Source organism: Exiguobacterium sp. RIT341, from assembly GCF_000632205.1.
Lineage (GTDB): Bacteria > Bacillota > Bacilli > Exiguobacteriales > Exiguobacteriaceae > Exiguobacterium_A.
In genome coordinates this window covers 115,344-173,014 of record NZ_JFYW01000008.1, presented here as the reverse complement: position 1 = coordinate 173,014, position 57,671 = coordinate 115,344, and the positions used below count along the sequence as shown (strand labels likewise).

Here is a 57,671-nt window from a genome sequence, read left to right as displayed (position 1 = left end):
GAGGGAAAACGATTTTCCAAAAGAAAGATTGACTTTATAAAAGAAAGTATGATAGATTAATATAAGTCATGAATCGGGGATGATCACTCATGTGAGAATCTTCAATCCATATCATACAATTAAATCGACAGGTCAGGATTTTTAGACCGCTACTGACAAATGAGTCAGACATAAGTCATCGCTTTTATTTTGTCCTTCTTCATACTACGGGAAGAAGTCGACCCAGCAAGATAAACCTTCCAATCGATACTTTTCCGCTCATTCCCGAGCTATTTCTAAAAATCCCAGTATCATGCGTCCGTTGCAGACGCATCACGATTCTTGCTAAAATGCTTGATTCAGCTGGCGCGGCCAAGGAGCCGTAACAACGAAAGAGAGGTAGGGCTTTCGTCGTTTCAGGTGTTTTGATCACCTGTAATCCTCGATTCTCATGACAACCAAAAACAACGACACGCTGATGAGGCGTTTTTTTTATGCCTTTTTTCGGGTAAAGCGGAAAGAAGGGGGTGACGACATGCCATGGAATGAGAACAACTATCCGGATTCATTCAAGAACTTTGATCCACCGCTTCGAAAAAAAGCGATTGAGATCGCGAACGCTTTGTTAGAAGAAGGGTATGAAGAGGGACGCGCTATTCCGATTGCGACATCACAAGCTGAAAAATGGTACGAAAGTCACAAAGACGAACAATAAAATGTTGTAAGCGATACCATTTCTTTCATTTACGAAGGATGGTATCTTTTTTTACGAAAAATATACACTCTTTTGAATATAATCTGATATTATAAAGAAGTGTCAGAAAATTCAATAGGGGGTCACATCATGAAATACGGCAGTACGTTTGGAAAGTGGGCATTGGTCGGAGTATTGACTGCAGGAATCCTTCCACAAGCGGGTCTTGTCGGGGCAGAAGGCGAAGGCGTCATCTTGTCTGAATACATAGAAGGAACAAGTAACAACAAGGCAATCGAGCTATACAATGGATCGGGGCAAATCATTGATTTAGCAGACTATACACTCGTTCAATACACGAACGGTGGACCATCTGAGTCCAAAATCACATTATCGGGGAAAGTAGATCCAGGTAAAACATTCGTTATCGCGAATTCAAGTGCGAATGCAGACATCAAAGCAAAAGCGCAAATGACGACGGGTTCGTTGAACTTCAACGGAAATGATCCGGTTGCATTAAAAAAGGGCGACGTTGTCCTTGATATCATCGGACCGATCGGTTCATCCGTTGATTTCGCAAAAGACACGACACTTGTTCGGAAATCAGGTGTTACATCAGGTGTTAAGACGTATGAACCATCACAGTGGACGAGCTTTCCTGTCGATACACTGACGAATCTCGGTAGCCATCAGACGGAAGCCGGCGATATTCTCGTTGCACCAACGGCTACTCCAGTCGGTGAGGTCGAGCGTGGGGATCAAGTGACACTGTCAGGTGAAGGAACGATCCATTATACAGTTGATGGTACGACACCGACTGTTGACAGTCCGGTTTACACATCACCGATTACGATCAATGACGAAGTGACGATTCAAGCAGTTGCTGTCAAGGACGGGAAAACGTCAGCTGTCTCGACATTCAAGTACTACATCGCACCACCAATCACTAAAATCAGCAGTATCCAAGGCGTCGCGCACACATCACCATACGCAGATCAACTCGTCCGGACGACGGGCGTCGTCACGTATGTCGTTGATGCGAACAACTTTTACATGCAGGATCCAAATCCGGATAACGACAGCCGGACATCAGAAGGTATTCTCGTCTACGCGAAAAACCACGGTGCTGCCGTTGGACAAAAGGTCGCGACGACAGGTTACGTCAAAGAATGGATCCTCGGCGGATACAGCGATAAATTCGATACGGATCTAGCCGTTACGGAAATCAGTACGGTCAATCTCGTAAAGGGTGCGCTCAACGAAGGGTTACCAGCGAGTATCGTCCTTGGTGATAAAGGCGTCTTGATTCCGACTCAAGTCGTCGATAACGATTCCTTCGCTCAGTTTGACCCGAAAGAAGATGCGATCGATTTATACGAAAGCTTAGAAGGCATGCGTGTTGCTTTACCGAACGCGATCGTCACAGGACCACAAGCGAACCGGACGATCCCAGTTCGTACACAAACAGACGCAAACAAGGTTTATACGAAACGTGGCACACCGATTCTGACGAAGGACAACGTCAATCCGGAGCGCTTGTTCGTCGAGATGGGAAGTTCATCGTATCGTGCGAAAGCCGGAGACACATTCGATGGAACGATTGAGGGTGTCATGAGCTACAACTATTCGGCTTACAAAGTACTCGCAAAAGCAGCAGACCTTCCGAAACTCGTTACGAGCGAAGCGGAACGTCAACCGACGAACATCGAAACGGGTGAATCACGTCTGACTGTCGCTTCATACAACGTCGAGAACTTCGCGTCGACAGCCGATGCTGGAAAAGTTGATCGTGTCTCGGAAGGCATCGCGACATTCCTGAAGACACCAGACATCGTTGGTTTGACAGAGATGCAGGATAACGACGGCGCAACGGATAGCGGCACAGTCGACGCTTCGAAATCATTTGAGACATTGATCGCAGCGATCGAAGCAAAAACAGGTGTCCGGTATGCGTATACGGACATCGCACCAGAAGATAAAAAGGACGGCGGGCAACCAGGCGGAAACATCCGTGTCGGGTTCCTCTACAATCCAGCGCGTGTATCACTCGCACCAGGAGAAAAAGGTGGAGCGACGGAAGCCGTGTCAGTTGAAAATGGTAAGCTGACGAAAAACCCGGGTCGCATTCAGCCGACGGATCCGAACTTCGCGAGTTCGCGGAAACCGCTCGTCGCGGAATTCCTCTTTAATGGTGATTCATATCATGTCATCGTCAACCACTTCAACTCAAAAGGTGGCGATGGAGCTGACTTCGGTAAAAACCAACCGGTCGTTCGTAAGAGTGAAGTCCAGCGTCATGCGATTGCGAACATCGTCCAAAACTTCGTTTCTGAATTGAAGACGGAAGTCAAAGATTCGAATGTCGTCGTTCTTGGTGACCTCAACGACTTCCAGTTTTCAGAAACGTTAGACATCCTGAAAGGGAAAAATCTCTGGAACACAGTCGATGATCTTCCGAAATCTGAGCGTTACTCGTACGTCTACAACGGAAATGCGCAAGTACTCGACCATATCTTAATTTCGAATAACTTGAAGTCGTATACATCGTCGGATATCGTCAACATCAACTCGGATTACATGGAAGCAGACGGTAGCGCGAGTGACCACGATCCAGCGATCATCTCGATTCAAGGTGCACAAACGGCAGTACCGGTCAAAGGAACGGCAGAAGTCGGTATCTGGCGTGCTGTTCAAAAAGGAAAACATATCTTCATTGAACGTAAATTGGGTCGCAACTGGGATAAAGCCAGTGAAACACACGCCGATCAACAAGGTGAATTGCTCGCACTTCGCGTGTCACAGGGGCGTCCATACATTCAAGTGAAGACAATCAAAGGCAAAACGATCTGGCTTGAATTGTCGAACAAATACAAACTAGCTGAAACAACGAAATACCAATAAAATCAAAAAAAGCGGACTTAGCGGTCCGCTTTTTTGCGTGCTGGGATAAAGAGTAAAAGAAGTGAGAGTGTACTGATCGAGAGTGTGGAAATTAAGGCAACGGGTAACGGGATGGCACGGAACATATACGTGAAGTGAATGATGATCAATAATAGAATGATAGCGAGACCAGGAATGAATTGTTTTGAGAGCAACATACCGGAACCTGGAACGAGTATTTCAAATCCAAGTCGTTGATTGAGACGAACATCTTCGTGGGCATTGGCTAAGCTAAAGGATACAGTCAAGGCGACAAGGATCATCCAGCCGGAGAATAAGTATTGTTGAATGGGTAAAAAGGCAATGGATTCATAAATGAAATACAGTAAAACCATAGGTCAGCTCCTTCATATCATTATGTTATTTGGAAAAGCATTGAAAGTTTGGCTTACGAATTTTAATGATACCGAGTCAAGATTCGGAGAGCAACCAAAATTCGCTGAGAATGAAATAAAAGAATGTTCACACATTTTAAGAAAAGGGGAATATACTTTAGTCTCTGTACTAAATGTTTTCAAGAATCGTTTAAAAGAAAGCATTTCACTAAAGGAAGAGCGTTCTCATGAAATGTGTCAGGTTTGTGGACAGAAGATGTGATTTAGACAAATGAGAGCCAATGACTGTTCGGGGGAAACAATTTCTTTTAAAATAAAGGTAATGAGATTAAAGGAGGCGAAACGACGACATGAAAAAATGGTTGATCATCGGAGTAGCAGCGGTAGCCTTTTTCGGCTACGAAAACATTCCAATGGAACAGGCAGAAGCCGATTACCCGAAAAGTGGCGGCAAGCTGATTGATCGATATAGCAGTGAGTATCCCGGATATGACTGGGAAGTCAGACGGACTTCAACGGAAGAATTCGTCGCCTTAACGAAGGATGGTAAGGACTACGGAAAATATCGTTTCAAAAACGGTGTGACGACACAAGGTGCAGTATTGAATAAGGATACGGAATCCTCTTTGAAGAAAAAGGGGTGGTCCGCAGTGAAGTCCTATCGTAAAGGCAACACAAACTACATGCTGAATCTGGACCATGCCGCCGTTTATGAGAAGAAAGGGAACTATGTAACGTACTTCTTCGATCAACATGACGGCAATAAAGTCAAAGCGACACTTGCGATTCCGAAAGACGTCGAAGCGGAGAAAAAAGGCTTCTACGGTACGTCATCAAATGCGCTACGGACGACGGATGAGAAATTAATGCTTCGCTTGATGAACTGGGAACGCGCTGACTATAAGTTGAATCCGTTAGCACCGTACACAGCATTGAAGCCGGTCACCCGTGGTCACAGCGAAAACATGGCGAAACATAATTTCTTCTCGCATACAGATCCACAAGGTCGTGATCCGTTCGACCGGATGAAACGCGGAGGAATCACGTTCAGCTATGCTGGTGAAAACCTCTCGATGGGGTATCCGAACGTCTTTGCCGCGCATTGGGGTCTAATGAATTCACAAGGACACCGAGAAAATATTTTGAAAAAAGAGTACAAGCAAGCCGATGTCGGTGTGGCATTCCGAGACAATGCACCGTACTTCACGATTAATTTCCGAACACCTTAAGTATGTAAAAAGAGGATGACATTTCACGATGTCGTTCTCTTTTTCATGAGATTGTTTGTTTTATACTAAAGGCAGGAGGTGGGGCGATTGGAAATCCGTCGATTGAATCCAGAAGATGCAGTACTCTATAAAGCATTGCGATTAGAAGCATTACAGAATCATCCGGAAGCGTTCGGCTCCGATTATGAAGCGGAAAAAGATCGACCGGTCGACCGGTATGCTACGCGGTTTCAGAGCGAACAGGCAGCGACGTTCGGTGCCTTTCATGAAGCGCAACTCGTTGGGGTCGTCACCGTTGTCTGCTCCGAGCTAGACAAGATGCGACATCGAGCCAATTTATTTGCGATGTACGTCACTCCAAGCATCAGAAAACAGCAGGTCGGACAGCAATTGGTACAAGAGGCATTACGGGCATTAGAGGAACGTCCTTGGATCGAGCAGGTTCATCTCTCGGTCGTTCGGACGAATGAAGCCGCTAAAGCCTTGTATCGGTCGCTTGGCTTCGAATCGTACGCGATTGAACCGCGGGCGTTGAAAATCGATGATACCTATCATGATGAAGAACTCATGTGGTATCGGTTCTAACACAAAACGACCGAAATTCAATGAGAGATGATCTCTTTTGAATTCCGGTCGTTTTTAAAATCAGTTTGCCCAATTTGGTTTGCTGAAACCTTTGAATGATTTTTCGATGACTGTGTTGAATGCATCGGATTCGACAGCTGTCTTCAGGTCTTTCGCGACTTGTGAGTCTGCATCTTTCGTTTGGACAGCAATGAGGTTCCGGTATTGCTCGTCCATCGTCTCAAGTGCTAACGCATCGAGTAAATCGAATTTCGCAGCAAGCGCGAAGTTTCCTGGAACTGCTGAGACATCAACGCTTTCGATGGCACGTGGCAGTTGCGCTGCTTCAAGCGGCTTGATGACGAGTTTCTTCGGATTTTTGACGATATCTTTCTCTGAGACGGTCAGTGGATCGACATCTGGCTTCAGTTTGATCCAGCCTTGTTCTGCCAAGAGGTTCAGCGCGCGTGCCTGGTTCGTTGGATCGTTCGGTGTCGCGACTTCAGCGCCTGTCTTGACGTCGTCAAGTGTCTTCGCCGTTTTACTATACAGTCCCATCGGTGCCGTCGGGACAGTGATGAGCCCTTTAAGGTCGAGCTTCTTTTCTTTAGAGAACGTCTTCAGGTAAATCGAGTGTTGGAATAAGTTGGCATCGATATTGCCACTACCGAGTGCGATGTTTGGTTGGATATAATCGCTGAATTCGACGATTTCGACTTTATAGCCTTTCTTTTCGAGTTGCGGTTGAATCGCTTGTTTGACCATGTCGCTATAAGGACCGCTTGTCGCCCCAATCTTGATTGTCTTGTCTTTTTCATCAGCGCTGCTGTCTCCGCATCCTGCGAGGATTCCTGCACCGAGTAAGGCTGTCGCTAAAAAGGCATATCGTTTTTTCATGATTCAACTCTCCCTTTATATGTATGATTAGCGCTTGTCTGTTTTTCGCGCCAGTTGATTGCCAAGTGCTTGAATGCTCTGGACGATGACGATGAGGACAACGATCGTCACGATCATGATGAGATTATCATAGCGATAATAGCCGAAGCGGATCGCGAGGTCACCGACACCTCCGCCGCCGACGATCCCAGCCATCGCCGAGAAGCCGATCAAACTGATCGTCGTTAGCGTGATGCCCTGAATGATGCCAGGGAGTGCTTCTGGTAAAAGGATACTGACGATGATCCGTAATGGTTTCGCTCCGCACGCTTCCGCTGCTTCGATTAAACCAGGTGGAATCTCACGCAGTGATGTTTCAACGAGTCGTGCGAGAAACGGAATCGCTGCGACACTGAGGCTGACGGATGCTGCTGTCGGACCAATCGTATTATCAAGCAAAAATTTCGTTAATGGAATGAGGGCAACAAGCAAGATGATGAACGGCAAGGACCGGACGATGTTGACGACGAAGTCAAGGACACGTCGGATGGCAATGTTTTGAAAGAATAAACCGCGGTCGGTGACGAACAGGAGAATCCCGAGTGGAATCCCGACGACCAATGCGAAGGCAAGCGAAATGCCAACCATCCACGCCGTCTCACCAAGTGCCTTCAACAACTCGGGTAACATCGTTTGTATACGATCAAGCCACATCCTGAATCACCTCGAGTGTATGAAGTTCCGCCGCAAGCCAGTCGAGGGCAGGTGCGATTTGATCGGAGGATCCCGTCAAGCTGACGATTAAGACACCAAAAGCGACGTCTTGGATGTAATCGACTTTTCCGTGCAGGATGCTGACCGAGATATCGTATCGACGGATGGCTTCCGATAACGTACTTTCACCGGTCTTCTCGCCCGTGAACTGCAGGCGGATGATCTTTCCCGGTGTCGCTTGCAAGATGCGTTCCGGTAGCTCGATCTGGAGTGCCGTGTCGACGTAATGTTGTGTCACCGGATGTTTGGCTTGACTGAACAAATCGTATGTAGAGGCGACTTCGACGACTTCCCCTTGCGACATGACCGCGACACGATGGCAAATCTGTTTGACGACATCGATCTCATGCGTGATGAGGACGATCGTCAATCCGAGTCGTTCATTCAAATCTTTCAACAAATCTAAAATCTGCAGCGTCGTGACCGGATCAAGGGCAGAGGTCGCTTCGTCACATAACAAGACGGTTGGATCATTCGCGAGTGCCCGGGCAATCCCAACGCGCTGTTTTTGTCCGCCGCTCAACTGACTCGGGAAGTTCGTTTCGAATCCTTCGAGTCCGACGAGTGAGACGAGTTCACGGATCCGTTCTGGAAAATCTGCTCGTTTGACGCCAGCAGCCTTCAGTGCGAAAGCAATGTTATCTGCGACATTACGCGACTGGATCAATTGGAAATGCTGAAAGATCATTCCTGTCCGCAAACGAAGTTGACGCAAATCTGCTTTTGACATCCCACCGAGCGAGACACCGTCGACCTTGACCGTTCCTTGTGTCGGATGCTCGAGACCGTTGATCAGACGAAGTAACGTACTCTTACCGGCACCGGATTCACCGATGATCCCAAAGATTTCTCCTTTTTGAATCGTCAAATCGACATCCCGTAATGCGAAAATCGGGGTCCGGTCTCGGACGAACCGTTTCGTAATCTGTTTGAATTCAATCATTTGCTCATCTCCTTGTACAAAAAAAAGTCGCTTTTTCCTAGTAGCAGAGCAACCAGAAAAAAGCGACGAAAGTGTAAGATTTCGTAACTTATCTCTCAGAATGAATCCATTCTGTAGGATGTGGCACCGTTCCTGATAGGTGGTTGCCGGACGTCGTTGGGCCTAATCCCTCGGTCGCTCTCGATAAGTAGTTATGCTGTTGGGATTTACTTTAACGGAAATGATTCCCATCTGTCAAATGTTTTTTCAGAATTATTCCGCAACAGGTGTCCGGAACAGGTTGAGCGTTCCAATTCGCTCGACGGCCTCTTCTAGCCGTTCGACGTCAGCAATTAAGCTGATCCGTACGTATCCTTCGCCGTATTCACCAAAAAATGATCCAGGGGTCACGGCGACGTGTGCTTCGTCAAGCAGATGATCCGTGAAGCTTTGGGACGTGTATCCTTCCGGCACGGGGAGCCAGACGAAGAAGGAACCGCCCGGTCGTGGTCCACTCCAGCCGATTGCATCGAGTTTCGTAAACAATGCATCGCGTCGTGTTTCATATAAGCTACTTAACTCACGGACACATGTTTGGTCACTCGTCAGGGCAACGGTCGCTGCATGTTGGATCGGTGTGAAGGCACTGACGTAGAGATGTTCCTGATACGTCTCGATGCTTGAGATGACGGACGGATTTCCGATCGCGAAAGCGATTCGGAAGCCAGACATGTTGAAGCGTTTCGAGAGTGAGAACAACTCGATTCCGACATCTTTCGCCCCTTCCGTCTGCAAGAAGCTTCGTGTGGGACCATCAAAGCTGATGCCACCGTAGGCTAAATCATGGACGACACAAATATCATGGGCATCCGCGAAGGCAACTGTCTGTTCGAAGGCTTCTGCTGTCGCTGTCGCACCTGTCGGATTACTCGGGTAATTGAGGAACAACATCCGGGCGCGCTCGACATCTGTCGTATCAAGTAAATCGTAATCCGGCAGGAAGTTATTTTTCTCAAGCAATGGAAGCGTAATCGGGTAAGCACCAGCAAGTGCTGCTCCAGACAGGTAATCCGGGTACCCCGGATCCGGGACGATGACACCTTCTCCAGGATTGACGATCGTTTGTGGTAAGGCGACGATTCCGGCTTTACTACCGAGAAGAATTGCGACCTCGGTTGCCGGATCGATCGTGACGCCGAATTCGTTCGCATAAAAGCTCGCGACGGCTTGCTTTAGAAAATCATGTCCACGAAATGGTGGATATTGAAGGTTTGTTGGCTCATCGATCGCCTGTTTCAAGGCGTCGAGAATATGTACGGGCGTCGTTTGATCGGGTGTTCCTTGACCAAGGGTGATGACATCATGTCCGGCAGCTTTCACAGCACCGATCCGGTTCGCAAGTTCAGCGAAAACGGGAGCAGGAAGCCGATCGATGGCGATGGATGGAGCGAAATGTTTCATGGATGTGTGCCTCCTTCGTAGTATTGTCGTCAAGGATAACGAATATTCAGTCAAAAGAAAAGAACTTTTTTGAAATTCAAAAAAATCGTCCAATAAACAGGTACAGATATGTGGAGCGGGAATAGAGAGTAGGGAGAGGAGTGAGGAGATGAAGCGAGCTAGCTGGAAAGAAGCAGTCGTCTATCAAGTCTATTGGCGCAGTTTTAAGGATTCGAATGGGGACGGCATCGGTGATTTGCGAGGTGTCATCGACAAGCTAGATTACATCGCATCGCTTGGTGTCGATATCGTCTGGTTAAATCCATGTTACCGTTCTCCAGACATCGATAATGGCTATGATATTGCCGATTATTACACGATCATGGACAAGGCGGGGACGATGGGCGATCTACAAGAGTTGATCACAGCGGCTCACGCACGCGGCTTAAAGATAATTCTTGATTTGGTCGTCAATCATACGAGTGACCAGCATGACTGGTTCCGTCAGTCGCGAGACCGAATCCACGACAAGGATGATTGGTACATCTGGAAAGATGGAACGAAAGAGACTCCCCCGAACAATTGGCGGTCGTACTTTGCGCCGAGCCCGTGGACGTGGAGTGAAGAGCGCGAACAATATTATTTCCATTCCTTTGCGAAAGAGCAACCGGACTTAAACTGGGAACAACCGGCTGTCCGGCAAGCGATCTACGACATGATGAACTGGTGGATCGCTCAAGGGATTGACGGTTTCCGGATGGACGTCATCAACTTGATCAAAAAACGTTCGCTTGAGGATGTCGTCAATCCGTTTAATCTATCGTATCTCGGGAATCAACCAGGTGTGCACGACTTCCTTCAGGAAATGCATGCGAACGTCCTTGCCGGGAAAGACTTGTTCACGGTCGGTGAGATTCCGTTCGTTGGTCCGGAAGACGGTCTGTTATATGTCAGTGAAGAACGTGAAGAACTTCGGACGCTGTTTCACTTCGAAATCGCGGACGACATGGAGGCGATGGATCTTTTACGTTTCAAGGAAATTCAGAAACGATGGTATGACGTCTTGTATCCGTTAGGCGTCAATTCACAGTTTCTCAACAACCACGATCATACGCGACAAGTGACCCGCTTCGGCAGTGAACGATACCGAGTCGAGAGTGCGAAACTACTCGGTTTGATGTTGCATACATTACCTGGCATTCCATACGTGTATCAAGGAGAAGAGATTGGGATGACGGGGATTCGCTTCTCGGATCCGTCGCTCTATCAAGACGTCGCCTTTCGCAATCGATATGAAGAGCGCGTCGCTGGCGGCGAGGATCCGGAGGTCGTACTCTCGTCAATGCAGTTACTCGCACGCGATAACTCCCGCACGCCGATGCAGTGGGACGGTACGTACGCGGCAGGCTTTACGAGTGGGAAACCGTGGTTAGCGGTCAATCCGAATTACACGGACATCAACGTCGCGCAAGCAGAAGCCGATCCATCATCCGTACTTGCCTTCTACCGAGCATTGATTCAGATGCGAAAGGATCATCCAATCATGGTCTATGGTACGTATCGCGACTTAGCTCTTCATGATCCGTATCTCTACATCTATGAGCGGGAACTAGAGGGAGAAGTGTGGCGGATCGTTCTCAACGTGCATGATGAACCGATGCAAACTGCCTTCGTTTTATCACAAGATAAGTTGCTTGTGTCGAACTATCCAGATATCTCGGATGAACTACGTCCTTATGAAGCACGTGTATATCGATATACTGTTACAGAACAGAATTGAACTGCTGGACGAAAAAACATCCGCGACGTGTCAGGAACGCGTCGCGGATGTTTTTTCGTGTGTTATTTGAAAGGTGACGATTTTTTCGTCTGTAAGACTTGCGTGAATCGATCGACGGCTTGGCGCATCTCGTAACTTGGTCCAAGGATGAGGGGACCATGTCCGACGGCAAGAATATCTGGAGACAGTTCCGTTAATTGATCGGCGGAGCGAAGAGCAACGTCCGGATCCCATGTCGCAAGTGCTGGGAACGGAAATTGCCAACGGACGTCACCGGAGACAGCGAGTCCCCCTTGTGTCTGAAAGGCATCTCCGGCGATCAGCATCCGACTACCTTCATGCCAAAGAGAAATCGAACCAGGTGTATGACCTGGCGAGGCGATGACGCTGAGGCTACCGACTTGTTGACCACTTTCGAGCAATCGATCTGGACGTGTTTTGATGTTTTTCGGAATACCGCCTTTTAAGGGGGTCGTTTCGCCTTCGCGTAGCGTCTCGTCCCCACTGAGCAATGCGGCATCACGGTAACTGATGCAGACTTGAGCGAGAGGAAAGGCATTCGCAAGGAAATCGAGCGAGCCGACATGATCGGCATGTGCGTGTGTCAGGATAATCGCGCCGAGCGGTTTTTCTTGCTTTCGAATATAGTGATAAAGCGCCTTTGCGTTGATTCCGAGTCCGGCGTCAATCAATGTCAAACTGTCTGCTTCTTCAAACAGGTAGCAATTGACCGGGAAAAAGGATGGGGTCGTCTGCAATTGGTGTAAACGTTCGATGATCGTGACACGCATCGGCTTCACTCCTTCAAAAAGTAAATAGACTTCTTCTTTAGTATCGTCTGTTTTTGAATAGGCGTCTAGACGGATTATGTGTAAAAAGAGGCACCATCTATTACTAGATGATCCCTCCCATGCTAATTATTCAAATGTCACAGCGAAGACAGCGCCGGCATGTGGTGCATCATCTCCGTTGGCAGCTGTCGTGACGAGTAAGCGATCTTCGTAAAAAATCGGACATGTCGGATTCGAGACAGGGAAGTCGACATGATCCAGTTTTTCGCCCGTCGTAAGATTCCAACGTGTGATACATGATCCGGCGTAATGTGCGATCCAAGCATGACCTTCAGCATCCTTCGTCATACCATCCGGAAATCCTTCTTCCTCTTCGAGATCAACGGCGACGCGTTTATTCGAAAGTGGGGCATCGGGAGCGTAGTCGAAGGCATAGACTTTTTTCGTTGGTGTATCGATATGATAGAGCGTCTTGCCATCTTCTGACCAGACGAGTCCATTAGAGTTCGTCAAGTCTTCGTGTAAAACCTCGATGGAACCGTCATGACGCAGACGGAACAGCCCAGCTGTTTTACCGTCTTCTTCATTAATGCTACCAGCGACATATTGTCCGGTCGGATCGAGCTTGCCATCGTTCATCCGATCAGAATCCGGTAATGACAATTGATGTTCGAGAGACAGATGACCTTCCTTGAGATCGAACGTGCCAAAGCCATGTGCTGATGTGACACGCAATAAGTCCGGAGCGTCCGTCAAGGCAATCGATGTAATAGCGCTTGGCAACGTATATGGTTTAAGTGCTTCTGTAACAAGATCATATGAAAAGAGCAGTTGATTCGGAATATCGACGAAATAAAAGCGTTTTGTTTTTGCGTCGTAAACAGGAGATTCACCTGTCTTACACGTGATATCAATGAATAGGGAAACGGTCATGAGTACTCTTCCTCCTAAGCGGACGGCTCTACATGCTGTCCAAGTAATAACAATTTAGTATACCTGTTTTGATACGCAATCAAACCTAATTCAAGGTGTATACTCGCAACGACTTTGGGAAAAGAAACGTTAAAAAAATAGCCTGCTTCCAAAGCAGACTATCGGTATGAACGTGACGTCAGCGGCTTTTCACCAGTAGGTTGACCGCTTCCTTCACGAGTTCTTCTGTTTGTCCATCGCCGTTTTGTTCTGCTTCCTTGACACACTCGATCAAATTCGAGCTAACGACGACGCCGATCGTACGGTCAATCGCAGAACGGGCAGCGGAGAGCTGGGTGATGACATCGCGGCAATCTTGCCCTTCTTCCATCATCCGTAAAATACCTCGTAGCTGTCCTTCAATCCGACTAACACGGTTTTTCATCTTCCGATCATAATCCATTTTTATTCCTCCGATTCCCGTTGACCTGACGTCATGTAGTATCTTTATGCTATGCCCATTACGGTATCGCTGTCAATTCAGCAGAATTTTAAGCTATACTTTTAATAGAATGAGGGAATATGGATGTGGTGAAGTTTTTTACTTAGAAAATGGGTGAAATCGAAAACGATTTGGTGTCAGCTTGCGTATACTATATGATAGGGCTGACGTCAGAAGGAGGAGAAGGATGCACACTCAATCCGATGAATCGCTTTATCATCTGATGCGTAGCGGTGACGAGCAAGCTCTCGAGACATTATACGATAAGTACGAGAGGTTATTGTTTTCATTCGCCCATCGCTTTACGAATAATGACCGGTTGTCCGAAGAAGTCATACAGGAAGTATGGATGAAGATTTGGAATGGTCGTGTTGATTTTGATACACAAAAAGGAAAGTTTTCATCGTGGATTTTAACGATTACACGTAACGCGGCACTCGATTGTCTCCGTCGTGAAAAACGACAACCGACGATCGAAGTCGAAGAGCGGGATGGTGGATACGACGAGCCGGTCGAGCGGACGGTCATGCAGCGGGAAACGGCTGCTGAAGTACGCGGCGCGGTCAGTAAATTGAAGCCAGAACAGCAAGAGCTGATCGAACTCGTTTACTTCCAGGGGATGACGCAACAACAGATTTCAGAGCAGCTCGATTTACCTCTTGGAACGGTCAAGACGCGAATCAGGAGCGCGATTCAAGCATTAAGAAAACGAATGGATGGGAGGGAACGAGATGGAAGAACGTTGTCATGACTTAATCGATTATTTTAATGGAACATTATCCGCAGCTGATCGCGACGCGTTCGAAGCGCATCTTGCGACGTGCGAAGAATGTCGTGAAGCGCTTTTAGAAATGGAAGAACTCATGCTTCCCATCGCTGAATCGCTTCCGGAGCGACCCGTTCCTGCAGGTATGAAAGCACGAATTCTTGGAGAAGTCCTTGGTTCAGCAGAGGCAGCGTCTCCGAAGGAAGCACCGATGACTACTCCGGTAGACATTAAACAAGCACGTCAGCAACAAACGAAGAAGAAGAGTGTGCCACTCGGTTGGTTGATGAGTATCGCCGCCGCCTTGATTCTCTCGCTTGGTGCGAATGCCTACTTCCTGTCACAGGAAGAGAGCACAGATACACCAGAGACGTTAGCCATGGATGAGATCAAAGGGATGGGGAACTTTGAAAGTACCGAGTCCATTAAAGGATCGAGCATGATTTTCACGCAAAACGATAAATCGTATATGCTCGTTCAATTGAAAGATTTACCGCCGCTTCAAAAAGGTCAGCTTTATCAATTGTGGACGCTCGAAGGAGAGACACCTACTGCGAATGGTGTCATCGAAAAAGATGGAGAGGCAGCAGCTGTCTTCCCGCTTAAAGGAGACGGAAAAGTTGATGCCGTCGCCATCACGGTTGAACCCGAACCGGATTTAGAAAAACCGACGGGTGAAATCGTCGCATCGGTAGCACTCTAAAAATGATGTTTAACGGATCCGTCTCGAGCGGATCCGTTTTTGTGTAAGATGTCGAGTGGATTAGGTAAAAAAGTGATGGAATGATAAGAAATCAAACGAATTTCTAAATTTCACTGAAAAAAAGAGTCAGAGCAGACGATAGTTAGGAGAATGACATTTCATAAGGAGAGACCTCATACAATGAATGAATGGATCATCTTAACGAAACACTACGAAGTGACATTAGTCGTGGTATCGGTGCTCGTTGCCATCCTCGGCTCATATGGTTCACTGGAGTTAAATCGTCGTCTAGCGAAAGCGACTTCCTTAAAGAAGCGTGCCTTGTTCCTCTCGTCGTTGACGATGGGGTTATCGATCTGGGGAATGCATTTCGTCGGGATGGGGGCATTCGCTCTGTCCGTCACGGTTCGCTATGATTGGTTTTTAATGTTCTTATCCGTCATTCCCGCTATTTTGGCTGCTTTCATTGCCTTTCATTTGTTGTACTCGTCGACGATTACGCGAAAGAAGGTCATTTTAGCAGGATCCCTGATGGGGAGCGGAATCGCTACGATGCATTACCTTGGCATGATGGCGATGGAGTTCGGTGGAGCCGTTCGGTATGAGAAGAGTTTATTTTTTTTATCCGTCCTGATTGCAGTCACTGTCGCCTATATCGCCTTGCTACTGCTTCATCGCTTGAGACATGTCGCTAAGAAACGGATCTTGATTCCCATCGCAGTCGTGATGGGGTTTGCCATCTCTTCGATGCATTATGTCGGAATGCTCGGCACATCGTTCTGTATTCCAGCCTCAGATGCCGGACTTATCGGTGATGCTCCAATCACGTCGAACATCTTGAATGAAGTCGCGATACCGGTCTTCTTGATTCTCGTGTTGATTGCAGGACTCTACATTCACCTCGAACGTCGTGCACTTCAGATGATGGCGTATACCGATCATCTGACGGGATTACACAACCGACGATGGCTCGATCATCACATGACGAAAGTCGATGCCCAGTATGGTCGTGCTAAGCAGGAGATGGCGATGGCGTTACTTGATCTTGATGGATACAAATGGGTCAATGACACATTCGGATTCGATAAGGGAGATGCGGTCATCCGCCAATTCGCAGAACGGATGTTACAGACGTTGAAGGAAGATGAAGCGTGTATTCGTTATAACGGGACGCAGTTCTTCCTCATCAAACGTGTCTCACAAGAAGACATGACAGATGTCTTCGAACAAATTTTAGACGATGTACGTCTTCCGATTGATCTCGAAGATCAACCGGTTCATTTGACAGCAACGATGGGCGTGATCCTCCCGAATGCGAAGGAATCACTTGAGATGCGAATCGGTCAGATGGAGAGTGCGCTTCGGGCTGGCAAAAATGAGGGGCGTGATCGCTTCATCGTGTATGATGACTCACTACACTCGGATCGTAGAGAGCAATTGATTGTCGGATCCTTACGCCGGGCGATGACGGATTTCAAGGAGTTCGCCCTCGTCTATCAACCGAAGATCGCCCTTGCGACGGGAAAAGTTGATCAAGCGGAAGTCTTGATCCGCTGGAATCATCCGAAGTTTGGTTTCATCTCACCGGCGGAGTTCATCCCGCTTGCAGAAAAATACAGTTTGATTCACCGTTTAACTGAGTGGGTACTCAAAGAGACCGTCGCCCAGATGGAGATTTGGAAGAAGGAAGATTATTTCATTCGCCAAGTCTCGGTGAACTTATCGGCGATGCATTTCCGGTCCGAGTCACACAACTTAATGATTAAGGAAATCGTCCACCATTCATTGAAGAATGGGAGCGAACTACAGCTACAGCTTGAAATCACGGAAACATCCGTCATGGAGAACCTCGATCGGGCAATGATGATGCTCGGTGAACTGAAACAACTCAGTCTGACGATCGCACTTGATGATTTCGGAACGGGTCTATCATCATTGACACACCTGAAGCATCTCCCGATTGATATCCTGAAGATCGATAAATCGTTCATCGATGAAGTCCCGCATGACGAACGCGGAACGGCAATCACGGAAATGATCATCCAGCTTGCGAAGAGTCTCGGGATCGAAGTCGTCGCGGAAGGCGTCGAGACACTCGAACAGCATCTTTTCCTGAAACGTCTCGGTTGTGATTATGGACAAGGTTATTATTACAGTAAGCCGATGCATGTGAAGGATCTGAATCAGCGGACGATTGAAGAGACCGTTCTAAATGTCGGATAAAGCAATCCAAACACGACTTTCGTTCGTATACTAGATAAGCATGCGAGGATGATGCATGCGACGTCTGGGGGGACGCAAAGCGCTGGATTTTCTCACCAGCTTGTGCACGACGCAGACAGACATCTAGTACATTCAATCATACTCAGACCATCCAAGCTTTTAACGTAGCACCTGTCTGTTCGAACACAAACAAAGGCAACTTCCATCGCGGAAGTTGCCTTTTTCGTCTGTGCTTATGAACGAACCGTCAGGACACAGCCTGTTTGATCCGTAACGAGCACGTTCGTATTGAAGTATTGTCCATCGCTTTTAAGGATCAACGCTTTTTTCTCCGCGTTGTAATCGAGCGTCATGTCTTGATCGAGGAAATGACTCGACCATCGTTTGACGAGAACGGGTCCGACATTCGAGTCGATCGTCATGTCTTCCGGTGTCGCTTCATCGACGAGACGAATACTGAAAATACCAGAGTTTCCGCAACCGCAACCTTCTGTATCGTAGTAGAGGTGTAGTTGACCGGATACTTCACCGCGTAATTGATTGATTCGTTCCTGAGCAGATGGTGTAAATGTGATGTTCATGGTCATTCACTCCTTTTCTCTAGTATACGCCGTTCGAATGAGAAAGGAACGTCACTTGCTCACGCTGACTCGACGGCGCATCCGTACAAGAAGGAAGATATACCCGGCTAACAATAAGACGACGCTACCGAGAACCGCCGTATCGACGAGACCGTTATCCGACTCGAAATTGATTGCGATGTACGCCCAGACGAAGACGAGCGGATAAATCGGATCGCGGTTTGCGAATATGAAGAGAAGGGCGACGATGACACCGACGACAAGCATAATCATCGTCCAACCGGCATCTCCGATTCCAAGCCACGACGTCACGCCCTCTGCGTTGATCGTTAGGAAGATGTCGGCGATCGTTGCGACCGATACCCAGCCGAGATAAAGCGAGAAAGGTAGCTTGAAGCGTAAGCCTTTCGTCTCGCGGTCGATTTTCGAGTAGATGACGATCAATGACAGCAAGAGACCAACGATGACGACGACAGATACGACGAACAATTCGAAGGTGAATGAGACAATCCAGCCAGCATTGAATAAACAGCTGATCAGGAACCATGGTCCGATTTTTTTCGCCAGTTCATGTTCCTTGAATTTTGGGATCGTTTGGAGAATCAACCAAATGAGTAAAATCGTATAGATCAATCCCCAAATCGAGAACGCATAACCAGCCGGTTTGAATAACGTAAAGATGGAGTCAGAAATCCGTCCTGTCTTTCCACCATCGAGGGCGTTCACAGCAATCGTAAAGATGAAGCCGACCCAGTTAAGCCAAATCCATTTATTTTTCAAACAAAAAACCTCCTTTATTCTCTAAAGAAGGTTTACCCAAAAATCATTTTCATTAGTCATCATGGTCGACGCGTCGGGTTCAAAAAGGACATGCCGATGGCGGGGTTTCCGGTATGTGAACCGAGAACCGGCGTTAAATCATCGATTCGGACCCGGACGTCGAACTGTGCTTCGAGTCGATTTTTCCAATCGAGTGCCAGTTCATACGCTGTCGCGTGGAACAACGAGATGTCCGTCACTTGACCGCGCTCGAGAATCAAAACAAGGTGATCAAAAATCTTCGAATGGGCTTTCTTGAACGTCCGAACGGTTTGGTATGGAACGATCTTTCCTTCTTCGAAGTGGAACAACGGACGTAGTTGCAACAAGTTACCGACGAATGCCTTCGTCGAGGAGATCCGTCCACCGGCTTGCAATTGATCGAGGTTCGCGACAGTGAATTCGATATGGTGGTCGAAACGACGCTCCAGAATGAACTGTTCGACGGATTCAATCGAATGTCCCGCTTCGATGAGCTCGATTGCCTCTGCTAAGAGCTGACCAGCCGGATAAATCCCACAACGAGAATCAATCGCGATCAAGCGGAAGCCGGCAATTTCTGCGCCTTGGACGGACGCGTTATACGTTCCGCTCAGTTCACTCGACAGGTGGATAGCAAAACCGATGTCGTAATCTTCTTTTAGTCGTTCGTAGTGTTCGGTAAAACTACCGATGGAAGGTTGACTCGTCGTCACTTTATGTTTTGCATCAATCCAGCTATAGACGGTTTCCGCATTTACATCGACCCCATCGATGAAACTTTCGCCATCCTTCATGACGAGTAAAGGGACAACTGAGAGATCGTCGCGCTTTGCGATCGTATCCGGTAAAATCGTCGTACTATCAGTGATCCAAGCAATCCGCATTACAAGTTCCTCCTCAAATTAGTACCTGATAATAATTGTAGGTGTAAGCGTTCTCGCTGTCAAATGAACATTAAAAAATATCAAACGTTTTAGTTGATTAAATAATGAAATACGCTATAATCGGTACGTGATTAGTAAACTTTTAGTCATCTTATACTAAACTAAGCCGATGAGAGGAGGACGTCGATTGTACTCAATCGGACAAAAAATCAAAAACCTCCGTCTTCAAAAGGGATTGACGCAAGAGGAACTCGGGGAAAGAACAGACCTGAGTAAAGGGTACATCTCGCAACTCGAACGGGAAATCAGTTCCCCATCGATCGAGACACTGTTTCATCTCCTTGAAGTCCTTGGCATCTCACCGAAGGATTTCTTTGATGAGGACGCACTTAATCAAAAAGTCGTCTATGGAGAAGAAGATGTCACAACATATGCGGACGAAGAACAAGGGTATCATGTCACATGGCTCATCCCAGAATCGAATGAAAAAGAGATGGAACCGGTCCTGCTGACACTTGCGCCAGGGGGAGCCTTCAAGACGTATGAACCTTCGGGGGCGGAGACATTTGTCTATGTGCTCGCGGGGAACGTCACGTTGACGCTCGGACGTCAGTCTTTTTTAGCGAAGCAAGGGGAGACACTTTACTATAAGGCTTCAGAAATTCATCAATTACGCAATGAGTCAATGCAAGAGACAAAGGTTCTCGTGACCGCAACCGACTCATACCTATAAAGGAGGAACTAGATTGGCAGATACTACGATCATTCAATTCAAGGACGTCACGAAACGTTATGACGATCAGACCGTTCTTGATCAAGTCAGCTTTGAAATCGAACGCGGAAAGTTCTATACGTTACTCGGACCATCGGGTTGCGGGAAAACGACGATCTTACGACTCATCGCCGGTTTTTCGGAAGCGACAGAGGGAGACATTATCTTCGACGGGAAACGGATCAATGATGTACCGGCGAACAAGCGTCAAGTTAATACCGTTTTCCAAGATTACGCATTGTTCCCACACTTAAATGTCTTCGAAAACATTGCTTTTGGTCTTCGGATCAAGAAGGTGAAGGAAGCGGAAATCGCACAACGTGTGACCGATGCATTGAAGTTCGTCAACTTGTCCGGTTATGAGAAACGAGAAATCACCGAGATGTCGGGTGGACAACGGCAGCGTGTCGCGATTGCCCGGGCAATCGTCAATGAACCGGAAGTCATCTTGCTCGATGAGCCGCTCTCAGCACTCGACTTGAAATTGCGGACAGAGATGCAATATGAGCTCCGTGACTTACAACGTCGTCTTGGGATCACGTTCATCTTCGTCACACATGACCAAGAAGAGGCACTCGCGATGTCAGATGAAATCTTCGTTCTCAATCACGGTGTCATTCAACAATCGGGAACGCCGACAGATATTTATGATGAACCGATCAACCGCTTCGTCGCGGACTTCATCGGCGAGTCGAATATCATTCCTGGACGTATGATCGAAGATTATCGAGTTTGGTTCGCAGAAAAAGAATTCGAATGTGTTGACCGCGGTCTTGAGCTGAACGAACCGGTCGAAATCGTCATTCGTCCCGAGGATCTTGAAATTACGAACGTGACACAAGGAAAACTAAAGGTTACGGTCGACTCACAGTTGTTCCGTGGGGTGCACTATGAAATCGCCTGTATGGATGAAGTCGGAAACGAATGGCTCGTCCACAGTACGAAAAAAGCGACGGTTGGTGAACAAATCGGTCTAACGTTTGATCCGGAAGCGATCCACGTCATGCGATTGAACGAGACGGAAGAAGAATTTGATAAGCGTCTGGAATCCTACGACGGGGTGTTATGATGCAGAAATCACGTAACTGGTATCTCATCCCGTATCTATTCTGGATCGCCTTATTCGTCATCGCACCAATTGTGCTCGTCGTCTATTATTCGTTCCTTGATCTTGATGGCAATTTCTCATTTGAGAACTACCGGAACTTCTTCACATCGACGTATCTAACGATGACGCTTAGTTCGTTCTGGTATGCTTTTTTGATCACCTTGTTTTCACTCTTGATTGGTTATCCGACGGCTTATTTGCTGACGAAGACGAAACATAAACAACTTTGGCTGTTGCTCGTCATCTTGCCGACGTGGATCAACTTATTGTTGAAAACCTACGCCTTCATTGGATTGTTCAGTACGTATGGTCTCGCAAATCAAACGCTTGAAGCGATCGGAATCGGACGGAAGCAAATCTTGTTTACCGATTTCAGTTTTGTCTTCGTCTCAGTTTACATTTTCATTCCGTTCATGATCCTACCGATCTTTAACGCGATAGAAAAACTGAGCCCATCGCTCGTCTTCGCGGCACGTGATCTCGGAGCTTCAAATTTCACGACATTCCGTCGTGTCGTCTTTCCGTTGACACTTGACGGTGTGAAATCAGGCTGTCAGCTTGTCTTCATTCCGGCATTGTCACTGTTCATGATCACGCGTTTGATTGCCGGGAACCGCGTCATTACGCTCGGTACGGCGATTGAACAGCAATTCCTCGTGACACAGAACTGGGGCATGGGCGCTACGATTGCCGTCTTCCTCATCATCGCGATGGCAATCATCCTTGCCTTGACAAGTACGAAACGGAAGAAAGGAGCGACGACTTGATGAAACGTCTGAAACTAGCAAATCTTTATTTGATCGGTGTCTTCATCATTTTGTATGCTCCGATTTTCTATCTCGCGTTCTATTCGTTCAACAGCGCTGATAACATGACGAACTTCGATTCGTTCACGTGGGATTGGTACAAGGAAGTCTTCCAAGATTCACGCTTGTTGATCATCGTCTTGAACACACTCGTCATCGCGTTGTTGTCAGCTGCAATCTCGACGATTCTCGGAGTATTCGGAGCGATCGGGATCCAGGCGGTCCGCAAGAAACGTGTCGAGACGTCGTTGTTGACGCTCAACAGTATCTTGATCGTCAGCCCCGATGTCATCATCGGAGCATCGTTTTTGATCTTCTTTACGATGCTTGGAATCCAGCTTGGCTTTACGTCAGTCTTACTCTCTCATATCGCATTTTCGGTACCGATCGTCGTCATTCTCGTCTTGCCGAAATTACAGGAGATGAGTCCAACGCTCGTCGATGCGGCGCGTGACTTAGGCGCGAGTCGCTGGGATGTCTTAACGAAGGTCGTCCTGCCGTACATCACACCCGGTATCTTTGCTGGATTCTTTACAGCATTGACGTATTCACTTGACGATTTTGCGGTGACATTCTTCGTGACAGGAAACGGCTTTACGACGTTATCTGTCGAAATCTACTCACTTGCCCGCCAAGGGATTTCGATGAAGATCAATGCGTTGTCGACCGTCATCTTCTTGTTTACATTCCTGCTCGTCATCGGCTACTACTTCTTGAACCAACGAGCTGCTACGAAGCTTTCGCGACCGGAGGTGAAATGACCGTTGAAAAAATTGATTCAATTATTCGTCGCGATTTTCTTGATCTCGGGTGTCATCCTATTCACCTTGAATCAGTTAAACGAGACACAAGGGTACTCAGGTAAGAATGTCTTGAACATTTATAACTGGGGCGATTATATCGATCCGGCACTGATCAAACAGTTTGAAAAAGAGAGCGGCATCAAGGTCGTCTATCAGACATTCGACTCGAATGAAGCGATGTTGACGAAAATCGAACAGGGAGGAACGACGTATGATATCGCCGTCCCATCCGACTATGCGATCGCAAAGATGATCGATGAGAAGCTCGTCCTGCCGATTGATCATCAAAAAATCCCGAATCTCAAAAATATCGATTCACGTTTCTTGGATCTATCCTTTGATCCGAAAAATAAATATTCGATTCCGTATTTCTGGGGAACGGTCGGTATCGTCTACAACAAAGACTTGATCGGAAAAAAACCGACGAGCTGGAAGGATCTATGGGATCCGAAGCTGAAGAACCAGATTCTACTTGCCGATGGTGCGCGTGAAGTGATAGGTATGAGTTTGAACAGTCTCGGTTATTCCTTGAATGAGACGAATGAGTCGAAGCTACAGGAAGCAAAAGCGAACCTGATGCGTTTGACGCCAAATGTCAAAGCGATCGTCGGGGACGAAATCAAGTTATTGCTTGCGAACGAAGAAGCAGGACTTGGTGTCGTCTGGTCTGGAGATGCGAACGAGATCATGAGTGAAAACGACAAACTTGACTATGTCATTCCAAAAGAAGGCTCGAACGTCTGGTTCGATAATATCGTCATTCCAAAGACAGCTAAAAACGTCAAGGGAGCACATCAGTTCATCAACTTCATGTTACGCCCAGATATTTCAGCGAAAAATGCGGACTACGTCGGTTATTCGACACCGAACAAAGAAGGCTTAAAGTTACTCGACAAATCGGTTCGGACAGATAAACGATTCTATCCTGATAAACAAGTCACTGATACGCTTGAAGTCTATGAGAACCTCGGGAAGAAGATGCTCGCGCATTACAATGAGTTGTTCTTAGAGTTTAAGATGCATAAGAAATGAGGAAAAACCTAGTGCTAGGGGGCACTAGGTTCTTTTTTTATTTCTCTTCATAAAAATAAATATAAGTTCCCAAAAAAAAACTGTAAAAACTGAATAATTTTTTGAAATAGGGGAATCAGTTTATTATCAACGCCTTTTTACAGGCACCGGGGAGGACATCATCATGAAACAAGTACTAGGAATCATCTTAACTGCCGCTCTCACTGTCAGCATCGTGTCAGGCACTTCATATAAACAGCAACCGGTCGAGGCATCAAAACAATCAGACGTCAAATGGCTTCAAGAAATTCAAACACAAGCGAAACAAGCGCGCTCACTCGATGGAAAAGTCGTACTTGAAAAAACGACACTTGCACAAGTACATAAAGCGTACAAAGGGGAAAAGAACTCCAATTGGTGTCAAAGTGGAAATGGTCTTGCTTCAGCAGATCGCTCCCTTCATTACTGTTCAACGTATGGCGTGAAGGACACAAAAGCTAAAGTTAGCGCCATCGTCTATGATCCAAAGCAAATCAAACGGACGGTGACGGTCAAAGAAGCTAAAAAAGCATATCCGACAGCGAAACTCGATAAAACATTCAACGTCATGACTGTTTCCTCGAAACAGGTCAACATTTATCTAAATTTAAATTCCGACCGTACACAAGTCATGTCAATTCTAGTAAAATATAACTAACGAAAAAGGATGACCGATTCGGCCATCCTTTTTATTTAATCGTTTTATAGAGTGGTACGAGATGCGAATAGGTATTTCGAATCATTTCGAGTAATTCTTCGCGTGACAGTTGATGAACTTGTTCTGCCGGAATATGGCGACCGACAAGGAACTCTGCTTTTTTGACGTCGTGGAAACGTTGTAAACCTTTTTGAAGATCCGTCGCGTGAACAGGAACCGCGTCTTTTTTCATATGGTCATAAGAAACGACGAAATCATCCGGAAGAGTCGTCAGCAGTTCCGTATGCTGTAACAGTTTTGATGCATATTGTTGTTTGTTCGGTAACTCATAAATATAAGCGAGCCAAATGAACAAGTGATCATCAAATAGACCGATTTGAAAGTGCGGATGTTTTTTATATCCACGTTTATCGGGTGAGAATGCCATCCATGTATCTTTCGGAGGATTGACCTTCCGCCGAGCATGTTGCGCGATGTGGACATGGACATCTTCTGCTGTTGCGACCGTCAAGTCAGGTGCGACTTCTTGACCGATGTCGCGGAAGACAGGCTGAATCCGTTCACGAATCGCCTTCATCCGGGGTTCTAATCCATCAATCTGAAATGTATCAAATGCATGTTGCGTGAATGTGTTTGTCATGAAAAATATCACCTCACATTAATTGTATCAAAGGATACTATCGAAGTTCGACATTTTGCTTGAAAAGTAGAATAATGGACATGTCGATTTCCAGTAATATACAACTACATACTTAAGAGGAAGGGGAATGTTTTGTGCGTCGTTTTCAACAATATCTCCTCCGAAGCTGGGTCGTTTTTTTCGTAATCGTCATTGGCATCGATCTTTTTGCGAAGTCAAAGGATTATAATCTCAGCATCGATTTGTTTACGTTCTTATTGATTGCCGTCTTGTCGACGATTTTCGTCATCGATCCTGTCCGCCGTCGTCATATGAGTTTTACCTTTCATTTTGGATTTGTTCTCTTTACGTTCTTATCATACGGTTTGTTATCAGCGATTTTCGTCGGTCAACTGACGATGCTCATCTATCAGTTGCGGACGATCCATACGCCGATCGGACGTCGTCGGATGTTGCACAACTATCCGTTCAATGTCGCGCTCGAGTTGTTTCTGATCGTGCCAGCAGGTCTTGCCTATAATGCCCTAGGTGGAACACACGGAGACGCATTCCTGTTGACAGAAAACATCGTTCCGTTACTAGCGATGGTCGCGATCCTTTGGATCGTACTCTTGTTACAATACCAGTTATCTCGATTTCTTCTCGGAGAAAACATTCCGAGTGACGTCATGTTCCAGCTCTTACGCTTTGAAGCAGTCGTCATCACGGCAGAACTGTTATATGGGATCTTCAGTACACTCGTCGTCCAAGGGAATGGGAATAGTGGACTCGTCATGGCAGCATTTGCATTGTTCATCATCAAACGAGCACTCGGGAGTTCGGTCGAAGCGTCTGATCGTATCGAACATTGGGAGCAGATCGAGCGATTGAAAGAAGCAGCTTGGAAGGACGGCGATGCACAGTTCATCATCGAGCGATATCTGCGACAGCTCAATCAATTCGTCAAACCGGATATCGCTTGGATTAAGTTTGATTTTGAAGAAGGCAAGCAGACTGTCTACTATTCGTTGAAGGATGGACGAAAGTTAAAAGCAGATCATGTCGAAGGACGAATCATTGAAGATATCATCGAAAAAGAAGAAGTCCTTCTTTACGGCATGCAACAGGAATGGGATATTCGTCTGTACGATTGTCTGCCAGAAGAAACACAATCTGTCCTCTTCATCCAACCGGAGGCGACGGAGACGATTAACTGCTCCTTATTCCTTGCGTCCCATGCGAGTGGAGAGTTCACGAAGGATTTCGGATACGAGTTATACCGCGCTTTACGTGTTCTATCATGGGCCGTTGAACGAGCGCACGAGCGAGAGCGGTTATTGACGGATAGTCGAACAGATGCGATGACAAAATTGCCAAACTATCGTGCGCTACAAGAGTGGGGCGATCGTCGTATTAAACAACGCGATCTGTATCCGTTCTCTGCATTGATGATTGATTTGGATCACTTTAAACAAATCAATGATACGTATGGTCATGAAGTCGGAGATGTCGTTTTATTTGAAGTCGCGAAGTTATTGATGCAAGCAACACGAATCACGGATCTCGTTGCGCGTTACGGGGGAGAGGAATTCGTCATCTTGCTACCAAATACGGATCTTGATTCCGCACAAATCGTTGCAGAACGGATTCGTGAGACGTTACATGCGCATCCTATTTTAGTTGAAGGTCACACCCTTCAGATCACAGCAAGTATCGGGATCGATACGTTAAAGGAACTTGGGGATCTCGCGAGTCTGATTCGAAATGCGGACCGGGCGATGTACGTCGGTGCCAAGTTCCAAGGACGCGATCGTGTCGCATCGTATCAGGAGTGGAAAGAGAAGGTCATTTAAAGAAGCGAATAGAAGGTGACGGATGCGTCACCTTCTTTTTTGATGTAAAAAATCCTTCCAGTTCAAATGAACGAGAAGGATTGAAGAAGGTATAAGTTCATTGGGCTTGTTGTTTACTAAGGCGAATCTCGTTTTCGATCGCATGGATCGCGGCTGACCAAGACCCATAGCGATGAAGTAAGGCTTTCGTCGATGGTTTGTTGTTTCGCTTTGCCCATTCTCGATATGCTTCAAAGGAGAGGGAGAAGCCAACTTCTTCGATTGCTTGACGCAGGGAAGCAGCAAGTTCAGCTTTTGAATAGGTGACACTTGCTTCAAGTCCTGCTGCGGTACAGGCGTCATGCCATGAACCGAACATCTTGACGATATGATAGTGACTCGGGGCATGATGGACGGATTTACGCCACATTTGATACTTTTTGAGCGTGATCGTCGAGCCGACGTCTTGTGCATACCGTTCGAATGACTTTAAGATCTCGTCTTTCGTGTATTTAGGTGCACGCTCGAGTTCCTCCGGCTGTTGATCGACATTCCACTCGTATCCAGCAGCAGATAAGGCTTCTGGCCATGAACCGAATTGACGAATGATGTTTTCTGGCTGAGGCCAGTCATTCACGAGAGCATAACGGCGATAGACAGTGCGGCGTGGACGATCCTGGATGAGTTCACCGACCGCGCGGATGGCTTCAATCATCTCAAGTTGCTCTTCTGTATAACTCTGTTGACTCGTAAGTACACGTTGCTTCATGAGTGAGTCCTCCTTCCTAGTTCGATGTAATATTGAGGCAAAAGTCCTCTGTATTAGATATATCGGTACATTTCCATTAATTATGAATAATTCCCGCAAAATATTGTAAATAAAGTGAATCGGATTCTTTGCTTAGTATAAATGGAAGTCATGGAAATGAAAACAGAATGACACGAAATTTTAATTCTATTCAGAAAAATAGGACAAACGGCTCATATGGAAAAAAAGACCAGACACGCTCGTCAGCGAATCTGGTCTTCGGATATAACTTATTTTCCTTCAATGGAAGCCCATTTGTACGAAGTATCCGCACCAACTTTGTGGTTGACGACTCCTTTGACATACGGTTTACGTAGGAAGGATGCTCCACGTTGGTACATGACTGAGATGGCTTGATCATCCTCAAGGAGTGTTTTCTCAGCATCTTTCAGTGACTGCCAACGTTTTGCTGCATCGACTTCTTTTTGAGCCGATTTGATGAGTGAATCATACTTATCGCTTGTGTACTTACCACGGTTGTATGGTCCACCTGTTACCCACATATCGAGGAACGTCATCGGATCCTGATAGTCAGGTCCCCATCCTGCGAATGACAGTTCGAACTCACCTTTTGTTTCAAGATCCAATTTGTTCTTGAACGGTTGTTGTTTGATCGTGACTTCAAGACCTGGAAGGTTTTTCTCCCACTCGCCTTTGAGGTACTCAGAGATTTTCTTCGAGTTGTCATCATCGTACGAAAGAAGCTCGAGTTTCACCGATTTCTTACCGACTTCTTTGAGACCTTTTTCGAACGATGCTTTGGCTGAAGAAGCGTCGTATGACCCGAAGCCTTCGTTGCCGTCACGGAAGTCTTTACCGTCTGGACCTTTTGCGAAGTCTTTTGGTACGTAGTAGTACGCAGGGATCGAACCGTTGTTCAAGAGGACTTTCGCCATCTGCGCTTTATCGTATCCCGAATCGATCGCTTTACGGATATCCTTGTTTTTCAAGAGTTCATTCTTGAAGTTCATTTGGATGTAGTACATTGACGCATCAAGACGCGTATCGAACTCTTTGCTATCTTTGTACTGATCAACGAACTCACTCGTCAGACCGACTTGGTCGACATCACCTTTTTCGTAAAGGTTGACGCTCGTTGAGACTTCCTTAACGATCTTGAAGTTGATGTCGTCGAGCTTGACGTTGTCTTTATCCCAGTACTGGTCGTTCTTCTTAAAGCTCCAGCCGACTTCCGTCTTCCAATCCGAGAGGGTGAATGGTCCGTTGTAGAGGAATGTATCCGGCTTCGTCGCAAAGTTTTTCCCTTGTTTTTCGACGAATTCTTGCTTGAGCGGCATGAATGAACCAAAACCAGTCAATGATTTGAAGTATTCAGCCGGTTGCGTCAACTTGACTTCGAGTGTTTTGTCGTCGACCGCTTTAACTGCAACGTCATCTGCTTTCCCTTTACCCGTGTTGTACGCTTCCGCACCGTCGATGATATACATGATGTACGCATATTGCGAACCGCTCTTCGGATCGAGGACGCGTTTCCACGCATATTCGAAGTCTTTTGCTGTGACATCGCTGCCATCCGACCATTTTGAATCACGAAGTTTGAACGTGTATGTAAGTCCATCTTCCGAAACATCTACACTCTCAGCAACACCTGGTGTTGCTTCTTGTTTGTCGTCAAGACGGAACAGACCTTCTTGGACGTTGTTCAATACCGTGAAGGATACAGAGTCCGTTGCGACTGTCGGGCTAAGAGCCGGAATGTCTGAACCGCTCGTTAAGTTCAAGACTTGTTTGTCTGAAGTTTTGTCGCCTGACGTCGAGCCGCCTTCTTTTTTACCTTCATCTGTCGTCGAACATGCCGCAAGACTTGATCCAGCGATTGTCAGTGCTCCGACGAGTGCGAGTGCCTTTTTCTTCTTCATAAAGTAAATCCCTCCCAAAAGAAATAGATATATATGGTGAAACGAAAAGAACCGATAGGATAGCGATCCGGTGTCCGACTAAAAATAAGAGGGGTCATCGCCTTTTATTCTTAAGCTATGGAAAGCACCGGATCAACTTGTTATCAATAATAAATACAATATTCAGAAAAATCAATAGGATATTTTCAGATTATTTCAAAATCATTAAATTTGTGTGTGATACCAACGTTTCCTTACATGAAATTATTTTTATGTAAGGATAAAATTAGGAATATTAATAATCTGCACATACAAAAAGAACCAGTTGAATGATTCAACTGGTTCTTCGAATTATTTCCGTTTTTGTACGTATTGAAGTGCTTCTGCGACGTGATCTTTTACTTTCACACTACGCCATTCCTTGACGATTTCACCGGATTCATCGATTAAGAAAGTCGAGCGTACGATTCCATAATATTCCTTACCGTAGTTCTTCTTTAATTGCCAGACGCCATATTGTTCACAGACTTCGTGATCGACATCTGATAACAATTGAAACGGTAATTCGTATTTCGCGATAAAGTTCTGATGACGCTTTTGGCTATCAGCGGAGACGCCGAGAATGACGGTGTTGTTCTCTTCAAAAGCTTGCGTCGCATCTCGGAAATCACATGCCTCGGTCGTACAACCCGGCGTTGAATCCTTTGGATAGAAATAAAGTACGACTTTTTTTCCGCGATAATCCTCAAGGGAGATTGGTTCTCCTTGTGCATTTGGAAGGGTGAATGTTGGTGCTTGCATGAAAAACTCCTCCTTATCCTAATTTCATGTTTAATTGATCCGCATATTTTTCAAGCTTCTTTTGAAGGCTTTCTTTTAACGGATCGAGTGCGATCAAGTACTTCTCATAATCCGTACCGGCTTTCGCTGTCTTCATGAGGAGAGGCTGTTCTTCCTCATACCAATCCGCATAGTCTTGATAGTAATCAACAAGCGTCTCAGGGTTTCCTTCATTCTTCAGCGCCTCACCGTAAATCATCAGAATGTTACTGTTCATCTCAAGCGCCATATAATCCGTTTGCGCATTGACGCGAGAGAAGACGGCATCCTGTTCTTTTTCATCCGTTTTCCCGATTTCGTCTGCTGCTTTCGCATTGACACCATACTCATCGGCGTTAAACCCAGTGAACAGATCACCAAGCGTCGAGAAGACGGCCGGGTCGAACGTCGTCGGTGTCAGAACGATTTTCCACTCATCGTCTTTCTTCAATAACAGCTTCGATCCGCGGTTCGGGAGAATTGCTCCCTTCGCATCCTTGAATTCATGGATGATATAAGCGACGTCGCCCTTTTGGAACGACTTGACGATTTTACCGGGAATGACGTTCAAGTTCTTCGCACCAACGGCGAGGGGTTCAAGTTGTTTTGCATCACCTGTATATTCAATCGATGCGAGGTCTTTCGCATCTGCTCGTCCCGATTGACCGAGCGTTTTTTCATAGGTTTGATAGATATCGAGAACGGCTTGTTCAGCCTTCTGTTGTTTCGTTTCCGTCGTCTTCGGGGATTTGGTATTTGTAGAAGACGGGGAATCGTTTCCGCAACCGACGAGTACGAGACTGGTCGCAAGCAGCACTACGAGCGATCGTTTCATTCGAATTCCTCCTAGATGGGTGTTCCTTGATGATTTCATAGCTAATCTTGTCTCTACCATACAGGAAATTCGCTTTTTTGAGTAGGATATCGGTACACTAAACGAAAGGGGAGTGATAGATATGAAAATTCATATTACAGACGAGGCATTGCAATACTTTAAAAATGAGATGGAAGCACAATCGGGCGATACGATTCGCTTTTTCGCAAAATATGGTGGATCAACGGATTTAACGCAAGGTTTCTCCGTCGGCGTTCATATGGAAGAAGTCGAACGGGCAGCGGTCGAGGAAGTCGTCGACGGTATTCATTTCGTCGTATCTGACCAAGATGACTGGTTATTCCAAGGACAAGACGTCAAAGTCTCGATCGAAAACGAAGAGATTGTTTTTTCACAAGCGAAGGAATGATAGAGGAACGAGGAGAGACCGAATCGGTCGCTCCTTTATTTTTTTGACTAGAATAATTGTAAGCGGACTCATGCTTCTGTACAATGGAGAATGTAAGCGATTTAAAGTAGAGATTAAAGGGGGAATAGAGATGATTCCGTACAAACACGAACCATTCACGGACTTCTCACAAGAAGCAAACAAGAAAGCGTTCGAAGAGGCACTTGCACTCGTCACGCAAGAACTCGGCAAAGATTATCCGCTCGTCATCGGTGGAAAACATGTGACGACGGAAGATAAAATCGTCTCCGTCAATCCGGCCAACAAAGAAGAGATTGTCGGACGTGTCTCAAAAGCGACACAGGAACATGCAGAAGAAGCGATGCAAGCAGCAGTCACAGCCTTCGAAACATGGAAATTCGTCAATCCGTCTGTACGTGCGGACGTCCTATTCAAAGCAGCGAACATCATCCGTAAGCGGAAGCATGAGTTCTCTGCCTACCTCGTCAAAGAAGCAGGGAAGCCTTGGAATGAAGCGGATGCGGATACAGCAGAAGCAATCGACTTCCTCGAATACTACGCACGCCAGATGCTCGTCTTAAAAGACGGTAAGAAAGTCGAGAGTCGTCCAGGCGAATACAACCGTTACGATTATATTCCACTCGGTGTCGGTGTCATCATCTCACCATGGAACTTCCCACTCGCGATCATGGCTGGAACAGCCGTCGCAGCAATCGTGGCAGGGAACCCGATCCTCTTGAAACCAGCATCGACGACACCGGTCGTCGCAGCGAAATTCGTTGAAGTGATGGAGCAAGCTGGTCTTCCGGCTGGCGTCTTGAACTTCGTACCCGGTTCAGGAGCAGAAGTCGGCGACTACCTCGTCGATCACCCAAAAACACGTTTCATCAGCTTCACGGGATCACGTGATGTCGGTCTTCGCATCAATGAGCGGGCATCAAAACTGAACGAAGGTCAAATCTGGCTCAAACGTGTCATCGCGGAAATGGGCGGAAAAGATACGATGGTCATCGATGAGTCGGCTGACCTCGATTACGCAGCGGACATGATCACGAAAGCGGCATTCGGATTCTCAGGTCAAAAATGTTCAGCTTGTTCACGTGTCGTCGCACTCGACTCTGTCTATGACGAGTTGCTCGAAAAAGTCGTCGCGAACACAAACAAACTCAGCATCGGTAACCCGACGGATGTCTCAAACAATGTCGGACCAGTCATCGATGCAGCAGCCTTCAAGAAAATCACGTCGTACTTCGACGTCGCAAAAGAAGAAGGACGCATCGTCGCAGGTGGTACGGCTGACGATTCAACAGGATTCTTCGTCTCACCGACAGTCGTCGCGGACGTTCAACCAACGGATCGTTTGATGCAAGAAGAAATCTTCGGACCAGTTGTCGCCTTCACGAAAGCGAAAGATTTCAAAGAAGCAATCGATATCGCAAACAACACGGAATACGGATTGACAGGTGCTGTCATCACGCAAGACCGGACGAATCAAGAGTACGCACGTGCGAACTTCCACGTCGGTAACCTCTACTTCAACCGGGGTTGCACAGGCGCAATCGTTGGCTACCAACCATTTGGTGGGTTCAACATGTCAGGTACGGATTCGAAAGCGGGCGGACCGGATTACTTGACTTTACATCTTCAAGCAAAAACTACTTCAGAAATGTTCTGAAATGGTGTTTAATAGATGAAACGGGTGTGCGACCTGCACACCCGTTTTTCTTATATCACGGAAAAAGGGGGAGCAAGGATGAACGGAATGTGGTTCGCGATTTTGCTATATCTCGGCCTGATGGTCGCACTTGGCGTCATTGCGTATTATCGGACGAAGAACATGAATGACTATATGCTTGGAGGACGTACGATCGGTCCCGTCGTCACGGCGCTCTCTGCAGGAGCAAGTGACATGAGTGGGTGGCTGTTGATGGGTTTACCGGGTGCGATGTATGCAACTGGTCTGTCCAGTGGATGGATTGTCGTCGGATTATTACTTGGCGCTTATGCCAACTGGTTACTCGTCGCGCCTCGTCTGCGTGCGTATACGGCACATGCAGGGGATGCAATCACGATTCCCGATTACTTTGAAAAACGATTCCACGATAAAAGTGGTGTTTTGCGTACCGTTTCAGCTGGAGTTATTTTAATATTCTTTATAATGTACGCATCAAGTGGTTTTGTCGCAGGTGGTCGTTTATTCGAAGCTGTCTTTGGTCTTGAATATACAACAGGTCTTTGGATTCTCGCAGGCGTCGTCATTGCGTATGTCTTCCTCGGTGGTTTCCTTGCCGTCAGTTGGACGGACGTCGTGCAAGGGATGATCATGGTCATCGCATTGCTGATCGTACCAGCTGTCGCGCTGACTTTAAGTGGTGGGATTAATGATACATTGGAGACGATCCGGTCGACAGGCGGCTCGAAACTGGAACTGTTCAAAGGGACGACGACGATCGGTATCATCTCGCTTCTCGCGTGGGGACTCGGCTATTTTGGACAGCCGCATATCATCGTTCGTTTCATGGCGATTCGTAACTTACATGAGATGAAGTCGGCGCGTCGTGTCGGGATGATTTGGATGACGTTCTCGATCGTTGGTGCAATGGTGACGGGCTTGATCGGATATGCCTATTACACGCAACAAAGTGCAGGATTAAAAAATCCAGAGAATGTCTTCATTCAATTATCACGTGACCTTTTCCCAGGGTTCATTACAGGGTTGTTGCTTGCAGCCTTACTTGCTGCGATCATGTCGACGATTTCGACGCAGCTGCTCGTTTCTTCAAGTGCGGCAACGAATGATTTCTATCACCGTTTCTTTAAACGTGATGCTTCAGACCGTGAATTGATGTTGATGGGGCGTGCTATGGTTCTTGTCGTAGCGCTTCTTGCGATTCTCTTATCATTCGGTGCGGAGAAGTCGATCTTAACACTCGTCGGATACGCGTGGGCTGGTTTTGGTTCAGCGTTCGGTCCGGTCGTGCTGTTCAGCTTACTGTGGCGCCGGATGAACAAGACGGGAGCACTTGCTTCAATGATTACGGGATCTGTCGTTGTCATCGCTTGGATCCTCATTAACCAAAATGTAGATGGATTACCATCGTATATTTCGGAAATGTACGAGATGATTCCAGCATTCATCGCTTCGACGATCGCGCTCGTTATCGGTAGTCTCGTGACGAAGGAACCAAGTCAAGCAATCTATGATGAATTCGATCAAGTACAAGCACAACTAAAAGGTGCAGAGCCTGAGCGAAAAATCGTCTAAATAACGGAAAGGGGTGTTTCCTGAGTAAAGGAGACACTCCTTTTTTTGTTTACTTGATACGTTATTATTTACCATAAACATATTTGTTGCGCTTACGCAAAATGAGCGTATAATAAAAACAAAAAGTGAGGTGAATGAGATGGTGACACAGCCACTTACACAAGACGTACCCAAAAAACGGACATATATCGGACCGGCGTTCGTTGCTGCCGTCGCGTACCTCGATCCGGGAAACTTTGCAACGAACATGACAGCAGGTGCTCAATATGGCTATTTACTGCTCTGGGTCATCGTTGCCTCGAACTTGATGGCCGTCGTCATTCAGTTCCTATCAGCCAAACTTGGAATCGTCAGCAATCTTAGTTTAGCGGAGGTGATTCGAGAAGAGTTATCGCCGGTCTATCGCTTCTTTTACTGGGTACAAGCGGAACTCGTCGCAATGGCGACCGATCTCGCGGAGTTCGTCGGAGCCGCACTCGGATTTCATTTACTGTTTGCGATCGACTTACGCATGGCGGCGCTGTTGACGGCAGTCTTATCATTCGTCATCCTCGGATTCGAGCAAAAGGGACTTCGACATTTCGAAGCCGTCATCGCGGTGCTCGTTTTAATCATCGCTGCCGCTTTTGCAATTGAAGTATTTGAAGTCCATCCGGTCTTTCGCGATCTATCGGCAGGATTGGTACCGGGATTTGAAGGTACGTCGAGTATCGTGCTTGCTGCCGGGATGCTCGGAGCAACCGTCATGCCACATGCGATCTATCTCCATTCCGATTTAACGAAGCGACGGATGGGACATGTTGCAAACAAAATACCGCTGTTACGAATCCAACGCTTCGATATTTGGGGAGCGATGCTGATCGCTGGAGCGGTCAACGGAGCAATGCTCGTCATCGCGGCCAGTGTATTTTACGGTACGAAATATCAAGCTGGTTCACTTGAAGCGATCTATGAGGGACTTCATGTCACGCTTGGTGGCATCGCGCCGTATCTGTTTGCAATTGCCTTACTCGTTTCAGGTCTTGCATCATCGAGTGTCGGTACGATGTCAGGTGACGCGATCATGCGCGGATTCCTCCATCTTCAATTGCCGTTGTTCGTTCGACGGACTGTGACGATGTTACCAGCGATTTTGTTGCTCTTCTCCGGTTTTGATCCGACACGAGCACTTGTCCTGAGTCAGGTTGCTTTATCGTTCGGGATTCCGTTCGCGCTAATCCCTTTGATTCGGGCGACAGCGAGTGAACGGTACATGGGGGAACATCGAAACAGTCATTTCATGAACGCGTTGGCATGGATCATCGTCTCGATCGTCATCGTCTTCAATATCTATTTACTCTTTGATGTCTTAGTATGAATATTCAGTATTTTTGTTTCGTCTGATTTAAACCGGGTATTTCATAACTAGAAGCTTTCCGCCCGGAAGCTTTGCTACCCCTATAAGGACGATGGTGCGGACCTCCCCCCGATGCACCATCGTCTTTTTTGTCTGGACAAAAAGTGCTATGATTAGAAATAGTGTAAAATATATCGCAAAAGTTCCGGAGGTGGAATGACATGGCAAAGATTAATGAGGAGCAAGTCCGCCACGTGGCGCATTTGGCACGCCTTGCCGTGACAGATGAAGAAGTAGCACAATTTACAGGACAACTCGAGAAGATTCTTGGGTTCGCTGAACAATTAAATGAACTCGATACGACAGGCGTCGAACCGACGACTCATGTCCTCGATTTAAAGAACGTCCTACGTAAGGACGAAGTACGTCCATCACTTCCGCGTACGGAAGTAGAACGACTCGCACCCGATTGGGAAGACGGACAAGTCCGCGTCCCAGCGGTGTTCGAATAAGGAGGAAATGACCCGATGTCACTTTTTGAACATGGTGTCAAAACATTACACACACTCATTCAGGATGGCGAAGTCAAAGCTTCTGAACTCGTCAAGGAATCCTTTGATCAAATCGACCGCGTCGACGGAAAAATCGGTGCGTTTCTCTCATTGAATGAAGAAGCGTTCGAGCAAGCGAAACGAATGGATGATGTCGCGAAACACGAAGCGAACCCACTGTTTGGTCTTCCAATCGGCGTCAAGGATAACATCGTCACGAAAGGAATGACGACGACATGTGGTTCGAAATTCCTTGAGAACTTCGTACCAGCACATGATGCGACGGTCGTCGAGCGTCTGCATGAAGCAGGGGCAATCACAATCGGGAAGTTGAACATGGATGAGTTCGCAATGGGTTCTTCAAACGAGAACTCAGCGTACAAACCGGTTCGCAATCCATGGAATACAAAACACGTTCCAGGCGGTTCTTCGGGTGGTTCAGCAGCTGCTGTCGCAGCAGGCGAAGTCTTGTTCAGCCTCGGTTCGGATACAGGTGGTTCGATTCGTCAACCGGCTGCCTATTGTGGTGTCGTTGGGTTGAAACCGACTTACGGTCTCGTCTCACGTTTTGGTCTCGTTGCGTTCGCGTCGTCCCTTGACCAAATTGGTCCGTTGACACGAACAGTCGAAGATAACGCGTATCTTTTGAGCGCGATCGCAGGACACTGTGAGATGGATTCGACGTCTGCGAACGTTGCAGCAACGGATTATACACAAGCGTTGACTGGTGATATCAAAGGTTTGAAGATCGCTGTTCCGAAAGAATACTTCGGCGAGGGTGTCAGTGAAGGCGTCAAAGCCAACATCCGTGAAGCGATCCAAAAACTCGAAGCACTCGGTGCAACTGTTGACGAAGTCTCACTTCCGAACTCGAAATATGCGCTTGCGACGTACTACTTACTCGCTTCATCAGAAGCATCTTCGAACCTCGCACGCTTTGACGGCATTCGTTACGGTGTCCGCGCGGAAGCGGACGCACTTGAAGATGTCTTCAAGTATTCCCGTTCACAAGGATTCGGAGACGAAGTCAAACGCCGGATCATGCTCGGAACGTATGCACTCAGCTCTGGTTACTACGATGCCTACTATAAAAAAGCACAACAAGCTCGGACGTTAATCAAAAAAGATTTCGAAGATGTCCTTGCGAACTATGACGTCATCATCGGACCAACAGCACCGACACCAGCATTCGAACTCGGTGCACAGCTCGATGACCCGGTCACGATGTATGCGAATGACATCTTGACGATTCCGATTAACTTAGCAGGTGTCCCAGCGATCTCGGTTCCAGCTGGATTCGTCGACGGTCTTCCGGTCGGCTTACAAATCATTGGAAAACATTTCGATGAGGCGACGATCTATCGCGCTGCGCATGCGTTTGAGCTTGCGACAGGTGGATTCGCGCTTCCGAAGTTATAAGGAGCGAATGTATCATGAACTTTGAAACGATCATCGGGATCGAGGTCCACGCCGAACTGAGCACGAACACGAAGATGTTCTGTGGTTGTGCGCGGGAATATGGCGCAGAGACGAACACGAAAACGTGTCCGATTTGTCTTGGACACCCGGGCGTCTTGCCGAAAATCAACGAAAAAGCCGTCGAACTCGCCGTTCGTGCAGCGATGGCACTCAACTGCCAAGTAGCCGATCAAACAAAATTCGACCGGAAGAACTATTTCTATCCGGATACGCCAAAAGCGTATCAAATCTCGCAGTTTGATCAACCAATCGGCTTTGATGGCTACATCGATGCGGAAGTCGATGGCGAAACGAAACGCTTCCGAATCGAACGTGTCCATCTGGAAGAAGATGCCGGTAAGATGAACCACACGGGTGCCAACCACTCGGTCGTCGACTTCAACCGGACAGGCGCACCGCTAATTGAGATCGTCAGTGAAGCGGATATGCGTTCACCGAAAGACGCGGTCGCCTACCTCGAACGTCTCAAAGAAGTCTTGCAATATGCAGGCGTCTCAGACGTCAAGATGGAAGAAGGATCACTCCGTTGCGACTGTAACATCTCGGTGCGTCCATACGGACAAGAGAAGTTCGGTACGAAAACAGAGCTCAAGAACTTAAACTCATTCGGAAACGTCTTAAAAGGGCTTGAGTTTGAAGAAGATCGTCACCGTAAACTATTGCTTGCGGGTGGTGTGATGCGTCAAGAAACACTCCGTTTCGATGAGACGAAAAAACAAACCGTCCTCATGCGTGTCAAGGAAGGGGCGTCGGACTATCGTTACTTCCCAGAGCCTGACCTCGTCAAGCTCGTACTGGATCACGATTGGAAAGAAGCGATTCGTGCCGGTATCCCGGAACTTCCAGATGCACGCCGTGTTCGTTACCAAGAAGAACTCGGTCTTTCAGCGTATGACGCGAAACAATTGACGGTCACACGTGAAATGGCAGAGTACTTCGAAGCGACACTTGCAGCTGGTGCAGAGCCAAAAGCAGCAGCCAACTGGACAGTCGGTGAGATCCAAGGTCACTTGAATAAATCGACGGAAACGTTCGAAACAGTCAAGATGACACCAGCGCGTTTGGCAGAGATGATCGACTTGATCGCAAGCGGCACGATTTCTTCGAAAATCGCCAAACAAGTCTTCACGGCAGTCATCGAAGAAGGTGTCGAGCCGCGTGCATACGTTGAAGCAAACGGTCTTGCACAAATTTCGGATGAAGGATTGTTGCGTGGTCTCATCGTCGAGATGTTCGAAGCGAACCCAGCCGTCGTCGAGGAGTTACTCGGTGGACGTGATCGGAAGAAAGGCTTCGTCATCGGTCAGATCATGAAGAAAACAAAAGGAATGGCAAACCCTGCTCTCCTTGATCAACTCTTCTACGAAGAGCTCGAAAAACTGAAATAAGTTCCACTTGAGATAGCGTCCGTCTCTCCCTCGCTGAGGTGAAGAAACGGACGCTGTCTTTTTTGGCTTTGTAATGTCTCGAGAGTTCATGTAGAATAAAACAGTTATGTATCAAATGAACGGTTGAGTCAAAAAGGAGAAAATCTTATGAGACCTAGAGCGCGCGTGATTTATAACCCGACTTCCGGGAAAGAGATGGTTAAACGAAACTTACCGTATATCCTCGACCGACTCGAAGCAGCGGGTTATGAGACATCTGTCTACTCGACGAAAGCGGTCGGCGATGCGACGTATGAAGCAGCACGAGCATGCGAAGCAGACTTTGATCTTGTCGTCGCTGCAGGCGGCGATGGTACGTTGAATGAAGTGATCAGCGGAATGGCAGCTTATAGCAAACGTCCAAAGCTTGGTGTACTACCTGTTGGAACGACGAATGACTTTGGTCGAGCGATGCGTATTCCATTGACGATCGAAGGGGCGATGGATGTCATCTGCACAGGACATACGATGCCAGTCGATATCGGTAAGATCGAAGGGTCGACAGGCGTCCATTACTTCATCAACATCGCTGGTGGCGGCATCATGACAGAACTGTCGTACGAAGTGCCTTCAAAGCTGAAGACGGCACTTGGACAGCTCGCGTACTATGTCAAAGGGATGGAGAAACTTCCGCAAATCCGACCAACATATGTCGAACTGGAGCATGAAAAGGGTATATTCAAAGGAGAAGTCATGTTGTTCTTGACATCCAATACGAACTCTGTCGGTGGATTCGAGAAGTTGTCACCGAACGCGTCACTTAACGATGGTCGGTTTGATCTCTTCATCCTGAAGAAATGTAACCTCGTCGAATTAATTCGTGTCATGCGTCTTGCCTTGAAAGGGGATCATTTCTCGGACCCTTGCATCGAGCATGTCACGACCTCATTCGTCCGTATGAAGAACACATCAGAGATGAGCTTGAACATTGATGGTGAGTTTGGCGGCATCTGCGAAGGCGAGATGACGAATCTTCGCTCTCATTTCGAAGTCATGACACCAAAGTTCCGGATCGAAGAAATGGAACAGATTAATACACAACTACAAGAAGCAGAAATGAACCTCGCGTGAAGCGAGGTTTTTAAGGAGGATATTCATGATTCCAGTACAAAAGAACGATGAACACGTCGTCGAGATCGTCGACCTGACACATGAAGGGTCAGGGGTCGCGCGCATCGATGGATATACGGTCTTCATCCCAGGTGCATTGCCAACGGAGCAGGTCAAGATCAAGATCACGAAAACGACGAAGTCTTACGGATTCGGTCGCATCATCCGTCAAAAGACGAAGAGTGCCGATCGTGTCGAGCCACCTTGCCCAGTTTACAACCAGTGTGGCGGTTGCCAATTGCAACATTTGTCATACGACGCAGAACTCAAGTTCAAGCACAACCGCGTTCGTGACGCTTTCGCGCGCCTAGCAGGCCTCGAGATTCCGGTCCACGAGACGATGGGTATGGAAGATCCATGGGGTTACCGCAACAAGGCACAAGTACCGGTCGCGTTCCAATCGAACAAATTGATGGCTGGCTTCTATCAAAAACGGAGCCACCGGATCATCGATATGGACTACTGCTTGATCCAAAACAAAGAAAACGATGAAGCTGTCCAAGCGGTTCGTAAAGTCCTCGCTGACTTAAAAGTCCCAGCATACGACGAGAAGAAAAAAGCAGGTGTCATTCGTCATATCATGGCACGTCATGGCTACCATACGAACGAGTTGATGGTCGTTCTCGTCACGAAGGTCAAACAACTTCGCGGTATCGATAAAATCGTCGAAGGGATCTTAAAGGCGTTACCGAACGTCACTTCGATCCAGCACAACATCAACCCGGATGATACGAACGTCATTCTTGGGAAAAAGAACGTCGTCTTGTACGGACCATCCGTCATTCGCGATCAAATCGCTGGTTTGACATATGAGATCTCACCGCATTCGTTCTTCCAAGTCAACCCGTTGCAAACAGAGAAACTCTACGCGAAAGCGCTCGAGTATGCTCAGTTGACAGGAGAGGAGACAGTCGTTGATGCATACTGTGGAATCGGTTCGATTTCATTGTCACTCGCAAAACAAGCGAAGCACGTCTACGGTATCGAAATCGTACCGCAAGCAATCGATGACGCACGCCGGAACGCACAAGCGAACGGAATCGAGAACGTGACGTTCGAGTACGGTGCAGCTGAGAAGGTCATGCCAGCACTCGTCAAAGCCGGTATCCAACCGGACGTCATCGTCGTCGACCCACCACGTAAAGGCTGTGACGAAGAGTTCTTACGTGCTGCAGCAGATGTCGCACCGAAGCGGATCGTCTACGTCTCATGTAATGCGTCGACACAAGCACGTGACGCGAAGTTGTTGACGGAGCTCGGTTATACACTCGTTGAAGTGACACCAGTCGATATGTTCCCACATACGACACACGTTGAGAGCGTTGCCTTGTTCATCCGTAACTAAATCGTTTTGAAAGCCTCTTTCCATTAAGGAAGGAGGCTTTTTTGTCTTTACGCTTAGCAATTAATGGGTGGGAACAAAAAACGAGAAACGGCTTTATTAAGCCATTTCTCATTTTGATAATCGTCATTCTGTTTCTGTTGTTTCATCCTCCATCGTTGACTGTGCTGTGCTCGGGAACAACTCAGCAAGAACACGTTCACTTGCCGTGCCGTCATCCAAGCTACAGAACCGTTCGAGGAAGCGATCATATTTTTCTTGGTAAGCGACAGACTTCGTATCAATCTGTTCGATATAATCGATGACTTGATCCGTTTCTTTTAGGAGTGGTCCCGGAACGACAGCTTCGAAATCGAAGTAGAATCCACGTAACGTCGATGCATATTTTTCCAAGTCGTACGTAAAGAAGATCATCGGACGTTGTAAGTGCGCATAATCGAAGAAGACAGACGAATAGTCGGTGATTAGCACGTCACTGATTAAATACAACTCTGCGATATCACCGTATGACGACACGTCATAGGCAAATCCTTCATGTCCACTGATGTCCATGTTTTGTGCAATCAAGTAATGCATCCGGAGTAAGACGACGTAATCGTCACCGAGTCGGGCTTGCATCTCGTTCAAGTCGAGTTGGAGATCAAAGCGGTATTTTCCACGAGCAATGAACTCGTCATCCCGCCATGTCGGTGCGTACAAAACGACTTTCTTGTCGGCTGGAATATCCAGACGCGCTTTGATTTCGCTGATTAAACCAGCTTGATCGTCCGCATACAAGAGATCGTTTCGTGGATAACCCGTCTCAAGCATCGTGTTTTGGAACCCGAACGCACTCTTGAAGATTTCGCTCGAATACGCATTCGGAGAAATCAAGTAGTTCCATTCCTGTGCTTGATTGTAGAAGTTCCGTTTGTAGCGTGTCGCATTCGTTCCCGCCATATGGACTTCTTCCATGTCGAGACCTAGTCGTTTTAATGGTGTACCGTGCCATGTCTGGAGATAGATTGTTTCTTCGCGTTTTTTCAAGCTCAGTGGCTGACGCGTGTTGAAGATCCAATACTTCGCACGTGCCATCGCTTGGTAGTACGCGAAGCTATTTTTGAGCACCCAGTTCGGACAAGCTTCCTTGACGTCATCTGAAGGTTCTTTCGAGAAAATCCAGACGAGTTCAAGTTCAGGGCGTTGTTCTTTTAATTTCAGGTAAAGCGCCTTTGGATTATCAGAATAGCTCCGACCGAGGAAACTCTCAAATAAGACGAGGTTCTCTTTGACCGGCATCTTTTGGAACAGGCGATAGAGCATCAGACCGTTCTTGATCTTTTTACGTCGTGCCGTCCGTAGCGTTCGTTTTGTCTTCACGGCAGTGATGTATGAACGGAACATGAAGTAGGAACCCGTCGACCATGCTTGTAGATACTTACTTCGTGTCTTCGTCCGTCTTAAATCGTAAGCGACGTGACGGAATACATCTGCCTGCTGACTTTTTGACGTGCTTCGTTCAAGCAACGCACGACCACGTTTTGAGATGAATCGTTTGTACCATGTATTCAAGAACTTTTGAACAGTGTTATCCATCGTATGCGCAGATAACATACCATAGATCCGTGAGATATCAGTCAATGTCGTGATATCGCGTGCTTGATAGAGTGATTGTCCCTCGAGTGGTGTACTGCGTGAGTTTCGACCGTAGACGACATAACTGACCGATGTCAGGTTCGTCAGTTTCGCGATAATCGTATGCGCGATGATCGTATCAGCAAACCATCGTGTCTCAAGAACCGGCAAATCGCTCAGCAAGTCCTTTTTGATCATCCATCCGTGAATCGTCGTCAAATGACGCGAATTGAATTTCGTGCGAGTGTAGAAGAAATAACGATCATCATCGATCGGCATAAGCCATTTTTTCTTGTTGTAGACAGGTGAGACTTTACCGATGATGACTTCACCGCGTGATTTCTCATAGGCTTTGATATACGTATAGAGCGCACGTGGTGCGAGGATATCATCACTGTCGAGGAATGTGACGTAGTCACCTGTCGCGACTTCAAGACCGCGACGGCGTGCAGCATATGTTCCTTGATGTGCTTGTTCCAAGATCGTACAAGTCGGATAGAGGGAGCGAAGCTCATCGATGTATGGGCTTGGTCCATCAAAGACGACGATGATTTCTACCGGAATAGACACCTTCTGATCAAGAACGGATTGAATGGCTGCCTTCGTTTGTGATTCGGTTTGATAGACAGGAATGATGACACTAATTGAGTTCATGTTGATTCTCCTTTTTTGTTGAAAAAATCCGCTCAAGACGGATTCACGAAAATAGTTCCTGTTGAATAGGATATCACAAAACGAAAAAAAGGCACGATTCTCTTAAAATTCACTTCGTTGACGATAATGTGTCGGGGTCTCACCGGTCGTCTGCTTGAAGGCTTGACTGAAGTGACTTTGACTCGAGAAGTGTAACTTGTTCGAGATCGTCAGCAAGGAATCGTCCGAAGAACGCAAGAGGCGCTTCGCTTCCCGGATCCGTTCCCGGATAACGTAGCGGGCGAGCGGTAGACCGGTCTCATCTTTGAATAGGACGGACAGATAGTTAGACGAGACATGGATGGCTTGACTGATCGACGAGACGGACAAAGGTTCATAGAGGTGTTGCTGAATATAACGAATGGCTGCCAACACATGTGGCGAATGACGTAATGCTTGGAGCTCCTTGACGGCTTCGGCAAACGAAACGGTAATCCGGACATGCCGATTCCGGAGCTCAGCGATACTCGTCGCCGCTTCAATCGTCTCAATCATCCGGTCGCTGAGTGAGAATGCCTCATCCGGTTCCAGTCCGCCGCGAATCGCAGCACGCGCGCTTAAGAGGACAGTCCCGAGCAACAAATTCTTTTCTGCACGTAAGGGCTGATGACGGGCGAGTGTTCCGAACTCGCCATAGGCCGGCAGGGAATAGGTCGTAGCGAGGCGCTCACTTTGACCGGTCGCGATCCAATCAATGATTTGTTGTTCCCGTTGCCAGGCTTTTCGATATGCCGTGACGCCCGTATGGGAAGGGGCGTCTGCGACGAGAGGGATTTCGGCTTCCTGAATATCAGACTGTTGTTCGATCTCGCGCTTCGGTAGAGCTTCCCCGTGTAACAAGCGATACATCAAGTGAGCACAGTCAATCAGTCGATTCTCCGTCGTACGTGGTAAGGCTTTATAGAACTGATGGTAGGCTTCATCTTGGATGTGTGCCCGAAAAAGAGCCGATTGTAGTAAAACCGGACCGATTCGGTACATTCCTTGTTCCGGAACATCTAAAAAGAGGTAAGCTGTACCATCTTTCAGGGTATAGAGTAGAGGAGTCTTTTTTAGTACTGGCCATTCGTTCTCAATCAGTAAGGTTCCTGGATGAGATGGAGCTTCTGGACGTAACGACAGCGGAGTACCGTGATGATCTCGGTACGTGACGAAAAAACCAGTCATCCCGTAGAGGTGCTCTGCGATTTGCGTCAAGTCAGACGTCGACAAGCGATTCATGACACGACTCCTTTCGAAATATAGTGGATTGCTTCTAGTGTATGTCCTCTTTCGCGGATAGTCGAGAACGAAACAATGAAAAACGAAGCCTTTCGAAAAAAGACTTCGCTGAAAAATCATTCGGATGAAGACGAAGGAACCTTTAAATCCGAATCATGTCGTTCCTCGTCAAGTGATGCGACAGCTGCTTCCTCATACAATACGGATTCTTCCGAATGTATGACCTCTTCAACGGAGTCGTGAACCAATGTTTTCGTATCGTCGAGTTGGAAATCAAGCGTCAGTTGATGGAGATTACCAGCAATCTTTGCAAGATGCGTAGCGGCAGACGTCACGGATTCGAGTGTTGCGTTCGTTTCTTGAATGCTCGCACTACTCGTCTCAAGACCTGCGGCATTCTCTTCCGTCAAAGCGAGAATCGTCCCCATGGCGTCTGAGACTTCTTCCGTCGCTTGCGTCAACGCATGGATGTCACCGGTCAGTTCTTCTGTCCGGCGTGAGACATGTTGGACGGAACCCGCGATTTGCTCGAAATCGTCACCGGTCGTCTTGACGGAATCAAGCGATCGTTTCAAATCATCCATGACATGGTGCATCGCACCCATCGCGGTCTGTGTCTCGTCTTGGATATGATCGAGGAGTTGTTTGATTTGCTTCGCAGAAGCGTCACTCTCTTCCGCAAGCTTTCGGACTTCACTCGCAACGACAGCGAATCCGCGTCCTTGTTCGCCAACGCGTGCTGCTTCAATGGCGGCATTCAAGGCGAGCAAGTTCGTCTGACTCGAGATTGCTTGTAGTGTGCCAAGGACTTTGGCAATCTCATCCGATCGTTTACCGAGGAAGTCGGACGTATTTTGGATTTCCTGTTCGAGTGAGACGGAATGATCAAGTAAATCGGCGATCGTCTGTTTCGTTACATCACTTCCGCGAACGGCTGCGGAAGCGACGGTCGAGACTTCCGATAATGTCGTTGACGCGACGTGTTGCATGGCCGTCGACCGTTCCTTGACGCCATGAACGGCATGGGACGAGCGCTCTGCTTGTTTCGTCTGTGTTTCACCAGCCGCTGCGATCTCTTCCATCGTTCGTCCGATTTGCAGAGAAGCTGTTTGGACGTGCGTTGCATTCGTGGAGAGTTCGGCAGATGCATCCCGGACGGTCGTCGCTGAAGTCGTCAAAGCGAGAATTGTTTGACGTAGTCGAGCCCGCATCGCGTCAAAGTTCTCGGTGAGATCCGTCAACTCGTCTTGGATGAAACGTGTCGGACGCTTTGGCGTCCGTAAATCACCAGAGGCGATGGCAAGTGCTTCTTGACGGAGTGTTGATAAAGGACGATTGATTGATCGACCAATCAACCAAGCAATCAACGTGGCTAAAGCGATCGCGACGACGAAGTTGATCAACGATTGACTGAGCATTTCTTCTTTCGGTGCATACAAGGAAGCATAGTCAAGAACGACAGCTAACTTAAAGCCTGTTTTTGACGAGGTCTGCCAGATGACGACGGATTTTGTACCGGCGACGTCCATGATGGTCGAACCCGACTCTTGTTCCATCATTGCTTTAGGAGCAGAGAAATAAGGTTTTCCGTCTTCTTTCATCTGCGTTACGTTTTTGAAGAAATAATTTTTATTCGGATGGGTGACAATCTTCCCATTTTGGGTATAGCTGAAGACGAATCCTTTTTGTCCGATTTCAATCCGCTTCATGTCTTCTGCTAGGCGATCGATACTTTTATAGATGGATAAGACACCTTTGATATTCGCCTGTGCATCTAGTGTTGCTTTTGAGAAGCTGATGATGGATAGTTTCGTTGCCGCATCATAATGCGGCTCGCTCATGATGACGGTGCTAGAGTTATCGAGTGCTTGTTTGTACCAGTCTTCCTTGCGTGGATCGTACCCAGGTGCTGCCGCTTGTTTTGGCCAATTGAGATAACCACCAGCGGTATCCGCATACTGAATGAAGGAGTTTTCGATTTTCGATGAACCGTACTTTTCTAGGACGCTATAGATATCGCTCGCTTTTTGCGTCGGAGGAGTAGCCGGATCGGGTTGTTTCGTTTGATCCGTGTAGTTCGGTAAAGCGCCGTCCGCTCGGTTGAACGGAAGACCTGCGAGTAAGGTCGTATCCTTTTTCGTATCATCAATGATTCGTGTAAAGGATTGTTCGAGTTGCTTCAAAGCGGTTTGTGACGTCGAGTCTACAAGCTGATCGACGGTTTGGCTCGTCTGATCATAAGAAAACCAGGTCGAGGCACCGAGAGTGAGAGCGGGCAATAAAATAAGCCCGATGAACAGGCGACGCGTGATCGGGAGGCGCATATGTATTCTCCTAACTAAATAGTCTTTAAATTCTGTCTACTTGGAATATCGGAATAGTATGACCAAATATGAAGGAATTATGTAGAGATTTTCATCATTTGAGAAATGAATCGGAGCAGGGTTCATGATAAAATGAAAAGGGTGTCACAGAGTGGCTAGGGAGGAACAGAAATGAATATTGCTTTTTTCTTATTACCTAAAGATGAGGTGAAATATTTAGATCCTGAGTCAACGGTCAGACAAGCACTAGAAAAGATGAAACATCATCGTTTTACGTCAGTCCCACTCGTTGATAATAAAGGGAAATACGCAGGAACGCTGACAGAAGGCGATGTCTTGTGGGCGCTCGAAGCAAATCTCGAGCATGCCGATTATGACCATGTCTTGCAGACACGTTTAACCGATATCAAACAACGTGTCCGTTATAAACCGGTCTCGATCACAGCGCAAATGGAAGAGATGATTGAAGTCATCACGGATCAAAATTTCGTACCCGTCATCGATGACGGAAGACATTTCATTGGGATTATCCGACGACGTGACATCATCGATTATTTTGCTAAAAAAGTAGCGCGTGAGAACGTCAGTTATTAAAAAAGAATAAAACTAGTAAAAAAAGCACTTATTTTCGCAGAAATGTGGGAAGACGTGCTTTTTATTGACCCAAAACGACTTCAGGAAACGGTATGAGACGACGATATAGAAACATAATGACAATTTAGGGAGGACGATGTGTTGCGACGTTTATCACCAGTCTTCATCGTAGAAGCTTTTCGAAGACGCTCCTACTATAAAACGTTCTCATGGATGATTGCGATCATCGGGTTATTAGCATTGATCGTCGCATGTCAACATTTGATGAAAACACTCGAAGAAGGTTATCGCTTCAAAGCATCAGGAAAAACGATTGCTGAAGTGACACCATTTAATCATGCTGAACAAGAAGTGACACGCTATTATTTTTCATCATTGAATGAGGACACGGATGTTCTACAAGCGTCCAAACAATCCGATCGTGCATTGGAACAACTAACGGATCGTCTACCGAACATGAAAGCGACTGGGTCGGCACAGGAAGAAGTCTTGGCGGAAGTCAAGAAGCTTCAACGGCAAGGATATGAATCGAACCATCGCTTCTTCACGACGATGACGAATTTCAAGAGTGAAATCATCTTCAATCAACTCGTACTGAGCAAAGAGACAGGATCTTATTATAATGTCTTCTCCAATTTGATTCTGATGGAGGAACAACTTGGGAAATCAGCTGAAATCTTAAAAGATGCCCGTCAAAAGGAAGAACCGAGCTCGATTGATCGATTACGGATTCAGCAGATGCGGATTGATTTACTGATACGCCAGGCATCACTCATCAAATCATTGTATGATGTGATTCCTCTTCAGGACGATACGGGACGGCAAGATGTCGCAACAATGCGGGAACAGATGGCTGCCTATACACAAACGCTCGATGATCTATTACGTGCTCCAAAAGTCGAGACCTACGCTGCTTTGGCAGGACAAGCGGAAGAATATGAATCGAGTATGTATCGTCTGTACGATCAAGAACTCAACCAAGTCGCACAAGAAATGCAGGATCGAGGCCATCACATCATTCGCAATGCCTGGCTTCTCTTTGGTGCAACCAGTGTCTTAATTCTTGGACTGTTGATTTTGACCTTATCGTTATTACGCGCCTTTCGCCAAGATCTATCCTTACTGAAAGGAGAAGCGAATACCTTTGCAGAAGACCGCCGGCAATCCGGTTATGACGTACCGGAGCGAAATGATTTTCAACCTGTCGTCCAAGCGTTTCGGACGATGACGGCCATCATCGCCGGGTTGCTCGATCATAATGATGCCAAAACAAAAGAAATCAAGCAGAAAAAAGCGGAAATCGAGTCGCTCTTTTCACAAAATACAGATCCGATTCTTGCGATGTCATCTGACTATACGATTGTGAACGGAAACGAACGCTTTCGACAATTGACGAAAGCGACGGCGGGATGGACGATCGAAGAACTGATCCATCCGGCTGATTTGAATCGGATGCGGCGAGCGTTGAAGCAATCATTGGAAGGCCATAGTCAAACGATTCGTTGCAAGATGCTGTTCGATGAAAAAATCTTAAACATGTTCGTCAACATCGTCCATGTCGCAAACAAAGAAGACGATACAGGCGTTGCACTTTACTTATCCTGTCATGATGAAACGGATCAGTTCCGGCGCGAAGAACGGATCACACAACTCGCACTCTTTGACATGTTGACGGGACTGTTGAACCGAAATGGCTTTGAACAAAAGATGACAGATGCGTTGAAAGCACCTCAGCCGGGAGAACTCGTCACCATCAGCGTTCGACAATTCCGGCGGATCAACGATATTTACGGACATGGTGCAGGCGATCAGATTTTGAAAGATCTCGCCAATCGACTCAAACATCATTTCATCGGAACGGGACAAGCCGCACGAATCGGGGGAGACGAATTCGCCGTGTTGGTTGCACAACAGGATATCGTTGATTACGAGAAATTGAAGCAAGTCATCGAACACGTCTATGAGATCGATGGAGAGTATGTCAATGTCAGCATCAGTATGAGTATGGTGCGGTACCCCGATGATGCAGTAGCCGTCACGTCCTTATTATCTTCGGTTGATATCGCGATGCAGCATGCGAAGCAACAGACAGAAGGCGGACCGGTCTGGTTCGAATCCTGGATGAGTGCCGAGTATCTCGAATCCGTCGTCCTCGAAGGAGAACTGCGGGACGCGATCGAAAAGAACGAGCTACAATTGTTCTATCAACCACAAATCAATCTCGCGACCGGTCAAGTCGATGGCTGTGAAGCGCTCCTGCGCTGGTTCCACCCTGAACGGGGGATGATCAGTCCGGCGATCTTCATTCCGATTGCCGAACGATCGATGTTGATTGAAGAGATCGGGATGTGGGTCGTTGCCGAAACGGTCCGACAAGTCGAAGAGTGGAAGGATACGGAACTCGGAGTACTACGCGTCTCAGCGAACTTATCCGTCAAAGAACTCGTCTCCGGTCGGATCGTCGATTATCTGACTGATGTCCGAGAAGTTCATCCGGGAATCGAACAACGGATGGAACTTGAAATTACGGAATCATTCGGTGTCTTTTCAGACACACGCGTGTTTGATGCGTTACAGAAGTTGCATCAGATGGGGTATCGTCTTGCGATTGATGACTTTGGTACGGGGTATTCTTCCTTGTCGTACTTGAGTCGCTTGCCAATTCAGCGACTGAAAATTGACCGTTCGTTCATCAGTGGTCCGGATGCATGCTCGAACGCACCGCTCATCGAGACGATCATCAAGCTCGCACATACGCTGAAGTATGACGTCGTCGCTGAAGGAATCGAAGAACTTGAACAAGCTGATCATTTGCGAGTGCTTGACTGTGAGTATGCGCAAGGATTCTATTATTCAAGACCGATTCCAGCCGACGTGTTTCGAGTCTGGTACGTGAAGTACCATCAAAAGCTTCTATCTGAATGAATTAGTCTATTATGATTCATGATTTTAATATGTATGTGTCTTAAAATGAAAAAAGGTGAGTTTCCAGTCCGGAAAGTCACCTTTTTTCATTCGATAAATAGAGAACGTGAATGTTCACCCTCGACTCCTACAGGAAAAGAAAGCACGATTTTCGCTTTCGTCAGGGCTAGATAAGACCCGACAGACCGCATGAAATGAGAGGTGGCGCGGCTTATCACCCGTCTGTGGAAAGCGGGGATGACAGAAACGTTCATTGTAAGCGTGAACTTTAGATTGATGAAAATAATTATTAAACGCGATCGAGTACGAGGTCGTCTGCTTGTTCGAGATACGCTTTGACCGGTGCGACCGCTGCTTCAACCGTACCTGGTGCAAACGGAGACTTTAATCCAGCGCGCTCGACGAGCGTGAGGAAGCTTTCCGATCCACCGGCACGACAGAGATCGAGATATGATGTCCAAGCCGCTTCCCGGTCCTGTTCCATCCAAGCATAGAACTGGAAGGCACAGACTTGAGCGAGCGTGTAATCGATGTAGTAGAAGGGACTTCCGAAGACGTGCCCTTGCTGATGCCACCAGGCACCTGAATCGAGATAATCATTCGCTTCGTAATCACGATGCGGCAAATATTTCTTCTCGATCGTCCGCCATGCTTCGCGACGCTCAGCTGGTGTCAATTCCGGTTGGTTGTAGATGACGTGCTGGAACTCATCAATCGCAACGCCGTATGGAAGGAACGTGACACTTCCTGCGAGGTGATTGAATTTGTATTTCGCCGTCTCTTCACCGAAGAATTCTTCCATCCATGGATAAGCAAAGAACTCCATCGACATCGAATGGATCTCGCACGCTTCATACGTCGGGAAGGCACTTTCTGGAGCAGTCAGGTGACGGCTCTCATAGACTTGGAACGCATGTCCGACTTCGTGTGTCAGGACATCGATGTCGCCTGCCGTTCCATTGAAGTTCGAGAAGATGAACGGGAGTTTTTCGTCTGCGATGTAGGTACAATACCCACCGCCCGCTTTTCCAGGCTTCGCCGTTAAATCGAGTGCTTCCCGGTCGAGCATGTAGTTGAAGAACTCGTTCGTCTCCGGTGACATCTCCGCATACATCTTTTTGCCGCCTTCGATGATGAATGACTCTTCGCCTTTAGGTGTCGCGTTCCCAGACTTGAAAGCGAATCCTTCATCGTAGTAGTACAAGTGATCGACACCGATGCGTCGTTGCTGGCGTTCTTTAAGTTGTGTCGCGAGCGGGACGATCGTTTCAAGGATCTGTTCGCGATATTGTTCAACCATCGATTGATTGTAATCGACGCGAAGCATCCGTGCGTATCCGAGTTCGACGAACGATGGGAAACCGAGTGTCTTTGCGATGTCTGTCCGGATACGGACGAGTTTATCGTAAATTGTATCGATCGTTTCCCCTTGCTCTTTTAAGTAGCCATAGCGGGCTTCTGAAGCGGCTTTACGAACAGCCCGGTCTGGTGATTGGAGGTAAGGACCGAACTGCGATAAGTTAAGCGTCTTCCCGTCAAACTCGATTTGAGCAGAAGACATCAGTTTCGTATATTCGCTTGAGAGACGGTTCTCTTCTTGGAGCTTTGGAATGATCTCTTCCGAAAACGTCTTTAAGCTCGCTTCCGCGATTAGGAATAACTGTTTGCCTTGCGTCCGTTCGAGTTCATTGCGAAGCGGATGCGTCGTCAACGCTTGATAATAGCTTGAGACATATCCTTGATAGATCGCGCTTGCTTCATCAAAGAACCCTTGTTCCGTCTCATAGAACGTATCGCGTGTATCAATCGTATGACGGATTTCGACGAGCTGGCTTGCCGTTTCAAATTGATTTCTGAGGGTATTAATCTCAGTGATGGCTGCGTTTGCTTCATCTACCTGTGTGGCTTCCGTTAGTCGAGCGATTGCTTGATTCATCGATGTTTCAAGCAAAGCAAGATCAGGACGGACATATGTAATTTCTGAAAATGGCAACATGTAAGCGCCTCCTTTTGATTTCTAACTATTATCACACAAAAATACTTGCAAAACCAGAGGGACAAACGTATGCTTTTTGTGAGAACGTGAGCGAGCTGTCTAACAGCTTACTCCTATAAAAAATCGAAACTTCCATTCGGAAGAAAAACGATCGAGAAAGTAGAGGGATAGTATCATGGGATTCTTAAAAAAATTGTTTGGTGGTAACGACGCAGGAAACACGAAAATTGCTTCTGCACTTACAGGTAAAATCGTCAACATCGAGAACGTACCCGATCAAGTTTTCTCTCAAAAAATGATGGGCGACGGTGTCGCGATCGAGCCAACAGAAGGTAAAGTCGTCTCGCCGATCAACGCAACGGTTGAAACGATTTTCCCGACAAAACACGCAATCGGTCTAAAAGGTGAAGATGGTCTTGAACTCTTGATCCACGTTGGTCTTGATACGGTTAACCTCAAAGGCGAAGGCTTCACGGCTCACGTCCAGTCAGGTGACAAAGTCAAAGCAGGAGACGTCCTCGTCGAGTTCGATCTCGAGTACATCCGTGCAAACGCACCATCGACGATCACACCGATCATCGTGACAAATCACGATCAATTCACGCTTTCAGCTGTACCAGCTGAAGGAACTTCTGTTGTCGCAGGCGACACAGAGCTCTTCAAAGCAACACATAAATAAGATACGACACGCCTCCATCCCTTACGGATGGGGGCTTTTTTTGATGTCTCCTCCCTTGTCTTACCGTTTTGTAAGAGAAGTGAAAGTAAAGTCCATTTTGAGAAAAGCATGGAAGGACTAGACTGAGTGTAACGAATCAAACACAGGAGGCATTAGAAATGAAAGCAATCTTACGAGCAGAACAGATTACAAAAACCTATCACACGAAAACGGCACGCCACGAAGCACTACGTCCGACGACGCTCAGTGTCCATGAAGGGGAATTCGTCAGTATCATGGGACCGTCCGGTGCCGGGAAATCGACGTTGCTTAATCTGCTGTCGACGATCGATCAGCCGACGGACGGATCGATTTTAATCAATGGAGCAGACGTGACGGCGATGAAGGAAAAACAATTGGCACGTTTCCGCCGGGAACAACTCGGCTTCATCTTCCAGGATTTCAATCTCCTCGATACAATGACGGTCCGGGAAAACATTGCCTTACCGCTCTCACTCGCGAACGTCGATAAAAAGATGATCTTAGAGCGTGTCGATCGTGTGGCGCATCAACTCGGTATCCAGGACCTACTCGATAAACGTCCGGTCGAACTATCGGGAGGACAAAAACAACGGACGGCTGCCGCCCGTGCGATCATTCATGATCCGTCACTCATCTTAGCGGATGAACCGACCGGTGCGCTTGATTCAAAGTCAGCGACAGGATTGCTTGAAGCGATGCAGTCACTAAACGACGAAGGCGCGACGATCTTAATGGTGACACACGACCCGATGACGGCGTCTTATGCAGAACGAATTCTGTTCGTCAAGGATGGAGAGCTGTTCAAGGAAGTCCATCGCTTCGGTTCACAGAAGGATTTTTTCGAGCAGATTATGGAAGTCCAACGCGAACTCGGAGGTGCCGTCCGTGAGTTTGTCTAAACTGGCGTTTCAAAATCTAAAAAACATCCGTCAAAACGTGATGTACCTCGGTGCGGTCACGTTCGCGATTCTCATTTACTACACGTTCCTTGCGATTCGATCAAACGAAGCGATGCTTCAGGCGAATGAATTGTACGGAAAATTAGGAACGGTCTTTACTGGAGCGAGTGTTATTCTAGCGCTTTTCTCTGCTATCTTCATCTGGTATTCAAGTGACTTCTTCTTACGCCGCCGTAAGCAGGAAATCGGTCTCTACGCGTTGCTCGGTTTAGAGCGGGGACAGATCGCCCGACTGATCTTCCTTGAGACGATGGGGTATGGAGTGATTGGTCTAATCCTCGGGATTGCGATCGGAACAGTCGCATCGAAATATTTCGTACAGTTGCTGGCTTCCGTCATGGCGATGCAAGTCGATGCGACCTTTACGATCAGCGGAGCTTCCGTCGTGCAGACGATCGGCGTCTTCCTTTTGATCTTCCTGATCATTGCCTTACGTTCAGCCCGGACGATCTATCGTTTTACATTGATTGAATTGTTCAAGGCAGAGCAACAAGCAGAATCCCTTCCGAAAGTCCATCCGATCCTAGCCGTGCTTTCGGTCGTTTTGATTGGTATCGGTTACTATTTGACGGGACAACCGTTAATGGATCACTTTACGATTGTCGCACCTCTCTTGATGCTGTGTGTGATCCTCGGGACATTTGGAACGATGAGTTACTTCACGATCTTTTTATTACGCCTCTTAAGTAATCAAGCGCGACATTTCAAAGGAACGAATTTGATTCTGCACGGACAATTGCTGTCACGAATCAAATCGAACGCTGTCATGCTGTCGACGATCACGGTCATTACTGCCGTGACATTGACGACAGTCGGTACAGCGACATCGATCTATTACTTCATCGATCAGACTGTCGAGGAGCAAGTCCCGTACAGTCTGTCGATTGCGAGTAAACAAGCGGAAGCGGAACAGCTAATTGCCAAGTCCGACCAGAAGATCGACAGCCGGACGATGGTCAACGTCAAGAACGTCGATCACAAGATGACTGAGCTTCCGAACCCGCTGACGTTCACACGCTATTATCAAACCTATGCTTACGAAGATCAGCCAGGGCAATTTAGTTACGTCAATTACTCGGATTACGTGAAGCTTGCGAAAGCAAACGGTCAAACGGTCATCAAAGAACCGAAACGAGGCGAAGCGATCGTCCTTGAAACATTTAAAGGAAACGATTTGTTGAAGATGAAAGTCAAATCGCCGGTCGGTGTCAAAATCAAGGATGTCCATGAGTCCTTTCGCATCACCGCTGCGACGAATTTACCGATCGCTCAACTTTATGAGAAACAACGGCTTGCCTTCGTCGTAAACGACGATGCGTTTGCAAAGATGCCGGAAAAAGGTTTTACGCTGACGAATTATCAGTTTTCGGATGAACGTCATGACGATGGACTGATAAAGCAATTAACGCAACTGTATGGAAAACAAGCGGATACAGAAATGGCAGCGTACTATCCGGTCTATACGATGACGACGGCAACGACCGGCTTACTCGCGTTTGCTGCCGGCTTCCTCGGTCTCGTCTTCTTGCTTGCGACAGGTTCAATCATCTACTTTAAGATGCTCGCGGAAGCAGAAGAATCGAAACAACGGTTTGCGATCATTCAAAAGATTGGTGTCGATGAAAAGGAACAAACGGGTATCATCCGTCGCCTCGTCGGATTCGTCTTCTCTTTACCGTATGTCCTCGGACTCGTTCATAGTCTAGTTGCGATGCAAGTCCTGCAGAAACTGTTGAACTACAATATCGTCCGTCCGACATTACTTGCGATTGTTTGCTATACGATCGTCTATCTGATCTACTATATCGTCACGGTTCGTGCTTACCGCCGCATCGTGACGGGATGAACTAAATACGGATACACAGAACTGGAAACGGAATAATCGTTTCCAGTCCTTTTTGAGTTCGTTATGATAGAAACAGAAGGAGTTGACGTGAACGATGCATACGATTTTATTAGTCGAAGATGATGTGAAAATCGCGACATTATTAAAGGAACTACTCGAACGTTATGATTTTAAGGTCGTCGTCGAGGATGGACGAGGGGATGTCATCGCGACCT

General features: G+C 47.2%; 50 protein-coding genes and 1 riboswitch (1 of these 51 only partly in view). Of the genes, 30 read left to right on the top strand and 20 right to left on the bottom strand.

Going from position 1 to position 57,671, the window contains the following annotated elements:
* Positions 1-514 precede the first annotated feature (514 nt).
* Positions 515-694, top strand: coding sequence for a hypothetical protein (locus BW42_RS09845; RefSeq protein ID WP_035410333.1), 180 nt, complete (start codon positions 515-517; stop codon positions 692-694).
* A 129-nt stretch (positions 695-823) separates the two neighbouring features.
* A complete protein-coding gene (locus tag BW42_RS09840) occupies positions 824-3,574 on the top strand; it encodes an FN3 associated domain-containing protein (protein ID WP_035410331.1) in 2,751 nt (916 codons plus the stop codon).
* Positions 3,575-3,591: 17 nt separating this feature from the next.
* On the opposite strand, the gene BW42_RS09835 is transcribed toward BW42_RS09840, so the two are convergent.
* A complete protein-coding gene (locus BW42_RS09835) occupies positions 3,592-3,948 on the bottom strand; it encodes a hypothetical protein (RefSeq protein WP_035410328.1) in 357 nt (118 codons plus the stop codon).
* 350 nt (positions 3,949-4,298) lie between these two features.
* Here BW42_RS09835 and BW42_RS09825 point away from each other — a divergent pair, with 350 nt between their 5' ends.
* Positions 4,299-5,177, top strand: a complete 879-nt coding sequence (locus BW42_RS09825; protein WP_035410321.1) for a CAP domain-containing protein — start codon at positions 4,299-4,301, stop codon at positions 5,175-5,177.
* An 87-nt stretch (positions 5,178-5,264) separates the two neighbouring features.
* Positions 5,265-5,762 (top strand): GNAT family N-acetyltransferase, encoded by a 498-nt coding sequence (locus BW42_RS09820; RefSeq protein WP_035410316.1) that lies wholly within the window; start codon positions 5,265-5,267, stop codon positions 5,760-5,762.
* A gap of 60 nt (positions 5,763-5,822) precedes the next feature.
* Here the strand turns inward: BW42_RS09820 and BW42_RS09815 are convergent, their stop codons facing one another.
* The 4 genes from BW42_RS09815 to BW42_RS09800 form a co-directional block, all read right to left on the bottom strand.
* The gene (locus BW42_RS09815; RefSeq protein ID WP_035410314.1) at positions 5,823-6,638 is read right to left on the bottom strand and encodes a MetQ/NlpA family ABC transporter substrate-binding protein; all 816 of its coding nucleotides are present in this window, start codon (positions 6,636-6,638) and stop codon (positions 5,823-5,825) included.
* A 27-nt stretch (positions 6,639-6,665) separates the two neighbouring features.
* Entirely contained in the window at positions 6,666-7,331 is a 666-nt protein-coding gene (locus tag BW42_RS09810; protein ID WP_035410311.1) for a methionine ABC transporter permease, read from the bottom strand.
* Positions 7,321-8,334, bottom strand: a complete 1,014-nt coding sequence (locus BW42_RS09805) for a methionine ABC transporter ATP-binding protein (protein ID WP_035410309.1) — start codon at positions 8,332-8,334, stop codon at positions 7,321-7,323. The genes BW42_RS09810 and BW42_RS09805 overlap by 11 nt, the downstream gene beginning before the upstream one ends.
* An 85-nt stretch (positions 8,335-8,419) precedes the next feature.
* A riboswitch (SAM riboswitch) is annotated at positions 8,420-8,524 on the bottom strand.
* 62 nt (positions 8,525-8,586) lie between these two features.
* On the bottom strand, positions 8,587-9,774 hold the full coding sequence (locus tag BW42_RS09800; RefSeq protein WP_035410306.1) for an aminotransferase class I/II-fold pyridoxal phosphate-dependent enzyme: 1,188 nt from the start codon (positions 9,772-9,774) through the stop codon (positions 8,587-8,589).
* A 148-nt stretch (positions 9,775-9,922) separates the two neighbouring features.
* On the opposite strand from BW42_RS09800, the gene BW42_RS09795 reads away from it, so the two are divergent.
* Positions 9,923-11,533: an alpha-glucosidase gene (locus BW42_RS09795; protein WP_035410303.1), complete on the top strand. Its 1,611-nt coding sequence runs from the start codon at positions 9,923-9,925 to the stop codon at positions 11,531-11,533.
* Positions 11,534-11,595: 62 nt separating this feature from the next.
* On the opposite strand, the gene BW42_RS09790 is transcribed toward BW42_RS09795, so the two are convergent.
* The 3 genes from BW42_RS09790 to BW42_RS09780 all read right to left on the bottom strand — a co-directional run bounded on the left by BW42_RS09790 (position 11,596) and on the right by BW42_RS09780 (position 13,699).
* On the bottom strand, positions 11,596-12,324 hold the full coding sequence (locus BW42_RS09790) for an MBL fold metallo-hydrolase (RefSeq protein ID WP_035410300.1): 729 nt from the start codon (positions 12,322-12,324) through the stop codon (positions 11,596-11,598).
* 126 nt (positions 12,325-12,450) lie between these two features.
* On the bottom strand, positions 12,451-13,257 hold the full coding sequence (locus tag BW42_RS09785; protein ID WP_035410297.1) for an SMP-30/gluconolactonase/LRE family protein: 807 nt from the start codon (positions 13,255-13,257) through the stop codon (positions 12,451-12,453).
* Between the two features lie 178 nt (positions 13,258-13,435).
* Positions 13,436-13,699 carry a metal-sensitive transcriptional regulator gene (locus tag BW42_RS09780; RefSeq protein WP_035410294.1) on the bottom strand — a complete coding sequence of 88 codons (264 nt, stop codon included), beginning with the start codon at positions 13,697-13,699 and terminating at the stop codon, positions 13,436-13,438.
* A gap of 226 nt (positions 13,700-13,925) precedes the next feature.
* Between BW42_RS09780 and BW42_RS09775 the strand changes: the two genes are divergently transcribed.
* The 3 genes from BW42_RS09775 to BW42_RS09765 all read left to right on the top strand — a co-directional run bounded on the left by BW42_RS09775 (position 13,926) and on the right by BW42_RS09765 (position 17,430).
* The gene (locus BW42_RS09775) at positions 13,926-14,489 is read left to right on the top strand and encodes an RNA polymerase sigma factor (RefSeq protein WP_035410291.1); all 564 of its coding nucleotides are present in this window, start codon (positions 13,926-13,928) and stop codon (positions 14,487-14,489) included.
* Positions 14,470-15,207, top strand: a complete 738-nt coding sequence (locus BW42_RS09770; protein WP_035410288.1) for an anti-sigma factor domain-containing protein — start codon at positions 14,470-14,472, stop codon at positions 15,205-15,207. Before BW42_RS09775 ends, BW42_RS09770 begins: the two co-directional genes overlap by 20 nt.
* A gap of 180 nt (positions 15,208-15,387) precedes the next feature.
* The gene (locus BW42_RS09765) at positions 15,388-17,430 is read left to right on the top strand and encodes an EAL domain-containing protein (RefSeq protein WP_035410285.1); all 2,043 of its coding nucleotides are present in this window, start codon (positions 15,388-15,390) and stop codon (positions 17,428-17,430) included.
* Between the two features lie 233 nt (positions 17,431-17,663).
* Here BW42_RS09765 and BW42_RS09760 read toward each other — a convergent pair whose 3' ends face one another.
* The 3 genes from BW42_RS09760 to BW42_RS09750 are packed head-to-tail and all read right to left on the bottom strand — an operon-like array spanning position 17,664 to position 19,696.
* Positions 17,664-18,011, bottom strand: coding sequence for an iron-sulfur cluster biosynthesis family protein (locus tag BW42_RS09760; protein ID WP_035410282.1), 348 nt, complete (start codon positions 18,009-18,011; stop codon positions 17,664-17,666).
* 51 nt (positions 18,012-18,062) lie between these two features.
* Positions 18,063-18,791 carry a tryptophan-rich sensory protein gene (locus BW42_RS09755; RefSeq protein ID WP_035410279.1) on the bottom strand — a complete coding sequence of 243 codons (729 nt, stop codon included), beginning with the start codon at positions 18,789-18,791 and terminating at the stop codon, positions 18,063-18,065.
* Positions 18,792-18,850: 59 nt separating this feature from the next.
* Complete coding sequence (locus BW42_RS09750; RefSeq protein WP_035410276.1) at positions 18,851-19,696, bottom strand: DegV family protein; 846 nt, start codon at positions 19,694-19,696, stop codon at positions 18,851-18,853.
* A 187-nt stretch (positions 19,697-19,883) separates the two neighbouring features.
* Here BW42_RS09750 and BW42_RS09745 point away from each other — a divergent pair, with 187 nt between their 5' ends.
* From BW42_RS09745 to BW42_RS09720, 6 genes are all read left to right on the top strand, one after another.
* Positions 19,884-20,429 carry a helix-turn-helix domain-containing protein gene (locus BW42_RS09745; protein ID WP_081780412.1) on the top strand — a complete coding sequence of 182 codons (546 nt, stop codon included), beginning with the start codon at positions 19,884-19,886 and terminating at the stop codon, positions 20,427-20,429.
* Positions 20,430-20,442: 13 nt separating this feature from the next.
* Positions 20,443-21,537, top strand: coding sequence for an ABC transporter ATP-binding protein (locus tag BW42_RS09740; RefSeq protein ID WP_035410273.1), 1,095 nt, complete (start codon positions 20,443-20,445; stop codon positions 21,535-21,537).
* A complete protein-coding gene (locus tag BW42_RS09735; RefSeq protein ID WP_081780411.1) occupies positions 21,537-22,343 on the top strand; it encodes an ABC transporter permease in 807 nt (268 codons plus the stop codon). Before BW42_RS09740 ends, BW42_RS09735 begins: the two co-directional genes overlap by 1 nt.
* A complete protein-coding gene (locus BW42_RS09730) occupies positions 22,343-23,143 on the top strand; it encodes an ABC transporter permease (RefSeq protein ID WP_035410268.1) in 801 nt (266 codons plus the stop codon). The genes BW42_RS09735 and BW42_RS09730 overlap by 1 nt, the downstream gene beginning before the upstream one ends.
* A 3-nt stretch (positions 23,144-23,146) precedes the next feature.
* Positions 23,147-24,217, top strand: a complete 1,071-nt coding sequence (locus BW42_RS09725) for a PotD/PotF family extracellular solute-binding protein (protein WP_035410265.1) — start codon at positions 23,147-23,149, stop codon at positions 24,215-24,217.
* 163 nt (positions 24,218-24,380) lie between these two features.
* The gene (locus BW42_RS09720; RefSeq protein WP_035410262.1) at positions 24,381-24,893 is read left to right on the top strand and encodes a hypothetical protein; all 513 of its coding nucleotides are present in this window, start codon (positions 24,381-24,383) and stop codon (positions 24,891-24,893) included.
* A gap of 31 nt (positions 24,894-24,924) precedes the next feature.
* On the opposite strand, the gene BW42_RS09715 is transcribed toward BW42_RS09720, so the two are convergent.
* The gene (locus tag BW42_RS09715; RefSeq protein WP_035410258.1) at positions 24,925-25,533 is read right to left on the bottom strand and encodes a YktB family protein; all 609 of its coding nucleotides are present in this window, start codon (positions 25,531-25,533) and stop codon (positions 24,925-24,927) included.
* Positions 25,534-25,667: 134 nt separating this feature from the next.
* Between BW42_RS09715 and BW42_RS09710 the strand changes: the two genes are divergently transcribed.
* A complete protein-coding gene (locus BW42_RS09710) occupies positions 25,668-27,365 on the top strand; it encodes a GGDEF domain-containing protein (RefSeq protein WP_035410254.1) in 1,698 nt (565 codons plus the stop codon).
* 97 nt (positions 27,366-27,462) lie between these two features.
* Here the strand turns inward: BW42_RS09710 and BW42_RS09705 are convergent, their stop codons facing one another.
* From BW42_RS09705 to BW42_RS09690, 4 genes are all read right to left on the bottom strand, one after another.
* Positions 27,463-28,113, bottom strand: coding sequence for a homing endonuclease associated repeat-containing protein (locus BW42_RS09705; RefSeq protein WP_035410251.1), 651 nt, complete (start codon positions 28,111-28,113; stop codon positions 27,463-27,465).
* Positions 28,114-28,382: 269 nt separating this feature from the next.
* Positions 28,383-30,032 carry a peptide ABC transporter substrate-binding protein gene (locus BW42_RS09700; RefSeq protein WP_035410248.1) on the bottom strand — a complete coding sequence of 550 codons (1,650 nt, stop codon included), beginning with the start codon at positions 30,030-30,032 and terminating at the stop codon, positions 28,383-28,385.
* A 330-nt stretch (positions 30,033-30,362) separates the two neighbouring features.
* Positions 30,363-30,812, bottom strand: a complete 450-nt coding sequence (gene bcp, locus BW42_RS09695) for a thioredoxin-dependent thiol peroxidase (RefSeq protein ID WP_035410245.1) — start codon at positions 30,810-30,812, stop codon at positions 30,363-30,365.
* Between the two features lie 13 nt (positions 30,813-30,825).
* The gene (locus BW42_RS09690) at positions 30,826-31,665 is read right to left on the bottom strand and encodes a hypothetical protein (protein ID WP_035410241.1); all 840 of its coding nucleotides are present in this window, start codon (positions 31,663-31,665) and stop codon (positions 30,826-30,828) included.
* 121 nt (positions 31,666-31,786) lie between these two features.
* Here BW42_RS09690 and BW42_RS09685 point away from each other — a divergent pair, with 121 nt between their 5' ends.
* The 9 genes from BW42_RS09685 to rlmD all read left to right on the top strand — a co-directional run bounded on the left by BW42_RS09685 (position 31,787) and on the right by rlmD (position 42,587).
* Positions 31,787-32,074: a HesB/YadR/YfhF family protein gene (locus tag BW42_RS09685; protein ID WP_035410238.1), complete on the top strand. Its 288-nt coding sequence runs from the start codon at positions 31,787-31,789 to the stop codon at positions 32,072-32,074.
* A 130-nt stretch (positions 32,075-32,204) separates the two neighbouring features.
* Positions 32,205-33,749, top strand: coding sequence for an L-glutamate gamma-semialdehyde dehydrogenase (gene pruA / locus BW42_RS09680; protein ID WP_029342578.1), 1,545 nt, complete (start codon positions 32,205-32,207; stop codon positions 33,747-33,749).
* A gap of 78 nt (positions 33,750-33,827) precedes the next feature.
* Positions 33,828-35,339 (top strand): sodium/proline symporter PutP, encoded by a 1,512-nt coding sequence (gene putP, locus BW42_RS09675; RefSeq protein WP_035410234.1) that lies wholly within the window; start codon positions 33,828-33,830, stop codon positions 35,337-35,339.
* Between the two features lie 130 nt (positions 35,340-35,469).
* Positions 35,470-36,696: an Nramp family divalent metal transporter gene (locus BW42_RS09670; RefSeq protein WP_255344367.1), complete on the top strand. Its 1,227-nt coding sequence runs from the start codon at positions 35,470-35,472 to the stop codon at positions 36,694-36,696.
* Positions 36,697-36,896: 200 nt separating this feature from the next.
* On the top strand, positions 36,897-37,187 hold the full coding sequence (gene gatC / locus BW42_RS09665; RefSeq protein WP_023469336.1) for an Asp-tRNA(Asn)/Glu-tRNA(Gln) amidotransferase subunit GatC: 291 nt from the start codon (positions 36,897-36,899) through the stop codon (positions 37,185-37,187).
* Positions 37,188-37,202: 15 nt separating this feature from the next.
* Positions 37,203-38,645, top strand: coding sequence for an Asp-tRNA(Asn)/Glu-tRNA(Gln) amidotransferase subunit GatA (gatA, locus tag BW42_RS09660; RefSeq protein ID WP_035410229.1), 1,443 nt, complete (start codon positions 37,203-37,205; stop codon positions 38,643-38,645).
* Between the two features lie 14 nt (positions 38,646-38,659).
* Entirely contained in the window at positions 38,660-40,093 is a 1,434-nt protein-coding gene (gene gatB, locus BW42_RS09655) for an Asp-tRNA(Asn)/Glu-tRNA(Gln) amidotransferase subunit GatB (protein WP_035410227.1), read from the top strand.
* A gap of 147 nt (positions 40,094-40,240) precedes the next feature.
* Entirely contained in the window at positions 40,241-41,203 is a 963-nt protein-coding gene (locus BW42_RS09650) for a diacylglycerol kinase (RefSeq protein WP_035410224.1), read from the top strand.
* A 25-nt stretch (positions 41,204-41,228) separates the two neighbouring features.
* The gene (rlmD, locus tag BW42_RS09645) at positions 41,229-42,587 is read left to right on the top strand and encodes a 23S rRNA (uracil(1939)-C(5))-methyltransferase RlmD (protein ID WP_035410221.1); all 1,359 of its coding nucleotides are present in this window, start codon (positions 41,229-41,231) and stop codon (positions 42,585-42,587) included.
* A gap of 123 nt (positions 42,588-42,710) precedes the next feature.
* Here rlmD and BW42_RS16185 read toward each other — a convergent pair whose 3' ends face one another.
* The 3 genes from BW42_RS16185 to BW42_RS09630 all read right to left on the bottom strand — a co-directional run bounded on the left by BW42_RS16185 (position 42,711) and on the right by BW42_RS09630 (position 48,436).
* Complete coding sequence (locus BW42_RS16185) at positions 42,711-44,852, bottom strand: bifunctional glycosyltransferase family 2 protein/CDP-glycerol:glycerophosphate glycerophosphotransferase (protein ID WP_081780410.1); 2,142 nt, start codon at positions 44,850-44,852, stop codon at positions 42,711-42,713.
* A gap of 102 nt (positions 44,853-44,954) precedes the next feature.
* On the bottom strand, positions 44,955-46,112 hold the full coding sequence (locus tag BW42_RS09635) for a helix-turn-helix domain-containing protein (protein WP_035410218.1): 1,158 nt from the start codon (positions 46,110-46,112) through the stop codon (positions 44,955-44,957).
* 116 nt (positions 46,113-46,228) lie between these two features.
* A complete protein-coding gene (locus BW42_RS09630) occupies positions 46,229-48,436 on the bottom strand; it encodes a methyl-accepting chemotaxis protein (RefSeq protein WP_035410215.1) in 2,208 nt (735 codons plus the stop codon).
* Positions 48,437-48,607: 171 nt separating this feature from the next.
* Here BW42_RS09630 and BW42_RS09625 point away from each other — a divergent pair, with 171 nt between their 5' ends.
* Positions 48,608-49,030 carry a CBS domain-containing protein gene (locus BW42_RS09625; protein ID WP_035410212.1) on the top strand — a complete coding sequence of 141 codons (423 nt, stop codon included), beginning with the start codon at positions 48,608-48,610 and terminating at the stop codon, positions 49,028-49,030.
* A gap of 138 nt (positions 49,031-49,168) precedes the next feature.
* Entirely contained in the window at positions 49,169-51,955 is a 2,787-nt protein-coding gene (locus BW42_RS09620; protein WP_035410209.1) for a bifunctional diguanylate cyclase/phosphodiesterase, read from the top strand.
* A gap of 289 nt (positions 51,956-52,244) precedes the next feature.
* On the opposite strand, the gene BW42_RS09615 is transcribed toward BW42_RS09620, so the two are convergent.
* Positions 52,245-53,948, bottom strand: coding sequence for a M3 family oligoendopeptidase (locus tag BW42_RS09615; protein WP_035410863.1), 1,704 nt, complete (start codon positions 53,946-53,948; stop codon positions 52,245-52,247).
* 178 nt (positions 53,949-54,126) lie between these two features.
* Here BW42_RS09615 and BW42_RS09610 point away from each other — a divergent pair, with 178 nt between their 5' ends.
* The 4 genes from BW42_RS09610 to BW42_RS09595 all read left to right on the top strand — a co-directional run.
* Entirely contained in the window at positions 54,127-54,630 is a 504-nt protein-coding gene (locus BW42_RS09610) for a PTS glucose transporter subunit IIA (protein WP_035410206.1), read from the top strand.
* Positions 54,631-54,788: 158 nt separating this feature from the next.
* Positions 54,789-55,550 (top strand): ABC transporter ATP-binding protein, encoded by a 762-nt coding sequence (locus BW42_RS09605; RefSeq protein WP_035410204.1) that lies wholly within the window; start codon positions 54,789-54,791, stop codon positions 55,548-55,550.
* Complete coding sequence (locus BW42_RS09600) at positions 55,537-57,456, top strand: ABC transporter permease (RefSeq protein ID WP_035410201.1); 1,920 nt, start codon at positions 55,537-55,539, stop codon at positions 57,454-57,456. Before BW42_RS09605 ends, BW42_RS09600 begins: the two co-directional genes overlap by 14 nt.
* A gap of 94 nt (positions 57,457-57,550) precedes the next feature.
* A protein-coding gene (locus BW42_RS09595; protein WP_035410198.1) for a response regulator transcription factor crosses the window boundary here: on the top strand, positions 57,551-57,671 show its 5' end (the start). It continues 566 nt past the right edge of the window; the window shows 121 of its 687 coding nt (coding positions 1-121); the start codon lies at positions 57,551-57,553; its stop codon lies beyond the right edge, outside the window.

Coding starts and splice junctions, on each gene's coding strand:
- BW42_RS09730 (WP_035410268.1), top strand. CDS start 22,343: ATGAAACGTCTGAAACTAGCAAATCTTTATTTGATCGGTGTCTTCATC.
- BW42_RS09785 (WP_035410297.1), bottom strand. CDS start 13,257: ATGACCGTTTCCCTATTCATTGATATCACGTGTAAGACAGGTGAATCT.
- BW42_RS09650 (WP_035410224.1), top strand. CDS start 40,241: ATGAGACCTAGAGCGCGCGTGATTTATAACCCGACTTCCGGGAAAGAG.
- BW42_RS09765 (WP_035410285.1), top strand. CDS start 15,388: ATGAATGAATGGATCATCTTAACGAAACACTACGAAGTGACATTAGTC.
- BW42_RS09800 (WP_035410306.1), bottom strand. CDS start 9,774: ATGAAACATTTCGCTCCATCCATCGCCATCGATCGGCTTCCTGCTCCC.
- BW42_RS09780 (WP_035410294.1), bottom strand. CDS start 13,699: ATGGATTATGATCGGAAGATGAAAAACCGTGTTAGTCGGATTGAAGGA.
- BW42_RS09610 (WP_035410206.1), top strand. CDS start 54,127: ATGGGATTCTTAAAAAAATTGTTTGGTGGTAACGACGCAGGAAACACG.
- BW42_RS09635 (WP_035410218.1), bottom strand. CDS start 46,112: ATGAATCGCTTGTCGACGTCTGACTTGACGCAAATCGCAGAGCACCTC.
- BW42_RS09835 (WP_035410328.1), bottom strand. CDS start 3,948: ATGGTTTTACTGTATTTCATTTATGAATCCATTGCCTTTTTACCCATT.
- BW42_RS09690 (WP_035410241.1), bottom strand. CDS start 31,665: ATGAAACGATCGCTCGTAGTGCTGCTTGCGACCAGTCTCGTACTCGTC.
- BW42_RS09705 (WP_035410251.1), bottom strand. CDS start 28,113: ATGAAGCAACGTGTACTTACGAGTCAACAGAGTTATACAGAAGAGCAA.
- bcp (WP_035410245.1), bottom strand. CDS start 30,812: ATGCAAGCACCAACATTCACCCTTCCAAATGCACAAGGAGAACCAATC.
- putP (WP_035410234.1), top strand. CDS start 33,828: ATGAACGGAATGTGGTTCGCGATTTTGCTATATCTCGGCCTGATGGTC.
- BW42_RS09790 (WP_035410300.1), bottom strand. CDS start 12,324: ATGCGTGTCACGATCATCGAACGTTTACACCAATTGCAGACGACCCCA.
- BW42_RS09625 (WP_035410212.1), top strand. CDS start 48,608: ATGAATATTGCTTTTTTCTTATTACCTAAAGATGAGGTGAAATATTTA.
- BW42_RS09845 (WP_035410333.1), top strand. CDS start 515: ATGCCATGGAATGAGAACAACTATCCGGATTCATTCAAGAACTTTGAT.
- gatA (WP_035410229.1), top strand. CDS start 37,203: ATGTCACTTTTTGAACATGGTGTCAAAACATTACACACACTCATTCAG.
- BW42_RS09770 (WP_035410288.1), top strand. CDS start 14,470: ATGGAAGAACGTTGTCATGACTTAATCGATTATTTTAATGGAACATTA.
- BW42_RS09805 (WP_035410309.1), bottom strand. CDS start 8,334: ATGATTGAATTCAAACAGATTACGAAACGGTTCGTCCGAGACCGGACC.
- gatB (WP_035410227.1), top strand. CDS start 38,660: ATGAACTTTGAAACGATCATCGGGATCGAGGTCCACGCCGAACTGAGC.
- BW42_RS09760 (WP_035410282.1), bottom strand. CDS start 18,011: ATGAACATCACATTTACACCATCTGCTCAGGAACGAATCAATCAATTA.
- BW42_RS09735 (WP_081780411.1), top strand. CDS start 21,537: ATGCAGAAATCACGTAACTGGTATCTCATCCCGTATCTATTCTGGATC.
- rlmD (WP_035410221.1), top strand. CDS start 41,229: ATGATTCCAGTACAAAAGAACGATGAACACGTCGTCGAGATCGTCGAC.
- BW42_RS09715 (WP_035410258.1), bottom strand. CDS start 25,533: ATGACAAACACATTCACGCAACATGCATTTGATACATTTCAGATTGAT.
- BW42_RS09795 (WP_035410303.1), top strand. CDS start 9,923: ATGAAGCGAGCTAGCTGGAAAGAAGCAGTCGTCTATCAAGTCTATTGG.
- BW42_RS09825 (WP_035410321.1), top strand. CDS start 4,299: ATGAAAAAATGGTTGATCATCGGAGTAGCAGCGGTAGCCTTTTTCGGC.
- pruA (WP_029342578.1), top strand. CDS start 32,205: ATGATTCCGTACAAACACGAACCATTCACGGACTTCTCACAAGAAGCA.
- BW42_RS09720 (WP_035410262.1), top strand. CDS start 24,381: ATGAAACAAGTACTAGGAATCATCTTAACTGCCGCTCTCACTGTCAGC.
- BW42_RS09840 (WP_035410331.1), top strand. CDS start 824: ATGAAATACGGCAGTACGTTTGGAAAGTGGGCATTGGTCGGAGTATTG.
- BW42_RS09750 (WP_035410276.1), bottom strand. CDS start 19,696: ATGCGGATTGCTTGGATCACTGATAGTACGACGATTTTACCGGATACG.
- BW42_RS09630 (WP_035410215.1), bottom strand. CDS start 48,436: ATGCGCCTCCCGATCACGCGTCGCCTGTTCATCGGGCTTATTTTATTG.
- BW42_RS09605 (WP_035410204.1), top strand. CDS start 54,789: ATGAAAGCAATCTTACGAGCAGAACAGATTACAAAAACCTATCACACG.
- BW42_RS09810 (WP_035410311.1), bottom strand. CDS start 7,331: ATGTGGCTTGATCGTATACAAACGATGTTACCCGAGTTGTTGAAGGCA.
- BW42_RS09815 (WP_035410314.1), bottom strand. CDS start 6,638: ATGAAAAAACGATATGCCTTTTTAGCGACAGCCTTACTCGGTGCAGGA.
- BW42_RS09775 (WP_035410291.1), top strand. CDS start 13,926: ATGCACACTCAATCCGATGAATCGCTTTATCATCTGATGCGTAGCGGT.
- gatC (WP_023469336.1), top strand. CDS start 36,897: ATGGCAAAGATTAATGAGGAGCAAGTCCGCCACGTGGCGCATTTGGCA.
- BW42_RS09685 (WP_035410238.1), top strand. CDS start 31,787: ATGAAAATTCATATTACAGACGAGGCATTGCAATACTTTAAAAATGAG.
- BW42_RS09700 (WP_035410248.1), bottom strand. CDS start 30,032: ATGAAGAAGAAAAAGGCACTCGCACTCGTCGGAGCACTGACAATCGCT.
- BW42_RS16185 (WP_081780410.1), bottom strand. CDS start 44,852: ATGAACTCAATTAGTGTCATCATTCCTGTCTATCAAACCGAATCACAA.